This is a genomic window from Clostridium thailandense (genome assembly GCF_019207025.1).
GTDB lineage: Bacteria > Bacillota > Clostridia > Clostridiales > Clostridiaceae > Clostridium_AM > Clostridium_AM thailandense.
The window spans coordinates 1-44,646 of sequence record NZ_JAEEGC010000191.1 but is presented as its reverse complement, the minus strand read 5'-3'; the positions used below and the strand labels follow the sequence as shown (position 1 = coordinate 44,646).

Here is a 44,646-nt window from a genome sequence, read left to right as displayed (position 1 = left end):
ATCTATAGTGCGACAGCCCCCCTCAATTTTATTTATTGGTCTTCCAATAAATTTAATGAAATAAATATTTCAACTAAATTAGGATCAAATTGCGTTCCCGAGTTTCTAATTATTTCTTCAATAGCCTCTTGATGACTCATTGCTTTTCTATAAGGTCTATCATTAGCCATAGCATCATATGCATCAGCAATTGATACTATTCTGTCTTCTAAGGGGATATCTTCTTTACTTAATCCCAAAGGATAACCCCTTCCATCCCATCTTTCATGATGTTTTAAAATAAAGTCTGCAATATGAGTAATCTCTGGTATTGAACTAGCAATTCTATAACCTATTTCACTATGCTTTTTCATTTCTACTCTTTCTTCATAAGTAAGAGTTCCTGTTTTAAAAAGAATTTTATCTGGAACACCAACCTTTCCAATGTCATGAAACTGTGCTAGCAGTCTTATATCATTCATACATCTTTCGCTAACCCCCAACTTTTCTGCTAAAAGTAAAGCAAACGTTTCCATCCTTTCAGCATGACCTTCAGTTATGAAATCCCTTGCTTCAAGTGCTTTCTGCATGGTTAATACAATAGAATTTCTTATACTGCCTCTCTTTAACAGCTTATTTTTGTACATATTAGAATCAGCCTCGGAAAAAAGTTTACTAACTAAACCTTTATACTCTGATTTATACACATATCCTACAGATATACTTGCATTTACACTTAAATCGTGACACCATATAAATTCTTTGGATACATTACTACAAGCTTTTTCTATATAAGTGTCATCTGTATTTTTTAAAAGCACTGCAAATTCGTCTCCTCCAATTCTAGCAATAATACTTTCATGTGGAAAATGTTTATTTAGTATAGCAGCTGAATTCTTCAAAATTTCATCACCAGCTAAGTGTCCAAGGGTGTCATTTATAAATTTCAATCCATCAACATCACACATAACCAATCCTATATTCTTAATAAGCTTACCATCAAACTTCTTCAACTCTTCTTCAAAATATATTCTGTTATAAAGTCCTGTTAAATAATCTCTTATACTAAAATATTTTAACTTTTCGTTCAAAACTATGTTTTCTGAAATATCTCTTATCATAAACAAAGCTTCATCATCTCCACTGGCCACTGCTCTTACTTCAAAGTATTGTTTTTGCCCTTCTCTATCTAAATCATATTGGAAACGAAAAGGCAACCTTTTATCAATAACCTTTTTAGCATAGTCAGTATACAGCATTGCAATATCCTTTGGAAATAAGTCATCAAGCAAACTATCACTTTTGCATTCTTCTTTAATAGTATATTCTTGATTATAGCTTAAAATGTTTCCATATCTATCAATTAATAGAAGAATATCAGGTATAGCATCAATGAGAGCTTTTAACATTGAGTTGCTTCTTTCTAATTTCTCTATACTATTCTGCAGCTCAGGATAATAACTTTTTCTTACTGAAAATTCTCCCAATCCTATAATTTTATCACGCAAATGAGATGTATTATTAGGATCTTTATATGACTTGTCCATATATTTCCTCAATCTCATCCTTTATTGGCATTACCGGATTTGTTATCATACACACATCTTTCAGCGCATTTTCAGCTAGAATTGGGATTCTATTTCTATCAATATTAAGAGATTTGAAATTACTACTAATACCAACTCCAAATCTTAGTAATTCAATTTTTTCAGTTAAACTTTTTAAAACATACTCATTGCTCTCTCTAGATAAATTTAAACCCATTGCTGATGATATGTTTCTAAACCTTTCCTCTGAATACTTAAAATTATAATTTACTAGATATTTTAATAAAATAGCATTGCATTCACCATGTGGTAAATCTAACATTCCACCCAGACTGTGAGCCATGGCATGTACTGCACCTAGACTGGCATTTGAAAAAGCCATACCTGCATGTAGACTACCTAACATCAATTTCCCCATTAATTCAATATTATCTAAATTACTCAATGCATTTAAAATATTTTCAGATATTAAACTAATTGCTTCAATAGCGTGTAAATCAGATATTGGAGATTGTGCATTTGAAACATATGCCTCAATAGCATGTGTCATTGCATCCATTGCAGTACATGCTGCAAGATAGGAATTCATAGTAGTTAGTGTTACAGGATCAATTAATGCAATGTCAGGAACAACGGTTTTACTTACAATGGCTATCTTTACTTTCTTCTGAGTATTAAGTACTATTGAAAATTGCGATACATCTGCTGATGAACCTGAAGTTGTTGGAATGCATATTAATGGTGGTCCTGGTATCGTTACTTTGTCTACTCCTTCAAAATCAACAATATTTCTAAAATTAGCTGCTACAATTCCTATACCTTTAGCACAATCCATAGAACTGCCGCCTCCAATAGAAATAATAAAATTGCATTTTTCTTTATTAAATACTTCAGCTCCAGCCATAACCTCAAAATCTCTGGGATTAGGACTTACATCTTTAAATATTACATATTTAAATTTGAAAGCCTCCAAACTATCTATTAGCTCATCAACCCATCCAGCTTTTATTATTCCCGGATCTGTTACAATTAATATTTTTCTAGCTCCAAGATTTTTAGCATATCTTCCAGCAAGAAGTCTCGCATCTTTTCCATAAATAAATTCAGGAACAACAAATTTTTTAAGTTCTAGTTCATCATACATACGAATCACCCCTTTATAACAAAAAAATCATCTTAAATTTATAATTTGCTATAATCATTGAATTTCCTAATTTTTAAAATGACGGCTTAATTAGCTTATTTCACCAAATACATGAAAATTATTCCATATTCATTGTTTATTGAAAATTATTTTATTTTAATTATACTTTTTTGCTAATGTATATTCAATAGCAAACATCCAAATTCACGTTTAAAGGCCTTTTGGTATCCCTCTACACTCTTAAATCCTATTTTAAAAGCGATTTCCGTAACAGATATTCCTTCATCATACCAAAATTTAATATTCTATACACAGAAATATCATTTTATATTTTTTTTCATATTGTTTAAAAAGCCTTTATCAACAACCATATCATTGTATAGTTGGATAAAGGCTCTTTTCAATATTAAATCGTGAACTATTTAGTTACTAGCAAGAAACCGAGAATGTGAAGAAAAAATATTTCAAGTACGGAATAACTTCAGCAATGGATTCTAATAATCGACTTGCCATAATATCAATCTCCAATCATAGTTTTTTATACTATAATTATATACTAAATTTGACAATTTGCAACAAAATATTTTCATTTATTTACCTTCTCACTGGTCTGACATACTTAAGAAACCGTTCCGGATTAAAATAAAAGTAAATTATTCTACCGGGAGAAGTATCAAAGCAGTAACCAGTGCCTTCAAAATCAAAAGTTGCCATTGCCTTTTCAATTTTTTCCTCCACACTACGATTTTCCTGTTCATAGTCGAATGGACCATGTTCAAAAACAATATACTCTGCTTCGGAAACATCAATCATAAGCATTTGTGGTGGCACTTCACCTTTATAATCAAGAGGAAGACGTACACCATAACACTCTGTACGTGGAATACCCCAATCGCAAAGTCTGCCGTCCGGGTCATTAATGTACGCCATAATCTGACCACTGCCGCTGTTAGACTCACTCCCACCATCATCATCCAATTTTCCCTTAATACTATCGATCAAGCCGCAAATTGTTTCGCAGTCCTGTCCTTTAATAAGACTTTGCTTTTGCCAAAAATCCCAATACCCATTACTCTCATAGTTTTTAATGTGCAAAAATTTGTGTGCTGGAATGGTTACAAAATAAATTTTAACATCATCTGTAGATTTCATCATACCAATCTCTCCCAATCCTAAAAAGTAGCGATCGAAAGGGTTTATTTTTGTACGAAGAATAACAGGATTAGGCCTTTTTCGATATTCACTTGGAGCTACACCATATGTTCCCTTGAAAGCTCTGGTAAAAGCTTCATGTGATGAAAAACCATAATCAAAGGCAATATCCAAAATGCTTTTTTCACTATCTCGAATCTCTTTTAGTGCAAAGGCTAGTTTTCTATGGCGCAGATAATCCCTAAATTGCATTCCCGATATTTCTTTGAATTTTCTCGTTGTATAAAATTCGGAATAACCCAGTCTACGAGAAAGAAAGCGTAGTGTCAAAGCTTCGTCATTATAATTTTTAATACAATTATCAATTTCATCAACGATTATTTGAATTTGCTTCTGCCATTCGTACATTCGTCTGTTCACCTCGTTTCAACCGTTCTACATTTATTATAAAGAACTAGAGAGCTTACTGCTTGATTTTACTTGCTATTATTTCCTCTAAGTTCAAGCATAAAATCAAACTAGTCATCTTAGAATAAGCTTCTAATAGTTTTTATATGTGCTTTCAGCTTTGGAAACATCTCTTAGAGCATAAAGTCAGATTTCGGACGTGGATGTCTACATAAAGTTGTATTCCTTTATATACTATTTTTGTATAAAACCTTTTCAATATCTTGAGCAGACATTGGCTTATAATAATAGTACCCCTGAACCTCATCACATAATTCTTGTTTCAAGAATTCTAGCTGCTCCTCATTTTCCATACCTTCAGCGATTACTTTTAGATCTAGATTTTTAGATAAGTTTATAATGGTTCTAACAATTGCCTTGCCCTTTTCACCTTTTTCTATGCCATCAATAAATCGTTTATCTATTTTAATTTTATCTATAGGCAGCTCATTTAATCTACTTAATGATGAATAATCCGTACCAAAATCATCAATTGATATCATTATCCCAAAATTCCTGATATCATTCAACAATTTAATAATATCATTTGTTCCCTTCATAGCTGCACTCTCAGTTATTTCTACTTCAAGAAGCTTTGGATTTAATACCGTTTCTTCTAAAATATTCTTAATTTGCATCGCAAAATTTGGATTTATCAATTGATTAGCAGACACATTCACTGCCATACGTACAGGACTAAACCCATCAATCTGCCATTTTTTATTTTGATCACAGGCAGTTCTAAGAACCCATTCTCCAATTTCATTTATTAATCCGGCTTGTTCCGCAATAGGTATAAATACTGCTGGTGACACAAGGCCTAGTTCAGGATGTTTCCATCGTATCAAAGCTTCCAATCCAATAATCTCACCATTAGAAAGATTAACTTGTGGTTGATAATTAAGATAGAATTCCTCCCGTTCCAAGGCACGGTATAGGCTGTTCGTAATTTTAATTTTATAAAGCACTTCATCTTTCAGCTCGGGAGAGCATATTAAATACTGATTTTTGCCCTTTTCTTTAGCTTTGTACATAGCAATATCAGCATTTTTAATCAAGATTTCCGTTTCTGTTCCATCGAAAGGATACATGGCAATTCCTGCACTTGTAGTCATATTAAACTCTTGTCCTTCAATACTGAAAGGTTGCTCCAAAATTACCATAATCTTTTCCACAATATTAATAATATCCTTTTCATTGGAAAGACCGTTGATCATAATGAGAAACTCATCACCGCCAAAGCGGGAGACAGTATCTGATTCCCGGACAGTATTAACAAGTTTTTCTGAGACAGCTTTAAGCAGAGAATCACCACCTTCATGACCTAATGTGTCATTGATTGTCTTGAAGCAATCAATGTCTATAAAAATTAACCCTATCATTTTCTCAGTTCTTTTAGCTAAAGCAATTACCTGATTTAATCTGTCTTTAAATAATCTCCTGTTAGGTAAACCCGTTAAATGGTCATGATAAGCCATATATCTAATTTCTTTTTCCGCCTCAACCTTTAAAAGAGCATCAGCAAAAATATTGGCAATTATTTTTAGTACACGCAATTCTTCATCCTGCCATTCCTTTGCTGTGTTTATAGCTGTAAATTCTAATATTCTAATAGTTTTTTCATTCTCTGCTATAGGAATAGCTACTAAAGAAGTAATCTGCCTTTTTTTAAATTTATTTTTTACTTGAGCCGCAGTCTCAGGCATCATATCTACATCCGATATATATATTGATTCATAACTCATAAGGTTATCCATCAACCAAGAAATATGTTCTTTTTTAATATTATACTTATGATTTCTAGCAGCGCTCTTTCCTTCTACGTCCCAAATATTCTTAAATGTAATTGTATAATTCTCTAAATCAAATAACACTATATTGATTCGGTCTATTGAAAACAACTTTCCTAATATTCTTATAACCCAATTCATTTTTTCATCAATATTTGACTGGTTTACATTTATAAAATCTGATGAAATTTCAGAAATAAATCTTTGGAGACTTAATTGATCAGCATTCTGTCTGAGCCTTTTAATATAAATCTTACTAATATAAAAAGCAAGCCAAATGGTAATACTCAAAATACTAATTCTCCCCATGTAATCAACTTTGTCTATGATCAGGCTCGTCTCTGGCTTAAGTATCCACACAAGTACTTGAGTAGAAAGGATTGATATTGCAATTGACGTTAATACAATTAGTCTATTAAATAGCAGCGATATAACAATAAATAAAAATGAAAAAGCCCAAATAGTTACACTACTAAATTCAATGAAGATAAGTGTAACACTAGGTATAGTTAAGGAAATAATCACTATTAAGAGAAAGTCTTTAGTATAATCATCAACTTTAATTATCTTTAAAATATAAATAGTACCTCCTAGGAATAAAATAAAAGCACTCGAATAAAGAGGATGAATGAAATCGTTATAAAAAAAGTACTGCACTATAAAGCTTACAAGGCCGCCAACCACAAGCGTTATTGATAAGTTCACATATACTTTTGACCTATTGGACTTATTAAGAATAACTTCAGTTTCATTAACTCGTTCAGGATTCATCAGACCATATTGAATTATGGAATAATATACCGTGATAATTGGTATTAAATTTATGATTGGTGCAATTTGTAATATATTTTTTGAGTAAACTGAATTACATATAATATCTGTAGCCGTACCTAATAAAAAGGCAATCAAAGATGATGATAATATTAAGTTAGCTTGCTTTTTTACTTGCTGTGAATATGAATGTCTTCCACAATTCCAAACAATTACCAATCCGCAAATCGTATATCCTAAGTAATATAAATAAAAAAAATAGTCCCATCCATTATTAATTGAAATGTTTGTCCACCCTAAAGATATCCTTACAAGATTATACTGTTGCAATGCCATACTATTTGAAATTGCAAATATATATATGGTTACCGCCGCTGGAGCATAGAGCAGTAAATAAAACCACCATTTTTTCAATAATATGTCTTTTCTCGCGAAAACTAAGCAGGAGTGCAGCAAAATGCTATACATAACTCCCCAGCCAAAAGCCGAAATTCTTCGCCAAAACATGCATGTCCCCAAGTTAGCTGCATCAATAGCCATTGAAAATCCAATAGCCCATATGCTTAGGGAAATGCAGAGCATAAAAAAAGTTCTATTTAATTTTGATTTTGAATCTATATATAGGACATAGATTCCAATCATAATACTAATAATTCCTGAAAAATAAAATAATATATGTAATAACTGTCCAATACTCAAAATGGATTCCCCCTATTTAAACTGTTGGTTTGTTCTATTAATCTTTGACCCTAAATTAATATTTACCTATGACCATTCAATTTACTAATATATTCCAATATCATTGAAAAAGTCCTTGTACTTCATATCTGTTTTTAAAATATGCGCTGTGATCCAACCAGTTAGGAAATCTATAATACTAATAACCGTCTGAGATCTATTAAATTTTAGATGTTCTTGTTCTAATTCGAGGACTCTTTTTACAAAAGCATTATGCTGAAGACGGTGCTTTTCAAAATCCTCAAAATTAAATTTTTGCATCATCTTTTCTTCGTAATCGAAATGATAAATAGCATATTCTTTAAGCTCGTTGATAACTTCAACAATTTCATCCTTAAAATCTATTTTCGAACTTATAGGGGCTAGAATATTCAGCTTTGAACTTATTTCAAACAATCTCTTATGTTGATTATCTATTTCTTTTATATTACAGCTAAAACTACTCCTCCATCTTAATGCCATTTGACCATCCCTTCTTCCAATTCATAAAAGCTATTTATTTATCTAATTTTCAGTTTAAACTACTGAGCATTGTAATGTCAATTCCGTATTCTTTTATTTCTATTTTAAGCTATTATAACTATTTTGAAATTATCTCTATCACCTGCACCTGAAAATTCAAATTATACATCCACAATTTTTTTAACAAGACCTTCTTCTACAAAAATAAAACTTTTTGAGAATATTTAGTTTAAAATTCTCAAAAAGTTTTATTTTTGTAAATAAGAATATTGGACTTATAACATTTTGGACTTCCTCAATGGAAGTGAAATGATGACTGATGTGCCTTTGCCGTACTCACTGTCAATTTGAAGAATTCCTTCATGCATATTTACTATATTCTGAGAAATAGCTAATCCTAATCCTGCACCAATAGATTTAGAATCAATCTTATAAAATGACTCCATAACATGTTCCAGCTTATCTTCTTTAATACCAATTCCAGTATCACTGATTTCAATTAAGACAAAGTTATCATCCTTTGATTGGATAATATGGATTTCGCTAGCTTTGTAGGAAAACTTAATAGCATTATCTAACACATTTAATATAACTTGCTTCAATTTGTTACTGTCTGCCATAATAATTGCAGGCGTTGTGTTAACTATTAAACGAATATCCTTTTTTTCGGCTTTCTTTTGAAGCTCAAATGAAACTTCACGAATAAGTTTATCTATCTTCACCTCTGATAAAATAAGGTTAATCCGATCAGACTGATACCTTGAAAAATCTAAAAGATTCTCTACCAAATTAATAAGACGTTCTGATTCATCATCTATAATTCTTAAACCAAACTGGAACTCTTCCTTTGATAACTCATCTGGAGCTCGCATGGTTTCAACCCATCCCTTAATTCCTGTTAGAGGAGTTCTAAGTTCATGAGAAATTGATGAAATAAAATCATTTTTGAGACGATCGGTCTTTAATATTTCGTCTCCCATATAGTTAAGCATTTTTGATAGTTCTCCAAGTTCATATGGATAAGTTTCTTTAATCTTTTCTTTATATTTCCCCTGCGCCATTTTCTTTGTAAAGCTAATAACATCATTTAGCGGTCTAACAATTATATTTCCTAGGTGTAAGCTAATAAGAAATACTATGGCCGCAACAGCTATACATATAACTATTCCATAGATCAATAAATTTGTAATTAAAGCATTTGCTTTTGTTAAAGCTGTAGCATATCGTAAAACTCCTACTACCTGACCATCAAAAACAAGTGGTGTATATACTGCCATAATCTTTTCTTTAGAATATTCATTTCTTTCGATTTTATAAGTAGTTTTAGCTTTTAGCACAGAAGGATCTATAAAATAATTTTCATCTTCATAAAAACCTGTAGATGATTGAATTAACTTTCCATCTCTTTTTAGAAGCTTTAATTCAGCACCTTTAAACTGGTACTTTTTAATTATTTCACTGCTAAATTCTTCTAAGCTGCCATTAATTAAATCAGTATCTTTTGCCCATACAAACTTGGATGCCTCCGCCTGGTTTTGAAATGTGTTAGCAATTCCCTGATAACAATATTCTCTAATACCAATACCAAATCCAACCATCACAAGACCGAGAGTAAGTAAAGTAATGATCATAAAATACATAATAACTTTACGCTTCATAGTTTTATTCCTTCCATAGGTACCCATATCCCCAATCTGTACATAAATGCTTTGGAGCTGATGGATCACTTTCGATCTTTCTGCGTATGCGTCTTATATTAACATCGACAACTTTTACATCACCTATATAATTTTCTCCCCAAACTTCGTCCAGAATATCATCTCTTGTAAATACCTGGTTTTTATTGTTCATTAGAAGCTGAAGAATGCAGTATTCAGTTGGGGTCAGTTTAATTTCTTCTCCCAGATGAACTACTTTTTTATTTTTCATATCAAGCTCAAAGCAACCTGATCTAAGAACTGAACTATCATCCTTTACTCCTGAGTAACCCAATCTTCGCACTAAGGAGATAATTCTTGCTTCAAGCTCACCCATGCTAAATGGCTTTACCAAATAATCATCTGCTCCCTGAACAAGCCCTTTTATCTTATCTTCCTCCTGTGTCCGTGCAGTAAGCATAATAATTCCAACGGATTGACTTGAATTTCTGATCTTCTGGCACACTTCAAATCCATCAATCCCTGGAAGCATTAAATCTAACAAGACAATGTCAATTTTTTTATCTTTAAAAATGGCTAAAGCTTCTTCTCCAGTATAAGCTTCCAAAACTTCGTAATTCTTTCTTCTTAAATTAAGGCAGACAAAGCTTCTGATTGAAAGCTCATCCTCAACAACAAGAATTGTTTTCATTTTTTCCTCCATTAAAACTCATCCTCAAGTAAATGAAAATTATTATTTTCAATATATAATTCTTTGTTTATGTTATTATAGAATATAGTATTCTTTGTTTCTCCAAGCTTTGTTTTAGCTTCATTATAAGACTCTTTATTTGCCCATCTCACTTCAAATAAGATTTTTTTATCTTTATTATCCACAAGTTTGACTCCTTTATCAAGCTTTTGAATTGTTAACTTTCCACGCCATTTAGCCGGAATCGTAATATAAAAATGCTGGCCTTTATCCATATATCGCTCTTCAGTTACTTGCTTTGTCCCATTTTGATAATAATCAGCGTAAATGTAAATGAAAGGTATTTCTGCCATAGCTGCATCTTCAAAACCTTTAGGAATATACATTCCTCCCACTTCTGTAATTCCATCCTTGTTAATATCTCTGCTGTACAATGAATATGCCTTAAACAAAACACCATCCTTTTCATTGCCAACTTTAACAAGCTTTCCGTTATCATATGAAACAATTTCAGTCAACATAGAATGCGCTCCAAGGGCACTGTCAATAAATAAGGCCTTTTTCCCATCAGCTAACTTTCCACTTACAACATTCTCATGGACACCATCAGGGTTCAAATCAACTAAAGCCCGAGACTTTAACTGCCCTTTTTCATAACTAAGCATCTCTGCACTTTGTAATTTATTTATTTCTCCATCCAGGATCAGAATATCAAGCTTTTTATCTTCGTTGTAGTCATCTATATCTATATATTCATAAGTGCGGTCGACTTTTTTAATTAATGCTTTTCCATCCCATTCATAGATAAAAAGCTGTTTTTTAAAATCCGAATCTGAAGCTGAAGCCCCAAAAATTACTTCTTTGTTTCCGCTTCCATCGAGATCCTTAAGGCTAAAATAATCGATAGCATTTAAATTGGTTTCTATATTAAAGACTTTATTCCATTTTCCATCAAGTTCTTTGAGCATCAATAGTTGAGCTTGCCTATTTTCTTTCATATCTCTATATAGTATGAAGGCTTCCGGCTTACCATCTTGATCTATATCCTCTATAAAAATTGCCTGTTTCTTTTCTGCATTCTTAGGATATACATATTCATCATCAGGCATTAAGATTTTCTTTAACGTTTTATCAAGGTCATCCTGTTTACTGCTCAAAAGCATAGGCGCCTGAATTAAGCTAATGGTATCTCCAACCTTTCCACAGCCCGTTAAACTTGTAAAACTTATAACGATACCTGCAACAATCCCTAATATCTGAATCCTAAACTTATTTGTCATAGTTATCCTCCTGCCTAATTTTTTATTATTTAACAACTAATTTAAAGTATAGGTTTTTTTTACAGAAAAATGGTTACAAACAAGTTACAATTCACCATGCCCAATAAATACTGCTAATTCGGTCCTGCTATTTAGTTCCAGCTTCTCAAGTATTTTTGTAACATAATTTTTTACAGTTCCCTCTGTTAAAAAAAGAATCTTGCAAATATCTTTGTTGCTTTTGCCTTGAGCAACCAACTTTGCAACATCCAGCTCTCTTGGTGTGAGTACATTTAACTTATGATTTAGCTTATCAAATTTATCTTGGCTTTGCTTTTCATTAGTAATTGAATTAAAAGCTTTAACCACCTTTACTGTTACTTCAGGGTCGAGCAGCATAGCTCCATTATAAACTGATTTTATTGCCTTAATTATATATTCTGAGCCAGCATCCTTTAATAGGTAGCCATCAGCTCCATTTTTAATTGCTTTAAATATGTACTCATCTTCATTAAAGGTTGTTAGGATTATCACTTTTACATTTTTATATTTTTCCTTGATGATTTTAGTTGCCTCTACCCCATCCATTATTGGCATTCTAACATCTATAAGAATCACATCTGGAAGCGCTTTTTCTAGAAGCATGATTAGTTGTTTTCCGTTCTCCGCTTCCCCAAGTATGTTTATTTCTTCGTCCAGACTTAAAATCATCTTTATTCCTTCTCTTACAATTTCCTGGTCATCAACCACTATAACATTTATCATATTTACCTCCTCTATACTGGAATGGATATATCTATACCAAAACCTATATCATCATTACTAAAGTATTTAACTGTTCCCTTTAATGAAGTCACTCTATTTTCAATTCCAATTAAGCCATTTGACTTTACAATTTTATTACAACCAACTCCATTATCAGTTAAAATAAGACTTATATATTTTTCTTCTCTTGTAATGTTTATATCTATTTTTGATGCCTTTCCATGTTTTATGCTATTGGTTATAGACTCCTTTACAGTTTTATACATAGAATTTTTAATACTTGAACTTAAATTATCCAAATTCCCATTTGTATTAAAGTTAATTTTTATATTATTGAACATATGAAAATTATTAATTATCTCATGAATAGAAACATTAAAATCTTTTATTTCCCTCTCCTCTTTAAGTAAAGTAACTGCCTCTCTTAAGCTTTTGATGCTGGATTTTGCAATATCTTCTGATTTAATAAGTACTTCTTTCACCTTATCAGGCTTTGCATCACATATCTTTTTTGCAAACTCAAGATGCATAATAAGAGCCATTAAGGAGTGTCCTAATGAGTCATGAAGCTCTTGTGCCATCCTAGTTCTTTCTTTAGAAGTTGTTAATTCTTCTACTTCTAGTGTATATTGCTGAAGTTCTATATTTGCAAGCTGCAGTTTCTCATTCAATTTATTTACTTCTTCTTTTTCTATTCGAATTATCTTTATAGAGTATGATATGCTAGCTACTGCAAAATAAGTTAATAGATTAAGACCTAAACTTGAAAGTATCTCCCAACTTTTAGGCATTCCTATATCTAAAAACGACAACATTAAAAAAAATAGTAGATGCACTAAAAATAAAGTCTTTAACCTTACCCCTTTTAGTCCTAGAAGTTCTGGTAAAGGAAAGAACAAGTAAATATTGGTCCCAAATCCCTTCACAAAATATGAAAGCAAGGCAGCTCCACAAATGGTGAACAGTAGTGAGAAACACCTATAATTAGAGTCTGCCTCTAATTTAGCATTTCTAATATAATCATTTATCATTAGTATGGTACTAAAAACTATCAGTAATGTCATGGCAGCAATATTATCGTGATATAAGGAATAAGTTTTAATAAATATGGATACTAATAAAAAATATCTAAAAACTAATAAGTATTTTCTATGCACAGGCATTTTTATAACCTCACTTTATCCGAGATATAATTAGTAGCTAAAAATTATGGATGATTTTTCGTAGTGTAACATAGAAAAATCCACCGTGACTTTCTTGCTTATAGATAAATTATCTTTTATACATTATAACATTGTATATAAATTATAAAATATATTACTTAAGTAACATATTATTTCATAACTAAGGTAACTATAAATAACTCCATTTATATATTAATATTTACTCATGAAGAACAAATAAAAAATATTCATGAGGTGAAAAATATGAGTAATTTACAAACGACGAATTTATCCCAATTAGGTATGATTATTCTAATATTTGGATATGTTATCTATCGACAATTTGCATTAAAGCCTGTTAAATCATCAAGGTATGTAATTTTACCTATAATATTATTATTCTTTACTGTAAAAGCTATAACTAGCTTAGGCGGAGATTTATATAAAGAAGCTGCTCCAATTATACTTCTTGCTTCAATAGGAATAGTCTCTGGATTAGCCTCAGGTATGATAACTAAAATATTTACTGGAGATGATGGAATACTATATCAAAAAGGCGGCGTAGCTGCAGTCATATTGTTGCTTTTTACGATTCCTACCCGTCTTATATTAAAACATTCAATATTGTCACTTCCTGGAGGTGCGGTGCTTCAAAGTGCGGGAATTTCTTCCCTTGTTGTGGTTTCTTCTCAAGTTATTAGTAGAAGTTTGACTGTATTGGCAAGGTCTCCCCAGGTATGGAGTCTGTATTTGGCTCATCGAAAAAGTAAGAAAGAGCTTAGAGGAAATAGGAAAAATAAAGCTGTGTAATTTAAATTTAGGAGGTATCTTTATGAGCAAAATTACAATCACTATATATATTTGGAGTGCTTTCTGGATCTATTGGATATTATCTGCAATAAACACTCGATCAAAAGTAAGAAAAGAATCAAGCGGTCAAAAAGGATCCCAGCGAGCTTTTCATTTGATCTTTGTGGTAATAGCTTTTATTATTACATTTTTTCAATTTGAGAATATCTTTCTATGGAATAAAATAATCCCTCACACTCCATCGGTTGAATCCATTGGCATAATAATTTTAATTCTATCACTTTTATTCGCTATATGGGCGAGGTTAGTATTAGGCATGAATTGGAGTGGAGCAATACAAAAGGTAGCGGGGCAAAGATTAGTTTGCAGTGGTCCATATAAATATATTAGGAATCCAATTTATACAGGAGTTGTTTTCGGTTTTTTAGGTAATTTTATTGTTTTTGGAACTATTGCTTCGTTAATTGGATTTGTTCTTATTTTATTTGTTTATGTTCTTAAGATAAGTAAAGAACAAAAGTTTTTGGTAGAAGAATTTGGAGATGAGTATAAGGCATATATCGCCAGGAGTTGGGCTTTGATACCTTTTGTATTTTGATTATTTCATAATAGTTTAACAAGAGCTGTTGTTCTATTTTTTAGTTCAACAGCTCTTGTTTGTATTAATTTTCTATCTTGCTGAGTTAATACGACATATTTTTTAGAAGAAAGTTATAATATAAACTATTTTATTATGGATAACTATGTCCGAAAGTAGATTTATATAATTTCTTTGACTATTAACGTCAGATCAATGAAGTTAAAGAAGTGTATATCATGGATAATACTGGAATGAATTCCTGCTATAAAATGAGAGAGTATGTTATAATTATATTATTAAAAGTAGTATTGGAGGGTGACTTTTATGGATCAATCAGAAGGAGAATTAAATCTGTGGAACTTTTCATTTATTTTAATGTTAATGATAAATTCACTTATCTTTACTGGTTTTACTATGATGACACCAATATTGCCTAAGTATACAATTAGTTTAGGTGCAACTATGTCCATAGCAGGTTTGGTTGCTGGTGTTTTTGCAATTACTTCTGTTACTATTCGTCCATTTGCTGGTTTTGCAACTGATAGGTTTAATAAAAAACATTTATTAATTGTTTCAACCATATTTTTGGCATTATCCGCATTAGGCTTAAAAACAGCATGCAATATATACACTCTTTTTTTCTTTAGAATTGTTCAAGGCATAGCATTTTCAATAAGTGTTACAGTAAGCAATGCTCTATCTACAACATATATGCCTAAGAAAAAAATAGGTGAGGGAATAGGCTTCATGGGACTCGGATATATTTTTGCAACTGCAATAAGCCCCAATCTTGGACTACAGATTTCAACACGATTTGGATTTAAATATGTATTTTATTTATCTTTTGTTGCAGTTATGATTGCAGTAGTTCTTATGAGCATTATTCCATACAATCCACCAAATAAGGAAAATTTAACTTTAAACAAGTTTCAAATTAAAATTAGTGATTTTTTTGCCAGAGAATTGACTATTTTTGCTATTCTTGCTTGTTTATTCACGTTTATGAATGGAGTTATAGGAAGCTTTTTAGCTTTGCTAGGTGATGAGAGGCATATCTCAAATATTGGTTATTACTTTACAGTAAATGCAATTGTAATTCTTATTATAAGACCATTCTCAGGTAAAATTCTTGACAATAAAGGTTTATCAGTTATAGCATTTCCTGCTTTTATTATGGCCATGGCGGCGTCACTATTACTAGCAACTTCCACATCCCTTTGGATGGTACTAGCAGTAGCTATTCTCTATGGAATTGGACAAAGTTCACTTTCACCAGCACTGCAAGCTACTTGTGTTAAAAGACTAGGTCCTAGTAGAGTAGGTGTTGCCACAAGCACTTATTTTATTGGTTATGACGCTGGTCAAGGATTAGGAGCAATCATAGGAGGAAGCATGGCAGGTAAATTGGGTTTAACCTTTGTTTTTTATATTTGCGGCGCACTATTATCTATCGGAATAGTTATATACTATTTTTATACCTTGAAAACAAAGAACTAATATAGATAACCAAACCAGACATTTAACTTATAGGCAGGGATATATTGACATTCGCTTTAATAAGGTATAAGATAAATGTTAGAATCCTAACTGTTAGATTTCTAACGGCTTTGTTGGGGGGAATTAAATTATAAAATGAAAATAATAAAATCAAATTTAGAAACAAAAGAAAATACTAGACTATGGAATTTTAATTTTATTACTTTACTTGGGATTAATACTCTTACTTTCATGGCATTTTATCTTGTTTTTCCGATTTTAGCAAAGTACACTTCAAATTTAGGTGCCTCTCTAAGCATGGCAGGCGTAATTGTAGGTTTATTTTCAATTACAGCATTGTTCATTGGTCCATTCGGTGGAATATTGACAGATAGAACCAGCAAAAAATATGTAATGATAATTGGTACTTTTATAAACGGAATTGCAACATTAGGTTATGCCTTATCACCTAATATTGCATTTGTAATTTTTTTTCGAATAATGCATGGTGCCAGTTTCAGTATCACTAGTGCATCTGGTGTTGCTTGGGCAACGGATTTCATACCAAAAAACAAAATGGGAGAAGGTATAGGTTATCTTGGGATCAGTCAAATTATTGCAACTGCCTTTGGTCCTGAAATAGGAATAGAAGCTTCTAATAGATATGGAATGCCCAAAACCTTTATAGTATCAGCTGCATTGATCATAACGGCATCACTATGTATGAATTTTTTGCCAAACAAAAAACAATTACCTATAAATAATACAGTTGAAAAAAAACATGTCCTTCACTTAAAAGATATTATTGCATTTGAAATATTGCCACTATCTTTAATTGGCGGTTTATTTTTTATGGGAAACGGTCTTGCCACTTCATTTTTAGTTTTACTTGGTGAAGAACGCAAGATAAATGGAATTGGAATGTATTTCACAGTAAATGCATTATTTCTTATTTTCACAAGACCAATGTCCGGAAAACTGTATGATAAAAAGGGACTTTCAACTGTTATGTACCCAGCATTATTGTTCAGCATCACAGAAGCACTGCTAATAGCTCATGCAAGTGCTCTCTGGATGATAATTTTGGCAGCCATTTTTAAAGCATTTGGTCAAGGAACTGCCCAACCTGCACTACAGGCAGAGTGCTTTAATAAATTGGGAAGTCAAAGAAAAGGACTAGCTTCAAGTACTTTTTTTATTGGTGCTAACATTGGTCAAGGCTTAGGTCCTCTGCTAGGAGGGGCTATTGCTTCCTCCTTGGGCTATGAATGGTTGTTTAATTTTAGCGCTTTAGCATTACTATGTGGTATTTTTGCTTATGCAATATATAATAAAAGAACTTGCTCTTCATATTTCTAAAGAAAAGTATCAAGTATATCGAAATTGTGCCTGCTTGCTGTAGTATTTAGTCATGCAAATTTCTCTGATTATGTGATAAAGATATATGCAGCAGACCGCTCTGGAATAGAAGAAGAAATCCAGATATATAAAACTAAGTAATTGAGGCATGACCAATGTTTTTAGGTAGAAACATTACTTCAATTACTGGGAATATCATCAATAAAGCAAGAAATATGAAACCAAATTCATAGGCAGCAGCAACTGGTAAGAAAATTTGTAGTAGATTAACAACCACCGTAATAAGTGATATTCCCATTCCTTGAGCTAAGGTTGATACAACAGCATTCAAGGTATTGGCACTATTTCGATCCTTGGGATCTATCTCAACAAAACTCAATCCACTGTAAGCAGTTAAGGCCAATGAACGTCCTGCACCTGAGATTAATGCTAAAAACATTATCCAAATGGGAAAGGTATTAATTTTAATGAATGCTAGAGCAATAGATGTAGTAAATATCATACAAAATGATGACAATAATGCTCCACGATAGCCTAACTTACGAATGATTGCATTTGTAAAAGGCTTGATTCCAATATTTCCAATAAAAATAAATATAACATAACTCCCTGCTTTTACCGCAGACCAGTGAAAGACCGTTTGTAAAAAAATAGTTAATATATAGGGCAGTGCTCCAACACTTAACCACAAAACAGAACCACTTGTCTGACATATTCTAAAGGAAGTTATCTTTAATGAATCAAGTGAAAATAATGGATTTATTGATTTTTTTAAGTGCTTAAAAACAATAAAACCTAATATCACGCCTAAAACTATTAAGACTAATGCACTTGCCCAATAATCTTTCCCACGAGTGGCTAACTCTGCTCCAACTAAAATTACACCAGATGAAAATGCAATTTCTATAAATCCTAAAAAATCAAATGTAGTTGCCTTTTGTACTTGATCAGTATGGATTAATTTTGCACCAATTAATGCAATAATTAAACCTATTGGTACATTGATTAAAAAAATCCACTTCCAGTTCCAATAAGTAACAATAAAGCCTCCAACCATCGGTGCTATTGCTGGTGCTATGAGGGCCGGCCAAATTAAATAGCTAATCATCTTCAATAACTGTGCTGCTGGTGTTTTTTCTAATACAATTAACCTTGCTGTTGGTGTCATCAAAGCACCAGAAATACCTTGTACAATTCTCATTATTAGAAGAAAAGAGAAATTGGGGGCTGCTGCACTACCTAATGAACTAAGGGTAAAGATAATGACAGCAATAATCCAAATTTTCTTTTTTCCAAATCTATTGGCTATCCACCCGCTTAAGGGGATAAAAATCGCCACTGTAATTAAATACACACTGATAAGTAAAGCAATTGTTGATGTGCTCGTATGAAAATAGTTAGACATTTTAGGTAATGCGGTAGTTACAATTGTTCCATCTAAAATCTCCATAAAGAAGCTCGCAGCCATAAGTAAGGCTATTTTTATTTCTTTTCTCATTTTTATCACCATTCTTTTCCTAATTCCTGTTTAAATTTTTCAGTCCATTGAATTGCTATATTAGCTTGTTGCAGTCGTAATTCAAACTTCTTACTTGCATACCAGTGATCTTTTGAATTTTCTTTTTCCAGTTCTTTAAGTACATCTTGTGTATTTTTTATAATATATTTTTGCTCCTGATAAAATTCATCTAATAATTGTATTTGTTCCTCTAAAGCAAGATGCTGCATTACATCAAGCTTTATTAAATATATATCAGCATTATGAGCACCGCCCGGAACAGGCATTTTCATTAATTCAAAAAAACGGTTCTTTCCTTTTTCTGTGATTGTAGTAATTTTCTTGTTTTTTCCATTTCCCTCTACATTGTTTATTTCTACAAAGCCTTCTTTTTCTAACTTTTCAAGTAAAGGATAAATCACACCATAGCTTACTTTACGGTGATGACCTAAGGCTGCTTGCAATGCACTTCTTAGATCATACCCACTTTGAGGTTCTTCCATCAATTCACCCAAAATAAAAAGTTCATTCATCATTTTAATTCACCTCTATATATATCTTTTAGATATATTCATTATATATCTAAAAGATATATAATGCAAGCCATTAATACATTATTTTCTTTTACCACACATAAATGATGTAACACATGCCGTACCCGAAAAAATCAGCTTTGCATCAAACATGCAAAGCTGATTTTTTAGTAGAAATCTTCTTTTCGAAATTTAAAACTCATCATCCTCATCTAAAGGTATTATATCTTCTGACCTCAAAGAATTGGATTTTTTCATAGCTGTAACCTTATGTGTACTACCATTTAAGGGTATATTTTTCATAAACCTACTTGAAGTTTTTTTACTTTTTAACATATTACTAGCACCAATATGTCTATTTGATGATTCCTTTGCCCCGTTTACCATCCTGTTTAATTGCCCCACTACCTCCTCTAACACCAAAGCTTGAGCATTTAATTCCTCTGCAGATGAGGCAGTTTCTTCTGCTCCCGAAGCATTTTGCTGCGTTACATTCTCCATCTGGCTTATAGCTCTATTCACCTGTTCAATTCCTTGAGCCTGTTCTTGACTAGCGGCTGCTATTTCAGACATTAGGTTATTTAGTTTATCTACCCTGCTGGATATATCATTTAATACTTCATTAACCTTAATAGAAGCTTCTCCTCCTTTAGTTGAAAGCTGAATATTGTTTTCAATAATAGCTGCAGTATCTTTTGCTGCCTTGGCACTCCTTTGAGCTAAATTTCTAACTTCTTCTGCAACTACTGCAAAGCCTTTTCCTGCATCTCCAGCTCTAGCTGCTTCCACTGCTGCATTAAGTGCTAAAATATTAGTTTGAAAAGCAATTTCATCTATAACTTTAATAATCTTACTGATTTCTGCACTTGATTTCTTAATCTCTTCCATTGAAACCATCATTTCACTCATTTCAGAGCTGGCTGTGCCTGCAGCTTCATTGGCCAATTTTGCAAGAGACGAGGCCTGCCTCGTATTTTCAGTACTCTGAATAACCATAGAGGAAGATTCATCCATAGTTGCCGAAACCTCCTCTATGGATGATGCTTGTTCTGAACTGGCTTCTGCCAGCATTTGGCTTGACCCTGCCAGCTGACTTGATGCACTTGCTATCATCCTCGCTGCTTGATCTAATTTATCAGAATTGAAAGCCAGCGGTCTAGTTATAGATATAAGTATCATCATATTAATTAAAATCATTATTACAGAACCCACTATTAAAAATATTGTTGTTATTAATTTAACATTGCTATAATCTTGCTTAAGTTTAGTCTCGCTGTCCTTAGAAAATTTTTGATTAAATTGAACCAAGCTTTTCAAGCTGTCTCCAACCTTATTAACAGCTGGCGTTCCCTGTTCATCCATAAGCTTCATTGACTCAGCTGTCTTCAAATCTCTACTTAACACTATTACCTTTCCACTAATTGTCAAATAGTCACTCCATTCTTGCTTAACATCACTTATTATTTTTCTATCCTCATCATTTGTTATCAATTCTGCAGTATACTTCTGTATGAGTTGTTGAATTTGATCATTCTTTGCCGTCATTGATTTTTCTAAGGCTGCCATTTGATCCTTATCTTCTGTAATAATATGTTTATATTGATCTACAACATAATCACTTTCTAAGGTATCGATACTATGTGCAGTATCCACACTATCTACGGTATTGGTAGCTATATAATCCCCATTACTAAATATCTTGCCTGCTTGAATTATTGCAAATGCACCCATGATTATGAACATTACAAACGATAATACTATACTGAATATAAGTTTATTTCTTATTCTCCACTTTTTAAAATCCATCAATTATTCCTCCTATCATATGTTTATTTAGACCTTTTGAAGCATTTCTTTTTCATCCTTTGACAGCATTATTTGAGGCTCGATAAGCATTACGACTTTGTCTTTTACTTTCCCTATACCCGTTATATACTCCTGATCTGTTTCTCCCAAGCTAATTGGAGGCACTTCAACATCCTCCTTATTTATAGCTAGAACTTCTGAAACAGTATCAACTACCAGCCCTGTTGAACGTGTCCCACTTGAACTTTCTAGTTCCACAACGATAATACAGGTTCTATCATCATATGTTCTCTCCTTTATGCCAAATTTAAGCCTTAAATCCATTATAGGTATAATCTTACCTCTTAAATTAATTACTCCTTTTATAAATTCAGGCATTTTAGGTACATAGGTAATATTCATCATTCCAATTATTTCTTTAACCCTTAAAATAGGCAATCCATAATTTTCTTCTTCTATTGTAAAGGTCAAAAATTTATTTAGCTCTGCTGCCATTATCACACCTCCAATGCTAGTAGTTTTTAAATTCTACTTACTTAAATATCCTACTATTTCATCTACAATATTATCTAAAGATGCTATCTTAGAAACTCCCCCCAATTCAATGGCTTCCTTAGGCATTCCAAAGACAACACAACTCCTTTCATCTTGAGCAATAGTATAAGCTCCTTCATTTCTCATATCTAGAAGCCCTGCCGCACCATCTTTCCCCATTCCTGTAAGTATTGCTCCTATGGCATTTTTGCCTGCATACTTAGCTACAGATTGGAAAAGTATGTCTACAGAAGGCCTCTGGTGAAATACCTTAGGTCCATTATGAAGATGAACATAATACATGGCACCGCTTCTTCTTAGTTCCATATGTCTATTTCCTGGTGCTATTAGTGCCTTTCCAGGGGAAAGTATTTCTCTGTCTTCTGCCTCTTTTACCTGTATATCGCAAATTTGATTCAGCCTTTGAGCAAAAGACCTTGTAAAATGCTCCGGCATATGTTGAACTATTATTATAGGTGGTATAGTAACTGGCATTTTTTCAAGCACATCTCTCAAAGCCTCTGTCCCTCCTGTGGATGCTCCAATTGCAATAATTTTATTTGTAGTCCTGATAAGGGAGTTTTTTCTCTTCTCTTTAACCTCTGACGCTTCCTTTTTAGCCTCTTTAATGCCAAGCTTCCAGTCAGGCACCTTTGAAACTGCTATTATCTTTTCAACAAGCTGTTCTATCATATCTTTAACTGAGTAAGCTACTCCAGGTTTTGCTACCACATCTAAAGCACCATATTCCAATGCTTTTAATGCTACCTCTCCTCCTTTTTCTGCAAGAGAGCTGACTACAATTACTCTAAGTGGATAGTGTTTCATCAATTTTCTTAAAAAAGTCAACCCATCCATCTTTGGCATTTCTATGTCTAACAGAATTACATCAGGCTTTAGTCTTATTATTTTATCCCTGGCTATATATGGATCTGCTGCAGTGTCAACCACTGTGATTTCTTCAGCTCCAGATAGTTCACTGCTTAACATTTTTCTAACCATTGCAGAATCATCCACTACAAGTACTTTTATCTTGCTAATCTCAATCACCTCTTTTTCGTCGTATTAAAAATACTTAGTTCTTAATTTTGCAGCTCAACCATCTTAAAAATCGCTTCTGCATCTAGAATAAGTGATACATTTCCATCTCCAAGTATAGATGCTCCTGCTGCATAATTAATATTTGCAAACTCAAAATCTAGAGGCTTGGATACAATTTCCTGTCTGCCAAATATTTTATCTACAGGAAAAGCTAATAATTTTTGATCTAATTCTAAAATAATAATCTCTCTTCTGTTGTATAAAACCTCATCTTTCTCATGAATATCAAATATTTTAGAGGCATTTATAACCGGTATTATCTTGTCTCTTATACGCAGTATCTGTCTTTGACCTTTCATACTAATCCAGCTATTGTCATCTATTATGAAAAACTCTTTAATAAACAACGTAGGTATAATATATCTTCCACCTGCCACTTCAATAATTGTTCCATTCATGACAGCTAAGTTCATTGGTATCTTTATAATAAATGTACATCCTTTACCTGGATCATTTTGAATCTCAATTTTTCCACCCATATGTGTAATAATTTCATCTACAACGTTCATTCCAACGCCTCTTCCAGAAATATTATTTATTTGTTCCTGAGTAGAAAAACCAGGCTTAAATATGAATCTTATTATTTCTTCTTCACTATATTCTTTATTGTCCTCAGCCATTTTTAAATCTATTGCTTTTTTTAGAACCTTTTTTGTATTAATACCACCGCCATCATCTGACAATTGGAAATATACATTTCCTCTTTTACTGTATGCCCTTATAGTTATCTTACCTTCCGGTCTCTTTCCATTCTTTATTCTCTCTTCTTCGTCTTCTATACCATGAGAAACTGCATTTCTAACTAAATGCATTAATGGATCAAATATTTTTTCAGCTGCACTTCTATCTATTTCAGTTTCTTCACCCTCAATTAAAACTGATACCTTTTTGTTCAGTTCCTCTGCTGTATCCCTTATAATTCTATGCAATCTATGGAGAGTAGGTCTTATCTCAATCATTCTCAGTGACATTGATAATCCTTGTATTTCTTTAATTAACTTGGCTGTCCTAGATAAGGTATTTGACATAACCGAATCGTTTTCAAAATTTTCTTCTACCTGCTGTGCAAATTGGGAATTTAATATAAGTAATTCTCCCAGCATATCCATTAATCCATCAACTTTTCCCACAGGTATTCTTATAAATCCCGTATCCTGCTTCTCATTCGGTTTTCGATTTTTAATGGATTGAGTATCCAACTCGGTTTTTATATACTCTTTTGAAATTATTTCTGGCTCTATTTTATTACTTGATTTCTTTTCTTTTAACTCCTCTATTAGCTCCCGCTTTTCTACTTTATCTACTTCCACAACACCCAATAATTCCAGAACTAATTCATCAATATTGTTATCTGTAACAATCATAAATCTGATGGTATTATCTGAAATTACAAAATCTTCTTCACCAAGTAATTCTTCAGAAAGTTCCCTAGGTATTGCAGCAATTATGCTTCCATAGTTACCCACAAATTGAGAAATAAGCCAGGCCCTTAAGGACTTCATCAAACAATCTTCGCTTAATACTACCTTAACTTCATAAGGCATAAATCCCCTTTTGTAATTTGCGAGCAGAACCTCTTTTAGCTCTGCGTCAATATTAAAATCCTCTTTAAGCTCTAGTTTAACTTTTACATCTTTATCATCTGGCTTTTCTTCTGATGAAATTTCTTGAAGTTCTTGAAGTATTGTTCCAGTTTCTATACTTTTATCACAGCTCTCTTTCTCTAAAATAGACAAAGCATCTTCCAGAAAATCGTGACAGGAATATAAGGCTTTAACAATTCTCTCTGTTAATACTCTACTTCCGCTGCGTATTTCATGAAGAATATTCTCCATTGTATGCATTACCTTTTGTATGTTATAAAATTCCATAGCAGCTGAGTTGCCTTTTATCGTGTGAGCTACTCTAAAAATACTATTTATTAAATCATCATCTCTATCTCCTTTTTCCATGTGAATCAAGGCTTCACTTAAATTAATTAAATTTTCCTTTAAATCTTCAATGTACATTTCAAATATTTCATTCACTTAAGTCACCACTTTTCTATTTCATATATAAGGCAGGTTCGATATAAGTATATTTATGTTCCTTGTTAAGCAAGCTCTCAGAATGACCTATAAACAACAAACCACCTTGTACAAGATATCTATAAAATTTATTAACGAGTTTTTCTTGAACATTATTATTAAAATATATCATTACATTTCTACAGAATATGATGTCAAAGTTCTTCTTAAATCTATACTCTTCCATCAAATTAAAAAGCCGATATCTAATCAGATTTCTTATTTCTTCTTTAACTGAAAAGCCAGTCCCTACTTTATCAAAGTACCTATTAAGTAATACCTTAGGAATTCCTTCACAATCTGAATTGGAATATTCTCCTTTAATAGCTTGTTTTATTGCCTCACTATCTATATCTGTAGCAAGAATTTTAATTTGAATATCCCTTATTAAATATTCCTTTAACAATATTGCTAAAGAAACAGATTCTTGCCCTGTGGAGCAGCCTGCACACCAAATCCGAATTTCTTTCGCACTTTCAATCCGCCTATTGTTTTCCATAATAAAAGATAAATTCTTCTTGATAAAATGAAAGTGTTCCTTCTCTCGAAAAAACTCGGTGGTATTTGTAGTAATATCATTCACAAGTTGCTGAAAATATTCTTTGCTGTTATTACCTTTTAAATACATTAAGTATTCTTCATGTGATGGCATTTTCATTCGTCTCATGGATTTTTCAATTTTCATCATGAAGGTTTGTCTTTTATTTTCCCTAACAAATATTCCTGTCTTATCATATATTAAATCGGAATACTCTTTAAAATACTTATCCTTAAGTTCTACCAATATGTATCCACTCCCTGTATTGCGATAATTTAGAATTTTCAGAATATAACTCCATTATCGTGCGTTTATACTTTAAGCTTTATAGTGTTTTATAATAATAAAAGAATAATAGCAGAGACAGGTACTAATATGGAGCAATTTAGAAGTGCAGATCATTTTAGTTCCTGGGCAGGATTGGTTCCTGAATGTAAAGAAAGCGCTGGAAAGAAAATGAGTACACGTATACGTAAAGGTAATTGGGATATGAGGTCATTCTACAAAAGACTTGAAAATTCTTAAAATTTTAAGCCCACCAATTGGCAGGCTTATTAGTAGTGTGTTCAATTAGTTTGTATTTAGAATAAATTTTCAGGACAGTCCCCTTTACATTTAGCACTTCATTACTTTTTATTTTATAGATTTTTCATCTACTTAATGCTCCTATCAAAATATCTGTAAAGGACTTTAACAAACTCAGGTATGGTTTTCTGAACGCTGTCAAGCTTTGAATTTGTCTCAAAGGTTATTTCTCTTTCCATACAATTCAAACTATATTTTATTATTTTAGAAGGCTCTGTTTTAATTCCTGTTTTGCAGAAAAAAACCTCTGAAAGAATGTACAAAATATCCTCATTTTCAATTAATGCAAAAGCAGAAAACAGGCATATTCCAAAATTACCAAGAATAGTCATCATCGCATACAAATAATCCAAATCAGATATATGCTTTAAATATTCCGGCTTGGATTTTATTAAAACACTAAACTTTCCTTCTTCATTAACCGAGGGCTTAGTTACAAAAGGCTTTAAATTAGTTTTATCACTGTAAAAAGAATATATTCCTTGAGTCTTACTGCCAATAAGCCTTCCTATTACTGATAACTTTTTTATCTCATCTAAAGCTCCAATTATCTCTTCTTTTTTAGCATTTTTATCAATAGCTTTATAATAAAGCGCTATGCTAAATACCAGCTCCACTGAATCAAGGCCTAGTTCAAAAGCCTCCTTGTTTATGGTGCTTGCAAAAGCTTTATCATCAATATTAAAAGCTTCCTTTAGTGCCGCATAAACTTCACTTTCCGCAGGAGATGAATACATGTTGTCACCTTCCTTTAAATGTCTATTTAAACAGCCTATTACACAAATTGGTGAGCAGGTCTTATTGATATTACATAATTTGGAATATTTCTTTATATTTTTTGAAATATTGCTTTGCTTTGACAGATCTATTTTTCTCCCCTGCTTCAGCATTTTCATAAGAGTAATAGAACCGTAACCTGGAAGCGCACCACCACAAATAGGATGACTTACAATAATTTTGCCTAGTTTTTTTGCATTTTTACTTATTCCTTCTTTATCTAATACCTCAGCATTAAAATGGCCTTTACTTTTCACTACAAGAGCCTTAATGCCCTTTGAACCGAATATATCTCCCATGCCGCCTCTTGTACAATGATATTCCGGAACCTTTCCCTCAGGATAAGTACTGAAAAGTGACGATAATGGAAGAAGATGCTCCCCAGTGGGCCCAATACCTATTATAGCAGCCTCAAGTCCAAATTCTTTCCGTATTTCATTAATAGTATCAGATACAACCGCTTCTTTTAAATTCATATTTTTCTCAATGTGAGTTCCAACTTCTGAAAACACTACAGTTATAGGATTTTGAGAATTACTTTTGCCTATCATTACAACTGCAGCTATATCAAGCGATGCTAACTTTTGAGAAAATGGGCCTGCAATATCCGCAAATTGTATTCCGTCACTTTTGCTTTTTTTAGATGCAATAGTTATTCTTCCTGTACTTGGCACTAATGTGCCTGAACATAATCCTGGTGCTAAAACTATTGCATTACTGCCATCATATCTATCTGTGCCGCTTGAGACATTTTTTATAATTAAAAAGGCTGCAAGCCCTCTGCCGTATTCCATAGTTTCCTTTATATTAAATTCTTCATATTTTACTGTTTCTTCTGTTAGATTTATGTATATAATCTTACTTATTGAAATCCCCCCTTTTCTATTTTATCCCCTGCTAGAATGCAACCATTAAACGTTTTCCCTTATGTTCTAATAAATCTATCCTTCCATAGATAAGAGAAAGTCCTTGTCTTATTTCTTCATTCGATGCAGCTTTAAGTTCTATGTCGCATGCAATATTTCCGCTTTTTAGAAGCAGCAGTCGGTCACAGAATGCTAAAGCAAAATTAGGATCATGAAGGGTAATAAGTCCAGCCTTTTTCTTTTCATGAACAGCGTTTTTAATTCGACTAAGCACAATATTCCGATTGACAAAGTCCAAGGCACTATCAGGCTCATCCATAAGCATAACTGGTGCATCCTGAAGCAATGCTCTTGTAAAAATGGCTAGCTGTTTTTGCCCTTCACTGATTTTATCAAAATCATGATTCTCATATCCTGATAGTCCAGCCTGCTGTAACAGCCTAACAGCCTGTTCTTTCTGCTTATGGCTTGGAGCTTGCAAAAGTTTTATGTGAGGATTTAAGCCCATTAAAACTACATCTAAAACAGTAGCTCCATTCATCTCACTGCTCCGCTGAGGAATATATGACAAAAGTCTTGCTCTTTTGTATTCATTCATTGGCCCCAAGCACCTTCCAGCCACCGTAATTCTTCCTTGATCTGTTTTAAGTAATCCGCATACTGCACGAAGAAGGGTAGTTTTTCCTGAGCCATTAAGTCCAAGAAGAGCACAAAACTCTCCAGCCTCTACAGAAAAATTCACATCAGCTATAATATTCTTTTTTTCATAAGATACCCTTACATGCTCTATCTCTAGTAACTTACTCATATTTGCTCCTCCTTTTTGTGATACATAAAATAAATAAGGAAAGGAACTCCAAGAAATGTTGTAAGAATACTAATTGGCAGTTCAGCAGTATATAAAGTACGTGCCAAGCAATCAGCTAACATCATAATAATGCTACCTACACAAGCACTAAAAATACATGTAGTGAAGTTTTGCCTTTTTAAAATTAATTTACCTATATGTGGAGCAATTAGCCCAATAAAAGCAATAAGCCCCGTTATAGAAACAATAGCTGCTACCACCAAAGTTGTAAAAGATAAAATGATAACTCTAATTAATGTAACACGCACTCCCAGCATCCTGCTCTCATCCTCATTCAATGCAAGAAGGAAAATCTGACGCCTAAACAAAATAACTACTATAATACCCAAAAGAATAATGGGAAGCACTACCTGCAATTTTAAGTCAGTAACACTTCCAAAGCTGCCCATAGACCAAAATTCTATTGCAGCCAGTTCACTTTCAGGATCTGCGAAAAATTTCAACACCATAATAATTGATTGTGAAAGAGAGGCTATAACAATACCCGCCAAAACGTAAGTTGCAGTGCTGTTATTTTGTGTGACGTGTACTAGTAACGTTACCGCATACACTGCCATAAGTCCACCAATAAATGCACTGCCTGCTACTAAATTAATCTGATTTCCAACAAAAATTATTGCTACTGCTGCTCCAAGATTTGCACCACTTGATACACCGATTATATCCGGTGATGCTAATGGATTACGAAAAATTGTCTGGTATACACTTCCAGCCATTCCTAAGCCAAAACCTGCTGTAAGTGTCATAATAGTTCGAGGAAGGCGCAGCGTAAAAAACACTTTACGGCTCATTTCATTAATTGAGTTTCCAAGAATTAAGTTTTTTATATCATCTAATGTTATTGGATATTTTCCTACACAAATCGATATTACAAAAGAAGTAAAAATGGAAATCACTATTAAAACAAATGAAATTTTTAATTTTTTACTATTCATATAAAATCCCATTACTTAGTGATTAATTTTTCATCAATAGTAATTCCATAGAATTGCTTGTAAAATTCAGAAGCATCTTTCTTCATGTTGTCAAAGCTATATAAATCTTTATGGAGGGTAGATAAAAGCCACTTGCTTCCTAATATACAGGAAGGAACTGGTGAATCCCATGCCTCAAAAGCAGAAGGCATATGATATACTGCAGCATTCTTTACTGCAGTCACTTTTGATAATTGTGGGTCGCTGAGTACATCCTTAGCTGTATAATTTGCTTCTGATGGAATAATAATTACATCAGGATTCATCGCAAGAATCTGCTCATAGGATACCTTTGTCCATGAATCTCCCTTTAATGAATTACCTGCATTTACACCACCTGCTAAATTAATTAATGTAGCTTGATACATATTTGCAGGAGCCGTAGTCAAATAAGAGCCTGTCCCACCCATATAAACTACTGGTTTTTCATTACCTTTTAGACCTTTTGTTAAATTCTCCATTTTAGTTGAAGAATCTTCATAGTAAGCAATAAGCTTTTGCGCCGTTTTCTCTGTACTAGTAGCCTTTGCAATTAAATTTAAACATTCAATAAGTTTTTCCTTGTTTTCTGGATTTACCAATATGACGGGAATACCTAATTTCGTCATACTTTCTGCTGCATCCTTTAGCTTCGTAGGCAATATTACAAGATCAGGTTTTAATGCGATACAGCCTTCTAAATTAAATGCTTTTGCACTTCCTACATTAGGTAACGCATTAAAATCAGAACCAAATAATTTGTAAAATGGACGTTTTCCTCTATCTTCTGTACCTACAAGCTTATCTTTAAGTTGCAGGGCAAGACATGCTGATGTAGAAATATAGTACCCACTTACAATACGTTTTACGGGGTTCTTTATGGTAACCTCACGTCCTGCCTGGTCAGTTACCACAATTGCTTTTGATGCTTCAGAAGTAGTCTCCTTACTTCCACAACCAATCAATATAACTACACATAGTAATACGGACATGACTAAGCAAATTCCTTTTTTTAGCATATTAACTATCATTCCTTTCGCTGTGCTCAAGGCACAAAATGTGGGGCTGCCGCACTTAACAGCCCATGAAATCGTTACCTATTTTATAGTATAATATAAACCAGTTTTTTTCAGTAATTATAAGATTTTCATATAATAGGCAGCAATGTTATTTGATTATGTAATACTCAGTTTGCAATAGAATGATAGTGCTTATGGCTGCTATGCGCTTTGGTCAAGCAATATTAGATTTTACTATTAAAAATATCCTCTATTTCAAATAGCTTACACCTTTATAAATTTCCTTCTTTATCTTTCTGTAACTAAACAAGTTTTATATTTAAGAGCTTCACGAAAATATTTTACAATTTCCTCAATTGATGTTCTGATTTCTGTCTGCGAACCTGTTAAAATTAATGTACCACTAAAACGATCTAAGAAACCAATCATGACATCTGCACTTTTAACAGCAATGTCTGCAGCAATTACTGTTGATTCTGGTGGAGTAATATTGATAATGCCAATGGACATCCCTGTAAAATCTTTACCTGCATTAGTGCCAATATCTAATCCTAAATTTTTATAAACGGATTGATCAGAAACCCCAATAACATGAGCCAATGTGATTTCCTTACCAGCTACAGCTACTTGAACAACACGAACTTTACCATCTTTTGAATTTTTATATGCCTTTGAAAAAACCTTTTGCATTACTAACTGTCTTGTCAATTTTTCTGTCATTTTAATACACCTTCATTTTACATAATTATACTTACCTAAAAACTTGTCTTTCTCTATGTATAAAAGCTAAATTGTTATTAACATTTCTTAAAGCCCATTTTTTGAGCTTTCATAATTTCTTCTAAGGATAAACTTTCCTTTGCCTCATTTAAATATTGTCTGAGTTCATCCATTCCTTCACCAGTAATATTGCTAACAGGAAAAATCTTTTCACAGCCTGCTTCTTTTAACCATTGACTTACCATAGGCACATTGGCATCTATACAATCAATCTTTGTAATAATGCCAATTATTGGACGATTACAGGCTGCTGGAAGACCTGGTGGAAATAGATTAAAAGGTTCATTAGCACCACAGAGTAATCCTATAACATCTGCCTCATAGGAAAAGCAGCAAAGAGCCAACGCTAAATTTTTACTTTCAACGTATTCACCTGGTGTATCTATAGTAATATCCCAATGATTAACATACTGTGTCTTATGGTAAACGACTGGCTCACCCTTTAAAGCTTGTGTTAAGGACGTTTTGCCTGCCTCACTTCTCCCGCATAAAAACAACTTTCGCATAATATCACCTTTTAGTAATTGGGCATACAACATAGCTTAATGTATCATGAAAATAATCAACAATTTCGGTAATAGCCGCATTTACTTCTGAAAGTTCGCCAGTAACAATTAATGTACCACTAAATCGGTCAGCAAATCCTAAATAAACATTGCCACTTTTAACTGCAATATCAGATGCAATGACAGCAGATTCAGGAGGCGTCATATTCATAATGCCAATAGCTGAGGATCTATAATCTATATCAGGATTTAACCCCAACTTTTGATATACAATAGGTAGTGGCCCACCAATAATATGAGCTAAAGTAATTTCCTTACCTGCAACCGTTTCCTGAACAATACGCACTTGCTCATTATTTTCCGGGAAAACATAATTTTCATCTTTCATTTGCGTCACCTCTATTTATAACTTTTCTATTTTAATAAAAAGCTTCAATAAGTTAATTATAAACCTTGCCCTAGAGGTCAATGTCAACAACTTAATATACTTTTTTCCCTTAAATAAATATGGACAACCACGGCCGAAAGTAGGCTTTCTGGTGTGAATATCTATATAATTTATAATTATTTATTTAATCTTTTCAAGGCTTTTTCTCCTTTGTATCTAGAAAGATTAAATTCATACCAATTATAGTCTGTATCTAAAAGTATACTTTTTTTCTCTTCAAGTTCTCTTCTTAAATTATTACTTTTTTCAGAGTTGTTATTTAAACAAAAATCTACCATATAAGGAATTGTATCATAAGAAAGGTTAGCTAAATAAGTCATATCCAGTTTTTGAGTTTTGCCCGATAATTCCAAATTCTTTTTTACAATAAATATATCTACATTGATATAATTTAATATCACATACATTAAAACTGATGTTATTAAACAAAGTTTCCCTACCGCTACTTTTCTTGTCCATATACCTAAAAAAACTATTATAAAAAGTATGAAAATGAGCAGCATGAAAATATGAACAAATACTCTTAAATAGGTATATCCATAAGTAGCTTCGTAAAGAGACATTTTATAATGTGCTGAAAAAAGCATGTTTATAGTAAACACTATAAGAAAACTCATAAAAATTTTATTAAGCTTTTCAATTTTTCCATTTTGTTTTTTTGTAAATTTCATTGCACATAAAATTATAGTAAAATTAATTATTGCTACAGTTACTAGTTCAAAAAACCCCCTGCGTGCATATTCAGCATAAGTAAAATTTTCTGGAAGTAGAGCATTTCCTCCTCCATATAAATATGAAAATTGAACTGCAGTAAATAAAACATAGACTATATTCAATATTACAAATATAGGCATTATTGTTAAGGCCTCAAATCTTAAAGACCACTCCTCTTTTACATCCTCATAAATTCCTTCATATTTAAAACTCCATAAGAATCCAAATATATAAAGAAAAGCAGCAACAATAATTACCGAGTGTAATATTATACTTGCAATCTTGATATCTCCGAACATTCCGAACATTCTAATTAAGTAATAGCTAAACATCATATCTGCTGAGGATAAAAGTACTAATATTATAGCTAGCACAGGCAATGCTATTAGTATACCTTTTAAAACCTTGTAAATTTCAGAATTTGTCTCTACCTTTTTCCTGCTCTTTATGAATTTATTTAAGAAAACAAAAGGCTTGGGAGTATTTTCAAAGCTTCTTGGTATAAGTCTTTTTAAAACAGCTTTAACATAAGACATCTTTTCCAAATCTTTTTTATTAGTGCTCAAAACACAATAAAAGGCAAAACCTATAATAACAAAAATTATGTTTAAAAAAGCTAAAACTTCATTGGAAAACAACGCAAAAGTACCTGCTATAAATATTACAGAAAGTAAAATTATAGTTCTCATCAGATTCTTTTTTTCAAAGCTTACTATATTATTTAACGCCTTCCCCCTATCTTTTACAGAGCATAAAAATATACCCAAACATAATATAACAAATATTAGCACAGATACGCCTGCATCTTTCTCAATAAAAAATCTGTCCAAAAATATTGCCAGTATAAGTGAAAAGCTTAAAATTTTAGTTTTTTCAATATCACTTACAGTATTATCAATTAAACTTATTTTTTCATTTCTTTTAAAATAATCTTCCATAACAAGTTCCTTTCTTTATAGACACCCAAAGCCGACATTTAACTTGTCCTCCAGGATAAGTTAAATGTCTGGTGTGTTTATCTATGTATAAATTTCACTTTTACTTTATTCCTATTCTGAAACCTCTTCCTCTGTAAACTCTAGAATATCTCCTGGCTGACAGTTGAGTTCTTTGCATATAGCCTCTAAAGTACTGAACCTTATAGCTTTAGCTTTACCTGTTTTTAATATAGATAAGTTTGCATTAGTTATTCCTATCTTCTTTGCAAGTTCTCCAGAGGATATTTTTCTTTTCGCCATCATCACATCAAGATTTACTATAATAGCCATACTGAATCACCTCAAATTGTATAATCATTTTCTTCTTTAATTTCTATTGCTTTTCTAAAAACCTCTGAAAGTATTAAAATTATCCATCCTGCGAAAAAGAATATTAAGAATTCTAGATCTGTATGAATTCCTTTTTTATCTATATATACAATATAAAAATCTTTATATTGGGTATTGATAAAAAAGTTTAACACATATCCTGCTGATATAATAAAACATCCAATAGATATATTTCTTATTCTCTTAGCATTTTCATATACAAATGGATTAGAGTTAGTAACTGTGCTAACAATTTTTCTTAGACTAAATAGAATGACATACAGTCCTCCTCCTCCCACGATAAACAGAGAATAAGTTATAATACTTCTTATCGAAGAAAGGTCAGGTCTTATTATATACCTTCCTATAATAACAAAATATACAATAGCCGCAAAAGCAATAAGTATATCTAAGCTTATTTTTAAAAAGGATGTTAAAGCATTATTTTTCATTTGGCTTCCTCCTATTGATAAAATCTTTTCATATACATAATATAATACTTTTTTCTATTTTGCAATATATTTTTATTGTTTTACAATAAAAATATATCATTATACATAAATTAAAAGACTGTTGCCTTTACAAACATGACTGAAAGGAGAATTATACGCAGAGAGAGTTTACCAAGCTTCATCGCTATAAAAACTTTTAATCAGTCTAAAGTTCAGCATTTTGAAAATCTAAGAACCTTTGATAAACTCGTGCCTCAAACATATCAAAGGTCCTAAGATTTTCTAAAATGCTTCACTAAGACTGATAAAAAAAGTTTTTATATGTGCCTTCAGCTTTAGTAACCTCTCTCTGCATATAATTCTCCTTTCTGGTATAGTTCTTTGTAGAGGTAACAGCCATCTGATTAAAGGAATAAACCTATTTATAGTTGATTTATTCTTTTAAAATTTGTTTACCAATTTCAATCACTTCATCAATTAACAAAGAAGATAGCAATGCAATATCTTCTGGAAGTAGTTCTTTTACTACTGAAGGGTCATACAAGATATTAGAATTGGCTTCTAATTCATCATCTGCTAGCCATAAAATTAAAGCTATAGAAATATTGGGGAATACAGTTATTTTTAGACCTATATCTCCAAAAGGTATTTTTTCTGCATTAATAGAATGTCCAACTTTTAAGAAAAGATCTCCTTTATCTCCAAAAAATTGTGATAACTTATTTGTAGTAAAACCACTTGAAACGTTATATAGAGAAGCTCCATCTAATTCTCTGTATAATACCCATTTATTTTGAAGAGTAGCTTTAGTACATCTATGAAAATAGCTAATTATCAATATTTTCTTCATTATATCGTTTCTAAATAAATCTCTTTGTGTATCATCTTTTAATTCAATACTTCCCTGTGGATAGGAAATTATATAATCTCTGTTCAAATAAGTTAATGTAAATTCCTTTTTTTCAGAATCGTATTTAGCACCACTTTTATTTGCCATTTCTTCTGGATCATGTTTAGCAAATTCTAAGCAAAGATTTTCGCAGCATAGCTCATAATTGTTTTTATTATAATTTTTCATAATGATACCTCATTTAACCCTTATAAAATGAAAAAGATAATGGTCGTCTGTCTGTGAATCTTTTATAACTATACTTAGGGTATCCTACCATCACAGCTCCTGTTATTTTCTTTTTTTCTGAAATATTAAAAATCTTGTACATTGGTGAATTATCACTACGAGCACAAATCTCAAATATTCCTGCCCAGCATGATCCAAGTTCAAGAGATGGAGCATATAATTCAAGATAAGATAATGAAATCATAGAATTTTCTCTACCATTATAAAAATTATCATCCGCTAAAGTTAAAATTATACTAGGTGCATTTCTTAAAATAGTATCAACTTTATCTTCTCTGTAGCCCTTAATCATCTCAGCAAATATTTTACTCCAAGTTGCATCATTCTCAAACCATTTAACACATTCCTCAACTGCTAATTCAATTATTTTTTTGTCATCAATTATTAGATAAGATATACCTTGCGAATTACTGGCAGTTGGAGCTAAATGAGCAACATCAACAAGCTGTATTAGCTTTTCTCTTTCAACTGGTGTATTCTTATAAGAACGAATTGATCGTCGTGATTGAATAAAGTTTTTTGCCTCTTTTGGACTTAATTTTTGGGCTTCTTCTACATCACTTTGCTTAGCTAATGGCGATTTCTTGTTATCTATAGCTTCTTTTGGACATATAGCTACACAATGACCACATTCTAAGCATGCATTAGGATTGACTTCTTTTGGACCAGTAGACTCTAGTTTCAGTACTCTCGTTGGACATTCCTCCACACACATTCCACATTTTATACATTTTTCTTCATTTACAGTTATTAAACACATTTTTATTCACTCCTTCATATAATCTTTTCATCTTTTTTAAGAACGATCATTCTAATTATTATAAAAAAAATTATTTATTTAGCATATCTAAAAAAAAGTTTGCTATTCGATGCATTTTTTCTTTGTTTTTTGAGGTTTTTACAAGTACACGAATTCCAAGTAAAGTATTTTGCAGAATCTCTGCCAAAACTTCAGCATCATAATCACAAGAAAATTCTCCTGTTTGTTGTCCTCTACGAACAAGTTCCGCAAGAAAACGCTCTGTTTGCAGAAATGCCTCTTCTGCCTTTTCTTCTACCTCTTTATCACGAAGAGCCATCTCAGTGGCCGAGTTTACAATTAAGCATCCCCATGGTCTATCCTCGTATCCTTCAATCATAAAATCAAAGATAAATTGTATAGCTTGTTTTGAAGTTTTTGCATGTAAAACTCCCGCATATAATTTATCTTTTATTAATTCTCCATAAAAATCTATGGTTTTTAAAAATAATGTATGCTTATCACCGAAGGTATCATATAAGCTTCTACGATGGATTCCCATATGCTCTACTAGGTCGCTCAAAGACGTCTTCTCATAGCCCTGTTCCCAAAATAATTCCATAGCTTTTTGGAGAACTACATTTTCATCAAATTCTCTGCTTCGTCCCATTAGGTTCACTCCTTATAATATTAATAATAACATTTTGAGAACGATCAGTAAATAATTATTTTCTTATTCCTCCACCAAACGACCAGTTATTTCTCTCAACAAAGTCAATAAACTTATTTAAAAATTCATCCTCTGGACAGCTTTCTGAAACTGATACACAACCATTTATTTCAATCTCTTTAGTTTTAATAAACTCTCTATCTCCCTGGTCTTCAAGAGCATAAACTATTTTATCTGCAGCTTTACGATATTTTTCTACTCTTTGAAAATCCTTCTCTGTAGGATTTTTAATTCTTGATAAATCCATATTATCACACAAATCAGCCAATTTAACATAACAAGCTATTTTATTGTTAAGAATTCTACCTATGAATTCATCATAGCTTTCATTCCTTCGCCTTGTTAAGGCATCTAAAGCAGATAATATTTCTTCTGAAAACCCATCATTTCTTAAATAATCCAATGTAATATCCGTATCTTCAATTACATCATGAAGCACTGCACATATTCTCTCTGTTTCATTTATTCTTGAAAACATTACTCGCAGTGGATGTAATATATACGGTTTGCCAGCTTTATCAATTTGTCTTTGATGTGCACTTGTTGCTATAAGTATGGCTTTTTCAAGCATATTAACACCTCCATAAAATAATTACAGGCACCAACGGCCGACATTTAACTTATTCTCCGGGATATATTGACATTCTTCCGACACAATAAATATTTTTGATAAGTCTAAAGCTCAGTATTTTGTTGAATCTCTTCATATTTCTTCAACTCTATATCCTTTTTAAATGCATAAATCTCTATAGGTAATCCATTTTCATTTGGAGCTAATTGTCTTGCCAAAATTGTATGTTCTTTACTAATCCTAGGGTTACTTTTTAAATAACCTTCTATATAAGCCCGGAAACAGGCAATATTAGTAAGATGTTTTCCGCTCATTAAAAAGCCTGTATATAGAAATTACTAATAAAATTAATTCAATACTAAAATATAAATATCCAGCAATTACTTCACTGATTCCTTTATTAATCATCATTTCTTTTACAAGTCCCATACCTTACCACCTTTCTAATTATGACAAAACATATCTTCTATATAAAAAGAACTATAAGCAGATTAATTAATTAAAAATCTAGTTATAGTTCTTTCATCATAGAACACGTTGCACCATTTATAAATAACTTATTTATGTCCCTTAGATATTCCAATAAGCGCAGCGAATTTGCAATTAATACAAGTTAATTATAGCACTCTTATTACAAACACATAAGGAATCAAGCCACCACTTTCAACCTTTATGGTATCAATAATCTTAAGATACTTATTATCTATTAAACTTTCCTTAAGTAAATTTTTTTCTACTGTATAAAGAAATACCATTCCTCCTGGTCTTATAAGACTAGGAATTCTATTTACAAATTCACTATATAATCTCGTATCAAAGCTACTACCTCCAGCCTTACTTTCAAAAGGCATATTCGATATCATCTCATCGAAGCGGTCTTTTAAGGCTAATTCTAGTATATCTTCACATATTAGTTTTATATTCACATTAGCTAAGTCAGAATTTACTTTTGCATATGTAATACCTGTTTCAAATACATCAACCCCTGTTAAGCTTTCAAAAGCTTTTAATTTAGCTCTCTCAATTAACATAGTCCCTACACCACAAAATGGGTCTATGACTTTAGCCTTAGGTTTTAGCCATTTTTCTATATTTTTCATTACAATAGCTGCAGTTACAGGGTTTATAGATGCAGCTAGGGCTTTTTCTCTGTAATCAAATCTATTATCCTTTAAGGTGTACAGCTTAATAAATACACTACATAAATTGTTTTTCTCAATTATTCTAATTTCAATTTCATAGGATGATGGACTATTTTTTAAATTTCCACCTGAAATTTCATCTAATTCTCTAGATAAGTTTTTTACAAACTCTGATCTTTCCCTACTATAATCCGTAGTTTTAAATTCAACTCTGTACCAAAAGGTCTCATTGTTGTCCCCTGCATGACACTGATTTAAAAATCTTACAACATCTGCTTTTATAATCGCATCTGCTATTGACTTATAATTAAGCTCTAAATTACTACAGGATTTTAAAGGAAAAAGAAGTTCATAAAAGGTTCTGCATTTGTACACTTTTTCTAAATCCTTCTCCTCAATATATATGCCCTCAGTAACAGGAGTACCTTTAATTGATTTTTCTTTAAGCTCCATTAAAGTAATCTGAAAATGATCATTCATAGTTGTTAATACAATAGGTACAGGATCTTTAAAGCCTGTAAATTTATGAGGCTTGGGAGGAGATAACTTGGCTATAGCTTTTGTAAATGCACGTTTTTCTTCATTAATATGCTTCTCATCCTTTGTATCTATTTCTTTGTCCTTGGAAGCTTTTTCTTTTATTATTAAATCTTCATATATTGACCTAAGCTTTTCTGCATCCAAAGCTCCACCGCAATTTCCTATTGCAAGTATATAGGAGGATTTTACAAATAATTGTTCCTCTGAATTGTATGCACTATATAAAACCTCTAAATATATCGGATCACCTATTTCACCAATAATACCACATACATTCTTTCTAACTTTAGCATCTGAATGTTTCAGAAGATAACCAAGCTTTTGCTTGGAATTTCCCATAGCTCTTTTAAATATACCTCTAGGCTTTTCTTTTTTTATAATATCCCTTATAACAGAAAGCACTGCTCTTGGATTCTCTTGCTTTAAAGCTTCTGCCCACAACATCGGCATTGCATTATTATAATCCTTTGAAAGTTTATCTATTATTTTAGCTCTCTGCTTATCATCAGAAGTTTTTAGCTCTTCTATTAAATTTGTATAATTTATGTCTTTCATTTGATTCACCTCTTATGCTTCAATTTAGCAGCTTTAATTATACCGATATTGCGAAACACTTGCAATGTTTCAAATTAGACGAGCCAACAGTAGAATGATTTAGGTTCTATGTTCTTAAGAGCTAGGGTGACAGTGACCCTAGCTCGATGAAAAGTTGATAAATTAAATTTATCCTGCCTTTTATTGAACGTAGATTAGAAATCAGTATCCATGCTCAAATCAGTTCCACATATCAAACACTAAGCCGCAGTTCATAAAAATACTGTACAATTGGGTGCTTTAACTTCATTTTCTCGGCCATCTTTAAAAGTCGCTTTTTTCCCACTCGTCTGTCCACCAATGCCAAGACATTTAATAATATATCCTTACTCTCTAAACTTTCTTCTATAGAAATAGTTAGAAATTTATTCACTACAACATTGAAATTTGATTTAGATAATGCTGACTGTGCAGATAGTATTTCTTTTGCATATTCTGATATTTTTCTATTTTTTGCGATTACTCTTAACCTATCCTCTGGTACTGTACCCTTGGTATCCTTTCTTACCTTTTCAATTTCCTCATTATTAATAGGAATTTGAATATCCGAATCATTTTTTATTTCCTGCTCTGTCTGATACCATCTGATTAAGGTACTTGTATCACTCATATTGAATATGTTCTTTTTATCTACTTTTATGTAACATTGCCCCGCTTTATCAGATGAATATCGGTAGCTGGTGGCACCATATTCTACTCTGCCATATAATGCAGGACAAAGAAAACTCTCTAGACTTTGTTTCATTTTGCTCCAACTCATGAGTTCCTCCTATGAATTAACCTTCTAAATTAGTATACAATTTTATCATTCTAACCTCAAGATATTAGATTATTAAATTCTATGGCTCATCTAATTATATTAATAATGGTAAGTTAAACTAAGGCTTTAAACGGATACACTAAATTTTTCTCTTACCAAATACTTTTATGCAATTCATCTAAGTAGCAAGAAGAAGCAAAGCATCAATATCTATTCCTCAAGCCATTAATGCTCATATTACTATTTCCCCCTAGGGTTTCTACTGAATTTTCAAGTTATATATGAATCGACTGTCTAATAACTATAATTTTGATACAATTTAGCGACTTTTTTAATGTGGTTATTCATTTTAATATCGCTAAATTGTATGGGGATTTCTGCTAAAAGGTGAACACACCTACACTGATATGTTACCTGGTACTGTGTGCGGTGTTATAGAAAGATGATAATACGCGTTAAATTTATAGATAGCCCCCCTTTGAGCAAGGGGTAGATTGTCTGAAAACCCTGTAAATCAAGGAGATTTTAATACGCATTCAATTAAATTTAAGGAGCAGTATTGAAATATGAATTCATACTACTCCTTAAATTTAATTATTTTTATTTAGAAAAATCTCATAAGTTACTATTACTTAACTAAGGTTATAAATGTCCCCCGGGGAAATCGAATATGTTCCCATGGGAAAGTCAAGCTTATAAAACAGTCTATGGATTATTTTCTTTTCTTTAAAATGGCAATGTGGAAATTGCCTATACTTACGATAGATTGCTTTTGCAATAAAATCTTCTGTAATTTCTTCACAACTAACCATTTGTATATGGGGTTTCATTATAGTACCTATGACTTCTTTGTCTGTTAGAGTTATGAATTTCAAATTATTAGAGCCCATTATCGGCACACCGGTTAAGCCATCGACCAAGATAATATTCTGTCCTTCCTGAATTTTATTTATAACTTGAACTCTGGTGAAAATTTCAAAATAATAGTAAGGTATATAAATTTTGATACATTGAATATTTTTCGGTATTTTAGATATCCTGTATCGGTTAAGTTGTTTCAGTTTCCACTACCGATTTATCCAAACATTCTAGAAATTTCAATTTCTCTTCTGTTGGAGGAGGTGTAATATATGAAACAATAAGTAATACAACTAATGATATAATTGATCCCAAAATCATTGGATGCAAATGTCCTATCAAGCCTCCCAACTTATTATACCAAAGATAATTATCTGTTACAGCTATTACCGAACCAACAACGATAGCCCAAAATCCACCATAAGCATTTACCCTTTTATTATTCACACCTAAAATTATTGGGAAGAACATACCTGCCCCACTTATCAAACCTGATAAAACTACAACATGAACAATATTCTTTATAAAATAAGATGTTGTTAATGCACCAACAGCTATACATACTGTGGCTATACGAGAAATCTTCAGCAACTTCTTGTCATCAACATCTTTATTTAAAAATCTTTTATAAATATCAATACTAAATATGGCTGTAGCAGAATTTAATGATGATGAAGCACAATTCATACTGGCTGATAAAATAGCTGCCAATAATAAGCCTTTTACACCTATAGGTAGTACATTTGTTATAACTGTCGGAAGTGCCATTTGTGAATCCTTAAGTCCTGGAGTAATTACAAATGCTATCATCCCTATGATTGAAATAATGAATGCATAGAAAATATAATTTACACCTGTATATATATAGGCAAATCTTGCAGTTGATTCGTCCTTAGCCGCAAATAATCTTTGTATATATTGTTGATTTGTAGCATAAGCGAAAAAGCAAAGTGCAACCCAACCAATTGGGTCACTCCATCCCATGGCACCAAGATTCCAATATGAGTGTGGCACAGTATTTACTAGATGGTTCCAACCTCCAATTTTAGGGATACCTATTAAAATAGCAATCAATATACCTCCCATTAATACGAAATAATGCATAATATCGGTCCAAATAACTGCAAGTAATCCACCTGTAGATGTATAAAATACAAATACTGATGCAGAAACAATCACAGTATAAACCATTGGTAATCCTGTCAAAGTAGTGAACGCAATACCAGCTACTAATATCTGGGCTGTAATCCCTAAGGAGCAGTTTAATAATGTGGCTATAGCAGCGATAATTCTTGTTTTTTTATCGTATCTTTTTTCAAACAATTCTGGCACTGTTGTCAAAGCCAATTTTCTAAACCCACCAGCCATTGTCAGGCCCAAAATGATCCATGCCGGCACAGCAGATAAATTCCACCATCCACCTGCGATACCAATAGTATATGAAAGACCAGCAGCTCCTATAAGGCTTGATCCTCCAATATCTGCTGCCGCTGTACTAATAGCCGATTGAAATTTTCCAACTTTTCTCCCACCTACCAAATAATCTTTGGTAGTATTAACTTTTTTCGTTGCCATTTGTCCAATTATGATTGTTAATACGAAATATGCAGCTATGATAATCCAATCTAGAATACTTATTCCTGACATGTTATCTCCCCCTCAATATTGCTTTAGATTAGATATAGATCAGGAATGAATTAATTCATTATTTAAACAAATCATCAAAAAGACCATGATTCTTTATAGTGGTAATGCAATTGTCTAGTGACTGATCAATAAGTTTCCTATCAATACCCAATAAAAGCAAGTTATTTAGAACTAATAACTTGTTAATTTCCACATAGCTTATCCTTAATTTATTTTCTAACTTTTTCTTAATTAGAGATCTTTCTGCACCTTTAATAATTATCATGTAATTATATAAATCTGCTTCAGAAACTTTGATATTAAATTCATCAATAATTTCTTCTATAATACTAATAGTATATTTATGAGGTTTGCTAGTAACTATATCGTCATATATTAATTCAAGGTAAAACTTAGAGTAACTTTTATTTTCTAAAAATCTTTTATGTATAAGTATAAGACTCATGAATAATCTTTCGATCGAATTAGTACATTCAAATATTTTAAGATCTTCTAAATTAAACAAATCATCAATTAAATTATCGTATATTATCTGAGCAATTCTTCCTTTTTTCTTAAAATAATATGGTATTAAACCTAAGTTCACATTGGCAGTTTCTGCAATTTCCCGTGTTGTTGTTTTATTATAACCTTTTTCAAAAAAAAGTTTTTTAGCAGCTTCCATAATCATATCTTTTGATTCCATTATTTTATCACCTTTTCATCATTAATTTACTTATATTATATATTATATATTATTACACTAGTATTGATAAGCCTATTCCTACAGGGCAAACGCATGAATA

Annotated in this window: 42 protein-coding genes and 1 pseudogene; 5 read left to right on the top strand and 38 right to left on the bottom strand. The window is 32.0% G+C overall.

Annotated elements, in window-relative coordinates; translation table 11 throughout:
* Window positions 1-32: 32 nt before the first annotated feature.
* The 10 genes from I6U48_RS27555 to I6U48_RS27510 all read right to left on the bottom strand — a co-directional run bounded on the left by I6U48_RS27555 (window position 33) and on the right by I6U48_RS27510 (window position 13,566).
* Window positions 33-1,526, bottom strand: coding sequence for an HD domain-containing phosphohydrolase (locus I6U48_RS27555; RefSeq protein WP_218323715.1), 1,494 nt, complete (start codon window positions 1,524-1,526; stop codon window positions 33-35).
* The gene (ercA, locus tag I6U48_RS27550; protein ID WP_218323714.1) at window positions 1,510-2,670 is read right to left on the bottom strand and encodes an alcohol dehydrogenase-like regulatory protein ErcA; all 1,161 of its coding nucleotides are present in this window, start codon (window positions 2,668-2,670) and stop codon (window positions 1,510-1,512) included. The genes I6U48_RS27555 and ercA overlap by 17 nt, the downstream gene beginning before the upstream one ends.
* A 594-nt stretch (window positions 2,671-3,264) precedes the next feature.
* Window positions 3,265-4,230 carry a helix-turn-helix transcriptional regulator gene (locus I6U48_RS27545; RefSeq protein ID WP_218323713.1) on the bottom strand — a complete coding sequence of 322 codons (966 nt, stop codon included), beginning with the start codon at window positions 4,228-4,230 and terminating at the stop codon, window positions 3,265-3,267.
* Window positions 4,231-4,457: 227 nt separating this feature from the next.
* Window positions 4,458-7,529 carry an EAL domain-containing protein gene (locus tag I6U48_RS27540; protein WP_218323712.1) on the bottom strand — a complete coding sequence of 1,024 codons (3,072 nt, stop codon included), beginning with the start codon at window positions 7,527-7,529 and terminating at the stop codon, window positions 4,458-4,460.
* Between the two features lie 84 nt (window positions 7,530-7,613).
* Complete coding sequence (locus I6U48_RS27535) at window positions 7,614-8,030, bottom strand: bacteriohemerythrin (protein ID WP_218323711.1); 417 nt, start codon at window positions 8,028-8,030, stop codon at window positions 7,614-7,616.
* A gap of 275 nt (window positions 8,031-8,305) precedes the next feature.
* On the bottom strand, window positions 8,306-9,688 hold the full coding sequence (locus I6U48_RS27530; protein WP_218323710.1) for a sensor histidine kinase: 1,383 nt from the start codon (window positions 9,686-9,688) through the stop codon (window positions 8,306-8,308).
* Between the two features lie 4 nt (window positions 9,689-9,692).
* Window positions 9,693-10,379, bottom strand: a complete 687-nt coding sequence (locus I6U48_RS27525) for a response regulator transcription factor (protein WP_218323718.1) — start codon at window positions 10,377-10,379, stop codon at window positions 9,693-9,695.
* A gap of 11 nt (window positions 10,380-10,390) precedes the next feature.
* Window positions 10,391-11,659, bottom strand: a complete 1,269-nt coding sequence (locus I6U48_RS27520) for a hypothetical protein (protein ID WP_246615583.1) — start codon at window positions 11,657-11,659, stop codon at window positions 10,391-10,393.
* A gap of 84 nt (window positions 11,660-11,743) precedes the next feature.
* Window positions 11,744-12,403, bottom strand: a complete 660-nt coding sequence (locus I6U48_RS27515) for a response regulator (RefSeq protein ID WP_218323709.1) — start codon at window positions 12,401-12,403, stop codon at window positions 11,744-11,746.
* A gap of 11 nt (window positions 12,404-12,414) precedes the next feature.
* Window positions 12,415-13,566 (bottom strand): sensor histidine kinase, encoded by a 1,152-nt coding sequence (locus I6U48_RS27510; RefSeq protein WP_218323708.1) that lies wholly within the window; start codon window positions 13,564-13,566, stop codon window positions 12,415-12,417.
* Between the two features lie 264 nt (window positions 13,567-13,830).
* Between I6U48_RS27510 and I6U48_RS27505 the strand changes: the two genes are divergently transcribed.
* From I6U48_RS27505 to I6U48_RS27490, 4 genes are all read left to right on the top strand, one after another.
* A complete protein-coding gene (locus I6U48_RS27505) occupies window positions 13,831-14,376 on the top strand; it encodes a hypothetical protein (RefSeq protein ID WP_218323707.1) in 546 nt (181 codons plus the stop codon).
* Between the two features lie 22 nt (window positions 14,377-14,398).
* Window positions 14,399-14,974 (top strand): methyltransferase family protein, encoded by a 576-nt coding sequence (locus I6U48_RS27500; RefSeq protein WP_218323706.1) that lies wholly within the window; start codon window positions 14,399-14,401, stop codon window positions 14,972-14,974.
* Window positions 14,975-15,280: 306 nt separating this feature from the next.
* Window positions 15,281-16,453, top strand: coding sequence for an MFS transporter (locus I6U48_RS27495; protein WP_218323705.1), 1,173 nt, complete (start codon window positions 15,281-15,283; stop codon window positions 16,451-16,453).
* Between the two features lie 135 nt (window positions 16,454-16,588).
* Entirely contained in the window at window positions 16,589-17,791 is a 1,203-nt protein-coding gene (locus I6U48_RS27490) for an MFS transporter (protein WP_218323704.1), read from the top strand.
* A 133-nt stretch (window positions 17,792-17,924) separates the two neighbouring features.
* Here I6U48_RS27490 and I6U48_RS27485 read toward each other — a convergent pair whose 3' ends face one another.
* The 7 genes from I6U48_RS27485 to I6U48_RS27455 all read right to left on the bottom strand — a co-directional run bounded on the left by I6U48_RS27485 (window position 17,925) and on the right by I6U48_RS27455 (window position 26,113).
* Window positions 17,925-19,289 carry an MFS transporter gene (locus tag I6U48_RS27485; RefSeq protein WP_218323703.1) on the bottom strand — a complete coding sequence of 455 codons (1,365 nt, stop codon included), beginning with the start codon at window positions 19,287-19,289 and terminating at the stop codon, window positions 17,925-17,927.
* Window positions 19,290-19,294: 5 nt separating this feature from the next.
* Window positions 19,295-19,825, bottom strand: coding sequence for a PadR family transcriptional regulator (locus tag I6U48_RS27480; protein ID WP_246615582.1), 531 nt, complete (start codon window positions 19,823-19,825; stop codon window positions 19,295-19,297).
* A 189-nt stretch (window positions 19,826-20,014) separates the two neighbouring features.
* Window positions 20,015-21,628, bottom strand: coding sequence for a methyl-accepting chemotaxis protein (locus tag I6U48_RS27475; protein ID WP_218323702.1), 1,614 nt, complete (start codon window positions 21,626-21,628; stop codon window positions 20,015-20,017).
* Between the two features lie 27 nt (window positions 21,629-21,655).
* A complete protein-coding gene (locus I6U48_RS27470; RefSeq protein ID WP_218323701.1) occupies window positions 21,656-22,123 on the bottom strand; it encodes a chemotaxis protein CheW in 468 nt (155 codons plus the stop codon).
* A gap of 33 nt (window positions 22,124-22,156) precedes the next feature.
* Window positions 22,157-23,164 (bottom strand): protein-glutamate methylesterase/protein-glutamine glutaminase, encoded by a 1,008-nt coding sequence (locus tag I6U48_RS27465; protein ID WP_246615581.1) that lies wholly within the window; start codon window positions 23,162-23,164, stop codon window positions 22,157-22,159.
* Between the two features lie 80 nt (window positions 23,165-23,244).
* A complete protein-coding gene (locus I6U48_RS27460) occupies window positions 23,245-25,290 on the bottom strand; it encodes a chemotaxis protein CheA (protein ID WP_218323699.1) in 2,046 nt (681 codons plus the stop codon).
* A gap of 16 nt (window positions 25,291-25,306) precedes the next feature.
* The gene (locus tag I6U48_RS27455; RefSeq protein WP_218323698.1) at window positions 25,307-26,113 is read right to left on the bottom strand and encodes a CheR family methyltransferase; all 807 of its coding nucleotides are present in this window, start codon (window positions 26,111-26,113) and stop codon (window positions 25,307-25,309) included.
* 84 nt (window positions 26,114-26,197) lie between these two features.
* Between I6U48_RS27455 and I6U48_RS27450 the strand changes: the two genes are divergently transcribed.
* Window positions 26,198-26,392, top strand: a complete 195-nt coding sequence (locus tag I6U48_RS27450) for a transposase (RefSeq protein WP_312891148.1) — start codon at window positions 26,198-26,200, stop codon at window positions 26,390-26,392.
* A 128-nt stretch (window positions 26,393-26,520) separates the two neighbouring features.
* Here the strand turns inward: I6U48_RS27450 and I6U48_RS30235 are convergent, their stop codons facing one another.
* From I6U48_RS30235 to I6U48_RS27345, 21 genes and pseudogenes are all read right to left on the bottom strand, one after another.
* The gene (locus I6U48_RS30235) at window positions 26,521-28,077 is read right to left on the bottom strand and encodes an aldehyde ferredoxin oxidoreductase N-terminal domain-containing protein (protein ID WP_312891149.1); all 1,557 of its coding nucleotides are present in this window, start codon (window positions 28,075-28,077) and stop codon (window positions 26,521-26,523) included.
* A gap of 49 nt (window positions 28,078-28,126) precedes the next feature.
* Window positions 28,127-28,903, bottom strand: a complete 777-nt coding sequence (locus tag I6U48_RS27440; RefSeq protein WP_218323695.1) for an ABC transporter ATP-binding protein — start codon at window positions 28,901-28,903, stop codon at window positions 28,127-28,129.
* Window positions 28,900-29,898: a FecCD family ABC transporter permease gene (locus tag I6U48_RS27435; protein WP_218323694.1), complete on the bottom strand. Its 999-nt coding sequence runs from the start codon at window positions 29,896-29,898 to the stop codon at window positions 28,900-28,902. The genes I6U48_RS27440 and I6U48_RS27435 overlap by 4 nt, the downstream gene beginning before the upstream one ends.
* 11 nt (window positions 29,899-29,909) lie before the next feature.
* Window positions 29,910-30,935 (bottom strand): ABC transporter substrate-binding protein, encoded by a 1,026-nt coding sequence (locus I6U48_RS27430; protein ID WP_218323693.1) that lies wholly within the window; start codon window positions 30,933-30,935, stop codon window positions 29,910-29,912.
* Window positions 30,936-31,223: 288 nt separating this feature from the next.
* Window positions 31,224-31,655 carry a BMC domain-containing protein gene (locus tag I6U48_RS27425; RefSeq protein ID WP_218323692.1) on the bottom strand — a complete coding sequence of 144 codons (432 nt, stop codon included), beginning with the start codon at window positions 31,653-31,655 and terminating at the stop codon, window positions 31,224-31,226.
* A gap of 77 nt (window positions 31,656-31,732) precedes the next feature.
* Window positions 31,733-32,221, bottom strand: a complete 489-nt coding sequence (locus tag I6U48_RS27420; RefSeq protein WP_218323691.1) for a EutP/PduV family microcompartment system protein — start codon at window positions 32,219-32,221, stop codon at window positions 31,733-31,735.
* Between the two features lie 4 nt (window positions 32,222-32,225).
* On the bottom strand, window positions 32,226-32,609 hold the full coding sequence (locus I6U48_RS27415) for a BMC domain-containing protein (protein ID WP_218323690.1): 384 nt from the start codon (window positions 32,607-32,609) through the stop codon (window positions 32,226-32,228).
* Between the two features lie 176 nt (window positions 32,610-32,785).
* Window positions 32,786-34,321: a DUF4153 domain-containing protein gene (locus tag I6U48_RS27410; protein ID WP_218323689.1), complete on the bottom strand. Its 1,536-nt coding sequence runs from the start codon at window positions 34,319-34,321 to the stop codon at window positions 32,786-32,788.
* Window positions 34,322-34,432: 111 nt separating this feature from the next.
* Window positions 34,433-34,651: a helix-turn-helix domain-containing protein gene (locus I6U48_RS27405; protein ID WP_218323688.1), complete on the bottom strand. Its 219-nt coding sequence runs from the start codon at window positions 34,649-34,651 to the stop codon at window positions 34,433-34,435.
* Window positions 34,652-34,662: 11 nt separating this feature from the next.
* A complete protein-coding gene (locus I6U48_RS27400) occupies window positions 34,663-35,142 on the bottom strand; it encodes a DUF2975 domain-containing protein (protein ID WP_218323687.1) in 480 nt (159 codons plus the stop codon).
* Between the two features lie 433 nt (window positions 35,143-35,575).
* Window positions 35,576-36,220, bottom strand: a complete 645-nt coding sequence (locus I6U48_RS27395; RefSeq protein ID WP_218323686.1) for a DUF3786 domain-containing protein — start codon at window positions 36,218-36,220, stop codon at window positions 35,576-35,578.
* Between the two features lie 13 nt (window positions 36,221-36,233).
* Entirely contained in the window at window positions 36,234-37,040 is an 807-nt protein-coding gene (locus tag I6U48_RS27390) for a nitroreductase family protein (protein ID WP_218323685.1), read from the bottom strand.
* Window positions 37,041-37,110: 70 nt separating this feature from the next.
* On the bottom strand, window positions 37,111-37,689 hold the full coding sequence (locus I6U48_RS27385; protein ID WP_218323684.1) for a TetR/AcrR family transcriptional regulator: 579 nt from the start codon (window positions 37,687-37,689) through the stop codon (window positions 37,111-37,113).
* Between the two features lie 211 nt (window positions 37,690-37,900).
* A pseudogene (locus I6U48_RS27380) lies at window positions 37,901-38,320 on the bottom strand (GTP pyrophosphokinase); the annotation flags it as partial.
* A gap of 104 nt (window positions 38,321-38,424) precedes the next feature.
* Complete coding sequence (locus I6U48_RS27375; protein ID WP_218323683.1) at window positions 38,425-38,634, bottom strand: hypothetical protein; 210 nt, start codon at window positions 38,632-38,634, stop codon at window positions 38,425-38,427.
* Window positions 38,612-38,749, bottom strand: coding sequence for a hypothetical protein (locus I6U48_RS27370; protein ID WP_218323682.1), 138 nt, complete (start codon window positions 38,747-38,749; stop codon window positions 38,612-38,614). Before I6U48_RS27370 ends, I6U48_RS27375 begins: the two co-directional genes overlap by 23 nt.
* Before the next feature lie 188 nt (window positions 38,750-38,937).
* Window positions 38,938-40,557, bottom strand: a complete 1,620-nt coding sequence (locus I6U48_RS27365; protein ID WP_218323681.1) for a methyltransferase domain-containing protein — start codon at window positions 40,555-40,557, stop codon at window positions 38,938-38,940.
* 232 nt (window positions 40,558-40,789) lie between these two features.
* Window positions 40,790-41,356, bottom strand: a complete 567-nt coding sequence (locus I6U48_RS27360; protein ID WP_218323680.1) for an SF0329 family protein — start codon at window positions 41,354-41,356, stop codon at window positions 40,790-40,792.
* A 632-nt stretch (window positions 41,357-41,988) separates the two neighbouring features.
* Window positions 41,989-42,246, bottom strand: a complete 258-nt coding sequence (locus I6U48_RS27355; protein WP_218323679.1) for a hypothetical protein — start codon at window positions 42,244-42,246, stop codon at window positions 41,989-41,991.
* 157 nt (window positions 42,247-42,403) lie between these two features.
* Window positions 42,404-43,861, bottom strand: coding sequence for a sodium:solute symporter family protein (locus I6U48_RS27350; RefSeq protein WP_218323678.1), 1,458 nt, complete (start codon window positions 43,859-43,861; stop codon window positions 42,404-42,406).
* Between the two features lie 58 nt (window positions 43,862-43,919).
* Window positions 43,920-44,546 (bottom strand): TetR/AcrR family transcriptional regulator, encoded by a 627-nt coding sequence (locus tag I6U48_RS27345; RefSeq protein ID WP_218323677.1) that lies wholly within the window; start codon window positions 44,544-44,546, stop codon window positions 43,920-43,922.
* Window positions 44,547-44,646 lie beyond the last annotated feature (100 nt).

Bases quoted from the DNA above. Each gene is read 5' to 3' on its own strand.
- I6U48_RS27555 (WP_218323715.1), bottom strand. From the start codon at position 1,526: ATGGACAAGTCATATAAAGATCCTAATAATACATCTCATTTGCGTGAT.
- ercA (WP_218323714.1), bottom strand. From the start codon at position 2,670: ATGTATGATGAACTAGAACTTAAAAAATTTGTTGTTCCTGAATTTATT.
- I6U48_RS27545 (WP_218323713.1), bottom strand. From the start codon at position 4,230: ATGTACGAATGGCAGAAGCAAATTCAAATAATCGTTGATGAAATTGAT.
- I6U48_RS27535 (WP_218323711.1), bottom strand. From the start codon at position 8,030: ATGGCATTAAGATGGAGGAGTAGTTTTAGCTGTAATATAAAAGAAATA.
- I6U48_RS27530 (WP_218323710.1), bottom strand. From the start codon at position 9,688: ATGAAGCGTAAAGTTATTATGTATTTTATGATCATTACTTTACTTACT.
- I6U48_RS27525 (WP_218323718.1), bottom strand. From the start codon at position 10,379: ATGAAAACAATTCTTGTTGTTGAGGATGAGCTTTCAATCAGAAGCTTT.
- I6U48_RS27520 (WP_246615583.1), bottom strand. From the start codon at position 11,659: ATGACAAATAAGTTTAGGATTCAGATATTAGGGATTGTTGCAGGTATC.
- I6U48_RS27515 (WP_218323709.1), bottom strand. From the start codon at position 12,403: ATGATAAATGTTATAGTGGTTGATGACCAGGAAATTGTAAGAGAAGGA.
- I6U48_RS27510 (WP_218323708.1), bottom strand. From the start codon at position 13,566: ATGCCTGTGCATAGAAAATACTTATTAGTTTTTAGATATTTTTTATTA.
- I6U48_RS27505 (WP_218323707.1), top strand. From the start codon at position 13,831: ATGAGTAATTTACAAACGACGAATTTATCCCAATTAGGTATGATTATT.
- I6U48_RS27500 (WP_218323706.1), top strand. From the start codon at position 14,399: ATGAGCAAAATTACAATCACTATATATATTTGGAGTGCTTTCTGGATC.
- I6U48_RS27495 (WP_218323705.1), top strand. From the start codon at position 15,281: ATGGATCAATCAGAAGGAGAATTAAATCTGTGGAACTTTTCATTTATT.
- I6U48_RS27490 (WP_218323704.1), top strand. From the start codon at position 16,589: ATGAAAATAATAAAATCAAATTTAGAAACAAAAGAAAATACTAGACTA.
- I6U48_RS27485 (WP_218323703.1), bottom strand. From the start codon at position 19,289: ATGAGAAAAGAAATAAAAATAGCCTTACTTATGGCTGCGAGCTTCTTT.
- I6U48_RS27480 (WP_246615582.1), bottom strand. From the start codon at position 19,825: ATGATGAATGAACTTTTTATTTTGGGTGAATTGATGGAAGAACCTCAA.
- I6U48_RS27475 (WP_218323702.1), bottom strand. From the start codon at position 21,628: ATGGATTTTAAAAAGTGGAGAATAAGAAATAAACTTATATTCAGTATA.
- I6U48_RS27470 (WP_218323701.1), bottom strand. From the start codon at position 22,123: ATGGCAGCAGAGCTAAATAAATTTTTGACCTTTACAATAGAAGAAGAA.
- I6U48_RS27465 (WP_246615581.1), bottom strand. From the start codon at position 23,164: ATGGTTAGAAAAATGTTAAGCAGTGAACTATCTGGAGCTGAAGAAATC.
- I6U48_RS27440 (WP_218323695.1), bottom strand. From the start codon at position 28,903: ATGAGTAAGTTACTAGAGATAGAGCATGTAAGGGTATCTTATGAAAAA.
- I6U48_RS27435 (WP_218323694.1), bottom strand. From the start codon at position 29,898: ATGAATAGTAAAAAATTAAAAATTTCATTTGTTTTAATAGTGATTTCC.
- I6U48_RS27430 (WP_218323693.1), bottom strand. From the start codon at position 30,935: ATGCTAAAAAAAGGAATTTGCTTAGTCATGTCCGTATTACTATGTGTA.
- I6U48_RS27425 (WP_218323692.1), bottom strand. From the start codon at position 31,655: ATGACAGAAAAATTGACAAGACAGTTAGTAATGCAAAAGGTTTTTTCA.
- I6U48_RS27420 (WP_218323691.1), bottom strand. From the start codon at position 32,221: ATGCGAAAGTTGTTTTTATGCGGGAGAAGTGAGGCAGGCAAAACGTCC.
- I6U48_RS27415 (WP_218323690.1), bottom strand. From the start codon at position 32,609: ATGAAAGATGAAAATTATGTTTTCCCGGAAAATAATGAGCAAGTGCGT.
- I6U48_RS27410 (WP_218323689.1), bottom strand. From the start codon at position 34,321: ATGGAAGATTATTTTAAAAGAAATGAAAAAATAAGTTTAATTGATAAT.
- I6U48_RS27405 (WP_218323688.1), bottom strand. From the start codon at position 34,651: ATGGCTATTATAGTAAATCTTGATGTGATGATGGCGAAAAGAAAAATA.
- I6U48_RS27400 (WP_218323687.1), bottom strand. From the start codon at position 35,142: ATGAAAAATAATGCTTTAACATCCTTTTTAAAAATAAGCTTAGATATA.
- I6U48_RS27395 (WP_218323686.1), bottom strand. From the start codon at position 36,220: ATGAAAAATTATAATAAAAACAATTATGAGCTATGCTGCGAAAATCTT.
- I6U48_RS27390 (WP_218323685.1), bottom strand. From the start codon at position 37,040: ATGTGTTTAATAACTGTAAATGAAGAAAAATGTATAAAATGTGGAATG.
- I6U48_RS27385 (WP_218323684.1), bottom strand. From the start codon at position 37,689: ATGGGACGAAGCAGAGAATTTGATGAAAATGTAGTTCTCCAAAAAGCT.
- I6U48_RS27375 (WP_218323683.1), bottom strand. From the start codon at position 38,634: ATGAGCGGAAAACATCTTACTAATATTGCCTGTTTCCGGGCTTATATA.
- I6U48_RS27370 (WP_218323682.1), bottom strand. From the start codon at position 38,749: ATGGGACTTGTAAAAGAAATGATGATTAATAAAGGAATCAGTGAAGTA.
- I6U48_RS27365 (WP_218323681.1), bottom strand. From the start codon at position 40,557: ATGAAAGACATAAATTATACAAATTTAATAGAAGAGCTAAAAACTTCT.
- I6U48_RS27360 (WP_218323680.1), bottom strand. From the start codon at position 41,356: ATGAGTTGGAGCAAAATGAAACAAAGTCTAGAGAGTTTTCTTTGTCCT.
- I6U48_RS27355 (WP_218323679.1), bottom strand. From the start codon at position 42,246: ATGGGCTCTAATAATTTGAAATTCATAACTCTAACAGACAAAGAAGTC.
- I6U48_RS27350 (WP_218323678.1), bottom strand. From the start codon at position 43,861: ATGTCAGGAATAAGTATTCTAGATTGGATTATCATAGCTGCATATTTC.
- I6U48_RS27345 (WP_218323677.1), bottom strand. From the start codon at position 44,546: ATGGAATCAAAAGATATGATTATGGAAGCTGCTAAAAAACTTTTTTTT.